Source organism: Streptomyces cinerochromogenes, assembly GCF_014648635.1.
Taxonomy (GTDB): Bacteria; Actinomycetota; Actinomycetes; order Streptomycetales; family Streptomycetaceae; genus Streptomyces; species Streptomyces cinerochromogenes.
In genome coordinates this window covers 114,830-170,771 of the sequence record NZ_BMRM01000014.1, presented here as the reverse complement: position 1 = coordinate 170,771, position 55,942 = coordinate 114,830, and the positions used below count along the sequence as shown (strand labels likewise).

53 protein-coding genes, 2 tRNA genes, 1 pseudogene and 1 riboswitch (2 of these 57 cut by a window edge) are annotated in these 55,942 nt (G+C 72.6%); of the genes and pseudogenes, 31 read left to right on the top strand and 25 right to left on the bottom strand.

Annotation, left to right across the window (positions count from 1 at the left end; all coding sequences use genetic code 11):
- The 3 genes from IEZ20_RS26205 to IEZ20_RS26195 all read left to right on the top strand — a co-directional run.
- Positions 1–1,445, top strand: partial view of an alpha-galactosidase gene (locus tag IEZ20_RS26205; protein WP_189303224.1) — the 3' portion only. It extends 628 nt beyond the left edge of the window; 1,445 of the gene's 2,073 nt are visible here — the last part of the coding sequence; its start codon lies beyond the left edge, outside the window; the stop codon is at positions 1,443–1,445.
- Positions 1,446–1,754: 309 nt separating this feature from the next.
- Positions 1,755–1,908, top strand: a riboswitch (cyclic di-AMP (ydaO/yuaA leader).
- Positions 1,909–1,913: 5 nt separating this feature from the next.
- Positions 1,914–2,846 (top strand): M23 family metallopeptidase, encoded by a 933-nt coding sequence (locus IEZ20_RS26200; protein ID WP_189303024.1) that lies wholly within the window; start codon positions 1,914–1,916, stop codon positions 2,844–2,846.
- Between the two features lie 116 nt (positions 2,847–2,962).
- Positions 2,963–3,781 (top strand): SGNH/GDSL hydrolase family protein, encoded by an 819-nt coding sequence (locus IEZ20_RS26195; RefSeq protein WP_189303023.1) that lies wholly within the window; start codon positions 2,963–2,965, stop codon positions 3,779–3,781.
- Positions 3,782–3,848: 67 nt separating this feature from the next.
- Here IEZ20_RS26195 and IEZ20_RS26190 read toward each other — a convergent pair whose 3' ends face one another.
- On the bottom strand, positions 3,849–4,469 hold the full coding sequence (locus IEZ20_RS26190; RefSeq protein WP_189303022.1) for a TetR/AcrR family transcriptional regulator: 621 nt from the start codon (positions 4,467–4,469) through the stop codon (positions 3,849–3,851).
- Between the two features lie 404 nt (positions 4,470–4,873).
- On the opposite strand from IEZ20_RS26190, the gene IEZ20_RS26185 reads away from it, so the two are divergent.
- Both IEZ20_RS26185 and IEZ20_RS26180 read left to right on the top strand, forming a co-directional pair.
- Positions 4,874–6,058 carry an MBL fold metallo-hydrolase gene (locus tag IEZ20_RS26185; protein ID WP_189303021.1) on the top strand — a complete coding sequence of 395 codons (1,185 nt, stop codon included), beginning with the start codon at positions 4,874–4,876 and terminating at the stop codon, positions 6,056–6,058.
- Positions 6,059–6,317: 259 nt separating this feature from the next.
- The gene (locus tag IEZ20_RS26180; protein ID WP_189303019.1) at positions 6,318–7,058 is read left to right on the top strand and encodes a TetR/AcrR family transcriptional regulator; all 741 of its coding nucleotides are present in this window, start codon (positions 6,318–6,320) and stop codon (positions 7,056–7,058) included.
- Between the two features lie 105 nt (positions 7,059–7,163).
- Here the strand turns inward: IEZ20_RS26180 and IEZ20_RS26175 are convergent, their stop codons facing one another.
- Genes IEZ20_RS26175 through IEZ20_RS26165 form a run of 3 tightly spaced genes read right to left on the bottom strand, consistent with a single transcriptional unit; the run spans position 7,164 to position 9,647 of the window.
- On the bottom strand, positions 7,164–8,558 hold the full coding sequence (locus IEZ20_RS26175; protein WP_189303017.1) for a hypothetical protein: 1,395 nt from the start codon (positions 8,556–8,558) through the stop codon (positions 7,164–7,166).
- A gap of 6 nt (positions 8,559–8,564) precedes the next feature.
- On the bottom strand, positions 8,565–9,323 hold the full coding sequence (locus IEZ20_RS26170; RefSeq protein WP_189303015.1) for a hypothetical protein: 759 nt from the start codon (positions 9,321–9,323) through the stop codon (positions 8,565–8,567).
- Positions 9,324–9,374: 51 nt separating this feature from the next.
- Positions 9,375–9,647, bottom strand: a complete 273-nt coding sequence (locus IEZ20_RS26165; RefSeq protein WP_189303013.1) for an ABC transporter permease — start codon at positions 9,645–9,647, stop codon at positions 9,375–9,377.
- Positions 9,648–10,190: 543 nt separating this feature from the next.
- Between IEZ20_RS26165 and IEZ20_RS26160 the strand changes: the two genes are divergently transcribed.
- From IEZ20_RS26160 to IEZ20_RS26110, 11 genes are all read left to right on the top strand, one after another.
- A complete protein-coding gene (locus tag IEZ20_RS26160; RefSeq protein ID WP_229896274.1) occupies positions 10,191–12,668 on the top strand; it encodes an ATP-binding protein in 2,478 nt (825 codons plus the stop codon).
- 92 nt (positions 12,669–12,760) lie between these two features.
- Positions 12,761–13,195, top strand: a complete 435-nt coding sequence (locus IEZ20_RS26155; RefSeq protein WP_189303011.1) for a roadblock/LC7 domain-containing protein — start codon at positions 12,761–12,763, stop codon at positions 13,193–13,195.
- A 2-nt stretch (positions 13,196–13,197) separates the two neighbouring features.
- Positions 13,198–13,569 (top strand): DUF742 domain-containing protein, encoded by a 372-nt coding sequence (locus tag IEZ20_RS26150; RefSeq protein ID WP_189303009.1) that lies wholly within the window; start codon positions 13,198–13,200, stop codon positions 13,567–13,569.
- A complete protein-coding gene (locus tag IEZ20_RS26145) occupies positions 13,547–14,146 on the top strand; it encodes a GTP-binding protein (RefSeq protein ID WP_189303007.1) in 600 nt (199 codons plus the stop codon). Before IEZ20_RS26150 ends, IEZ20_RS26145 begins: the two co-directional genes overlap by 23 nt.
- Before the next feature lie 61 nt (positions 14,147–14,207).
- Positions 14,208–14,783 (top strand): GAF domain-containing protein, encoded by a 576-nt coding sequence (locus IEZ20_RS26140; protein ID WP_189303006.1) that lies wholly within the window; start codon positions 14,208–14,210, stop codon positions 14,781–14,783.
- 186 nt (positions 14,784–14,969) lie between these two features.
- Entirely contained in the window at positions 14,970–15,998 is a 1,029-nt protein-coding gene (gene tdh / locus IEZ20_RS26135; RefSeq protein ID WP_189303005.1) for an L-threonine 3-dehydrogenase, read from the top strand.
- 45 nt (positions 15,999–16,043) lie between these two features.
- Complete coding sequence (locus tag IEZ20_RS26130; RefSeq protein ID WP_189303004.1) at positions 16,044–17,237, top strand: glycine C-acetyltransferase; 1,194 nt, start codon at positions 16,044–16,046, stop codon at positions 17,235–17,237.
- A 30-nt stretch (positions 17,238–17,267) separates the two neighbouring features.
- Entirely contained in the window at positions 17,268–18,185 is a 918-nt protein-coding gene (locus IEZ20_RS26125) for a LysR family transcriptional regulator (RefSeq protein ID WP_189303003.1), read from the top strand.
- Between the two features lie 46 nt (positions 18,186–18,231).
- On the top strand, positions 18,232–18,798 hold the full coding sequence (locus tag IEZ20_RS26120; protein ID WP_189303002.1) for a helix-turn-helix domain-containing protein: 567 nt from the start codon (positions 18,232–18,234) through the stop codon (positions 18,796–18,798).
- A complete protein-coding gene (locus tag IEZ20_RS26115) occupies positions 18,795–19,316 on the top strand; it encodes a GNAT family N-acetyltransferase (protein ID WP_189303001.1) in 522 nt (173 codons plus the stop codon). The genes IEZ20_RS26120 and IEZ20_RS26115 overlap by 4 nt, the downstream gene beginning before the upstream one ends.
- Before the next feature lie 30 nt (positions 19,317–19,346).
- Complete coding sequence (locus tag IEZ20_RS26110) at positions 19,347–19,706, top strand: MmcQ/YjbR family DNA-binding protein (protein ID WP_189303000.1); 360 nt, start codon at positions 19,347–19,349, stop codon at positions 19,704–19,706.
- 104 nt (positions 19,707–19,810) lie between these two features.
- Here the strand turns inward: IEZ20_RS26110 and IEZ20_RS26105 are convergent, their stop codons facing one another.
- Both IEZ20_RS26105 and IEZ20_RS26100 read right to left on the bottom strand, forming a co-directional pair.
- Positions 19,811–20,734 carry a transketolase family protein gene (locus IEZ20_RS26105; protein ID WP_189302998.1) on the bottom strand — a complete coding sequence of 308 codons (924 nt, stop codon included), beginning with the start codon at positions 20,732–20,734 and terminating at the stop codon, positions 19,811–19,813.
- Positions 20,735–20,756: 22 nt separating this feature from the next.
- Complete coding sequence (locus tag IEZ20_RS26100; RefSeq protein WP_189302996.1) at positions 20,757–21,464, bottom strand: thiamine pyrophosphate-binding protein; 708 nt, start codon at positions 21,462–21,464, stop codon at positions 20,757–20,759.
- A 124-nt stretch (positions 21,465–21,588) separates the two neighbouring features.
- Between IEZ20_RS26100 and IEZ20_RS26095 the strand changes: the two genes are divergently transcribed.
- Positions 21,589–21,662 (top strand) — tRNA-Pro (locus tag IEZ20_RS26095).
- A 107-nt stretch (positions 21,663–21,769) separates the two neighbouring features.
- On the opposite strand, the gene IEZ20_RS26090 is transcribed toward IEZ20_RS26095, so the two are convergent.
- The 3 genes from IEZ20_RS26090 to IEZ20_RS26080 form a co-directional block, all read right to left on the bottom strand.
- Positions 21,770–22,372: a hypothetical protein gene (locus tag IEZ20_RS26090; protein WP_189302994.1), complete on the bottom strand. Its 603-nt coding sequence runs from the start codon at positions 22,370–22,372 to the stop codon at positions 21,770–21,772.
- Between the two features lie 182 nt (positions 22,373–22,554).
- Positions 22,555–22,695 (bottom strand): hypothetical protein, encoded by a 141-nt coding sequence (locus tag IEZ20_RS26085; RefSeq protein ID WP_189302992.1) that lies wholly within the window; start codon positions 22,693–22,695, stop codon positions 22,555–22,557.
- Positions 22,696–22,825: 130 nt separating this feature from the next.
- Positions 22,826–25,921, bottom strand: a complete 3,096-nt coding sequence (locus tag IEZ20_RS26080; protein ID WP_229896273.1) for an AfsR/SARP family transcriptional regulator — start codon at positions 25,919–25,921, stop codon at positions 22,826–22,828.
- A gap of 228 nt (positions 25,922–26,149) precedes the next feature.
- Here IEZ20_RS26080 and IEZ20_RS26075 point away from each other — a divergent pair, with 228 nt between their 5' ends.
- Complete coding sequence (locus IEZ20_RS26075; protein WP_189302988.1) at positions 26,150–28,285, top strand: tetratricopeptide repeat protein; 2,136 nt, start codon at positions 26,150–26,152, stop codon at positions 28,283–28,285.
- Here IEZ20_RS26075 and IEZ20_RS26070 read toward each other — a convergent pair.
- The 5 genes from IEZ20_RS26070 to IEZ20_RS26050 form a co-directional block, all read right to left on the bottom strand.
- Positions 28,233–28,811, bottom strand: coding sequence for a hypothetical protein (locus tag IEZ20_RS26070; RefSeq protein WP_189302986.1), 579 nt, complete (start codon positions 28,809–28,811; stop codon positions 28,233–28,235). The two genes, IEZ20_RS26075 and IEZ20_RS26070, sit on opposite strands and share 53 nt — an antisense overlap.
- Positions 28,808–30,031 (bottom strand): hypothetical protein, encoded by a 1,224-nt coding sequence (locus IEZ20_RS26065; RefSeq protein ID WP_189302985.1) that lies wholly within the window; start codon positions 30,029–30,031, stop codon positions 28,808–28,810. Before IEZ20_RS26065 ends, IEZ20_RS26070 begins: the two co-directional genes overlap by 4 nt.
- Before the next feature lie 108 nt (positions 30,032–30,139).
- Entirely contained in the window at positions 30,140–30,667 is a 528-nt protein-coding gene (locus IEZ20_RS26060) for an NUDIX hydrolase family protein (protein WP_189303220.1), read from the bottom strand.
- 16 nt (positions 30,668–30,683) lie between these two features.
- Positions 30,684–31,859: an amidohydrolase family protein gene (locus tag IEZ20_RS26055; RefSeq protein WP_189302984.1), complete on the bottom strand. Its 1,176-nt coding sequence runs from the start codon at positions 31,857–31,859 to the stop codon at positions 30,684–30,686.
- Position 31,860: 1 nt separating this feature from the next.
- A complete protein-coding gene (locus IEZ20_RS26050) occupies positions 31,861–33,264 on the bottom strand; it encodes a type I glutamate--ammonia ligase (RefSeq protein WP_189302983.1) in 1,404 nt (467 codons plus the stop codon).
- 429 nt (positions 33,265–33,693) lie between these two features.
- On the opposite strand from IEZ20_RS26050, the gene IEZ20_RS26045 reads away from it, so the two are divergent.
- Positions 33,694–34,560: a Cof-type HAD-IIB family hydrolase gene (locus IEZ20_RS26045; RefSeq protein ID WP_189302981.1), complete on the top strand. Its 867-nt coding sequence runs from the start codon at positions 33,694–33,696 to the stop codon at positions 34,558–34,560.
- A gap of 3 nt (positions 34,561–34,563) precedes the next feature.
- Here the strand turns inward: IEZ20_RS26045 and IEZ20_RS26040 are convergent, their stop codons facing one another.
- From IEZ20_RS26040 to IEZ20_RS26020, 5 genes are all read right to left on the bottom strand, one after another.
- Positions 34,564–35,361, bottom strand: a complete 798-nt coding sequence (locus tag IEZ20_RS26040) for an SAM-dependent methyltransferase (protein WP_189302978.1) — start codon at positions 35,359–35,361, stop codon at positions 34,564–34,566.
- 66 nt (positions 35,362–35,427) lie between these two features.
- The gene (locus IEZ20_RS26035; protein WP_189302976.1) at positions 35,428–36,075 is read right to left on the bottom strand and encodes an HhH-GDP family DNA glycosylase; all 648 of its coding nucleotides are present in this window, start codon (positions 36,073–36,075) and stop codon (positions 35,428–35,430) included.
- 13 nt (positions 36,076–36,088) lie between these two features.
- Positions 36,089–36,433 (bottom strand): DUF3140 domain-containing protein, encoded by a 345-nt coding sequence (locus tag IEZ20_RS26030; protein ID WP_189302974.1) that lies wholly within the window; start codon positions 36,431–36,433, stop codon positions 36,089–36,091.
- A gap of 21 nt (positions 36,434–36,454) precedes the next feature.
- The gene (locus IEZ20_RS26025; RefSeq protein ID WP_189303218.1) at positions 36,455–36,946 is read right to left on the bottom strand and encodes a Dps family protein; all 492 of its coding nucleotides are present in this window, start codon (positions 36,944–36,946) and stop codon (positions 36,455–36,457) included.
- 84 nt (positions 36,947–37,030) lie between these two features.
- Entirely contained in the window at positions 37,031–37,840 is an 810-nt protein-coding gene (locus IEZ20_RS26020; RefSeq protein WP_189302972.1) for an alpha/beta hydrolase, read from the bottom strand.
- 146 nt (positions 37,841–37,986) lie between these two features.
- On the opposite strand from IEZ20_RS26020, the gene IEZ20_RS26015 reads away from it, so the two are divergent.
- The 3 genes from IEZ20_RS26015 (at position 37,987) to IEZ20_RS26005 (ending at position 41,621) form a co-directional block, all read left to right on the top strand.
- Positions 37,987–39,174 (top strand): thiolase family protein, encoded by a 1,188-nt coding sequence (locus IEZ20_RS26015; protein ID WP_189302970.1) that lies wholly within the window; start codon positions 37,987–37,989, stop codon positions 39,172–39,174.
- 76 nt (positions 39,175–39,250) lie between these two features.
- Positions 39,251–40,762 (top strand): long-chain-fatty-acid--CoA ligase, encoded by a 1,512-nt coding sequence (locus IEZ20_RS26010; RefSeq protein ID WP_189302968.1) that lies wholly within the window; start codon positions 39,251–39,253, stop codon positions 40,760–40,762.
- An 85-nt stretch (positions 40,763–40,847) separates the two neighbouring features.
- Positions 40,848–41,621: a sulfite exporter TauE/SafE family protein gene (locus tag IEZ20_RS26005; protein WP_189302966.1), complete on the top strand. Its 774-nt coding sequence runs from the start codon at positions 40,848–40,850 to the stop codon at positions 41,619–41,621.
- Here IEZ20_RS26005 and IEZ20_RS26000 read toward each other — a convergent pair.
- On the bottom strand, positions 41,610–42,398 hold the full coding sequence (locus IEZ20_RS26000) for an HAD-IIA family hydrolase (protein WP_189302964.1): 789 nt from the start codon (positions 42,396–42,398) through the stop codon (positions 41,610–41,612). The genes IEZ20_RS26005 and IEZ20_RS26000 overlap by 12 nt on opposite strands.
- Before the next feature lie 402 nt (positions 42,399–42,800).
- Here IEZ20_RS26000 and IEZ20_RS25995 point away from each other — a divergent pair, with 402 nt between their 5' ends.
- Positions 42,801–43,616, top strand: coding sequence for a cobalt-precorrin-6A reductase (locus IEZ20_RS25995; protein WP_189302962.1), 816 nt, complete (start codon positions 42,801–42,803; stop codon positions 43,614–43,616).
- Between the two features lie 70 nt (positions 43,617–43,686).
- Here IEZ20_RS25995 and cobF read toward each other — a convergent pair whose 3' ends face one another.
- The gene (gene cobF, locus IEZ20_RS25990; RefSeq protein ID WP_189302960.1) at positions 43,687–44,478 is read right to left on the bottom strand and encodes a precorrin-6A synthase (deacetylating); all 792 of its coding nucleotides are present in this window, start codon (positions 44,476–44,478) and stop codon (positions 43,687–43,689) included.
- 68 nt (positions 44,479–44,546) lie between these two features.
- On the bottom strand, positions 44,547–45,053 hold the full coding sequence (locus IEZ20_RS25985; RefSeq protein ID WP_189302958.1) for a DUF309 domain-containing protein: 507 nt from the start codon (positions 45,051–45,053) through the stop codon (positions 44,547–44,549).
- 105 nt (positions 45,054–45,158) lie between these two features.
- Here IEZ20_RS25985 and IEZ20_RS25980 point away from each other — a divergent pair.
- Positions 45,159–45,232: transfer RNA gene (locus tag IEZ20_RS25980), tRNA-Pro, on the top strand.
- A 205-nt stretch (positions 45,233–45,437) separates the two neighbouring features.
- Positions 45,438–46,946, top strand: a complete 1,509-nt coding sequence (locus tag IEZ20_RS25975) for a DUF4246 domain-containing protein (protein WP_189302956.1) — start codon at positions 45,438–45,440, stop codon at positions 46,944–46,946.
- Positions 46,947–47,002: 56 nt separating this feature from the next.
- Here the strand turns inward: IEZ20_RS25975 and IEZ20_RS25970 are convergent.
- Together IEZ20_RS25970 and xynA are read right to left on the bottom strand one after the other, a co-directional pair.
- A pseudogene (locus IEZ20_RS25970) lies at positions 47,003–47,732 on the bottom strand (polysaccharide deacetylase family protein); the annotation flags it as partial.
- Between the two features lie 65 nt (positions 47,733–47,797).
- A complete protein-coding gene (gene xynA / locus IEZ20_RS25965) occupies positions 47,798–48,493 on the bottom strand; it encodes an endo-1,4-beta-xylanase XynA (protein ID WP_189302952.1) in 696 nt (231 codons plus the stop codon).
- A 320-nt stretch (positions 48,494–48,813) separates the two neighbouring features.
- On the opposite strand from xynA, the gene IEZ20_RS25960 reads away from it, so the two are divergent.
- Both IEZ20_RS25960 and IEZ20_RS25955 read left to right on the top strand, forming a co-directional pair.
- Entirely contained in the window at positions 48,814–49,890 is a 1,077-nt protein-coding gene (locus tag IEZ20_RS25960; RefSeq protein ID WP_189302950.1) for an endo-1,4-beta-xylanase, read from the top strand.
- 173 nt (positions 49,891–50,063) lie between these two features.
- The gene (locus tag IEZ20_RS25955; RefSeq protein ID WP_189302948.1) at positions 50,064–50,480 is read left to right on the top strand and encodes an ATP-binding protein; all 417 of its coding nucleotides are present in this window, start codon (positions 50,064–50,066) and stop codon (positions 50,478–50,480) included.
- A gap of 32 nt (positions 50,481–50,512) precedes the next feature.
- Here IEZ20_RS25955 and IEZ20_RS25950 read toward each other — a convergent pair whose 3' ends face one another.
- Complete coding sequence (locus tag IEZ20_RS25950) at positions 50,513–51,535, bottom strand: LacI family DNA-binding transcriptional regulator (protein WP_189302946.1); 1,023 nt, start codon at positions 51,533–51,535, stop codon at positions 50,513–50,515.
- A 151-nt stretch (positions 51,536–51,686) separates the two neighbouring features.
- Here IEZ20_RS25950 and IEZ20_RS25945 point away from each other — a divergent pair, with 151 nt between their 5' ends.
- The 4 genes in view from IEZ20_RS25945 to IEZ20_RS25930 are tightly spaced (at most 7 nt apart) and all read left to right on the top strand, a layout consistent with a single transcriptional unit that may run on beyond the window.
- On the top strand, positions 51,687–52,973 hold the full coding sequence (locus IEZ20_RS25945; protein ID WP_189303216.1) for an ABC transporter substrate-binding protein: 1,287 nt from the start codon (positions 51,687–51,689) through the stop codon (positions 52,971–52,973).
- A 7-nt stretch (positions 52,974–52,980) separates the two neighbouring features.
- Positions 52,981–53,934, top strand: a complete 954-nt coding sequence (locus IEZ20_RS25940) for a carbohydrate ABC transporter permease (RefSeq protein WP_189302943.1) — start codon at positions 52,981–52,983, stop codon at positions 53,932–53,934.
- Positions 53,931–54,749 carry a carbohydrate ABC transporter permease gene (locus tag IEZ20_RS25935; protein ID WP_189302941.1) on the top strand — a complete coding sequence of 273 codons (819 nt, stop codon included), beginning with the start codon at positions 53,931–53,933 and terminating at the stop codon, positions 54,747–54,749. The genes IEZ20_RS25940 and IEZ20_RS25935 overlap by 4 nt, the downstream gene beginning before the upstream one ends.
- Positions 54,746–55,942, top strand: partial view of a beta-xylosidase/alpha-l-arabinosidase gene (locus tag IEZ20_RS25930; protein WP_189302939.1) — the 5' portion only. The gene runs 1,188 nt beyond the window's last position; the window shows 1,197 of its 2,385 coding nt (coding positions 1–1,197); its start codon is at positions 54,746–54,748; its stop codon lies off the right edge, out of view. Before IEZ20_RS25935 ends, IEZ20_RS25930 begins: the two co-directional genes overlap by 4 nt.

Below are 55,942 nucleotides of genomic sequence, written 5' to 3'. Positions count from 1 at the left end.
AGCGCGGCGAGGTCTACGGCTGCGCGCTCGGCTGGTCCGGCTCCTGGCGCATCGCCGTCGCCCAACTCCCGGACGCGCGCGTGCAGATCACCGGCGGCGCCGGCTACGACGACTCGGGCCTGCTGCTCCTCGCGCCCGGGGAGTCGTACACCACCCCGGTCTTCGCGGGCCTGTGGAGCGACGGCGGTTTCGGCGGTGCGAGCCGCGCCTGGCACGCCTACCAGCGCGCGTACGTCATCCCGGAGGCCGAGCGGGACCGGCCCGTGCTGTTCAACTCCTGGGAGGCCACGTTCTTCGACATCTCCGAGGAGCAGCAGCTCGCCCTCGCCCGCCGGGCCGCCGAGATCGGGGTCGAGCTGTTCGTGGTGGACGACGGCTGGTTCGGCGCCCGCACCAGCGACCGCGCCGGCCTCGGCGACTGGACGCCCAACCCGGACCGCTTCCCGCGCGGCCTGAAGCCCCTCGCCGACCAGGTGCACGGACTGGGCATGCAGTTCGGCATCTGGGTGGAGCCCGAGATGGTCAACCCGGACAGCGACCTGTACCGCGCCCACCCCGACTGGGTGCAGTACCAGCCGGGGCGAAAACGGACGGAACTGCGCAACCAGCTCGTGCTCAACCTCGCGCGCGAGGACGTCCGGGAGTACCTCTGGGAACAGCTGGACGCCCTGCTCTCCAGCGCCCCGATCGACTATGTGAAGTGGGACTTCAACCGCTGCTTCACCGACGCCGGCTGGCCCGGGGAGCCGTACCCGCAGCGCCTGTGGGTGGACCACGTCCGCGGCCTGTACGCCCTGCTGGACCGGCTGCGCACGGCTCACCCCCAGGTCGCCTTCGAGTCCTGCTCCGGCGGTGGCGGCCGGATCGACCTCGGGGTGCTGAGCCGCACCGACCAGGTGTGGACCTCCGACAACACCGACCCGCTGGACCGGCTCGCCATCCAGCACGGCTTCACCCAGATCCATCCCGCCCGCGTGATGGCGGCCTGGGTCACCGACAGCCCCAACACCCAGCTCAACGGCCGGGTCAGCTCGCTGCGCTTCCGGTTCGTCAGCGCCATGGCCGGCGTGCTCGGGGTCGGCGGCGACCTGACGGAGTGGAGCGCGGAGGAGCGGGCCGAGGCCCGGCGCTGGGTGGAGCTGTACAAGGAGATCCGCCCGGTCGTGCAGCACGGCGAGCTGTACCGGCTGCGGCCCCCGACGGGCGGCCTGAGCGCCGTCCAGTACCTCCGGGGCGGGGAGACCGTCGTCCTCGCCTGGCTGCAGGCCCAGAGCCACGGCGAGCCGGTGCCGGCGGTACGGCTGCGCGGACTCGACCCGACAGCATCGTACGAATGCCGTGAAACGGGCGAAGTGCACCGGGGTGCGGTCCTGCTGCACCACGGACTGCGCACCGGCCTGAAGGGTGACCTGGATGCGACGGTTGTCCGGCTGCGCCGCCTATGATCCCCCTGCCCGGATTCAGCCCTTCCTTCCGGCTTGTTGCGGAATCAATGGCCTCTGGGGAGTGTGGCGTGAGGAGCGTCATAGCCGTGACCGAGCGTCGCACGTCATGTCCACGTAAGGCTCGGACCGAAAAGGGAAATCGACAGGACGAAGGCGCGGGAATTCACGCTGGGTGACCGCGAATTCCCGCATTCGATCACCCGGGACACGAACACCGGGAACCGGCTGCTTGTTCCGCCGCGTCCCGCTCGCTTACGTTCCGATCCCGTCCGGACGGAACGCCGCATCCTGTCGCCGCCCGGACTCCGCACACATGACCCGCGTCGGCAGGAGCGGGGGACCCACCAGGTACGACTGCCTGTCCCAGTCTCCGCGACAGGCCAGGGGTGCAGCCGTGCGGCGCACGGCCGGGCAGCTCCAGCCCGAACCCGGCAGCTGACCTCGCAGGCGCCGGAGAGGAACTGCGCCATGCCCGCCAAGGGTAAGCACCGACGTCCCAAGACCCCGCGTTTCTCCCGCTCCCTCGCCGTCGCCGGAACCGGCGGAGCCGCCCTGGCCCTCCCGCTCGTCGGGACCACCGGAGCGCACGCCGCGACCCCCGCGCAGCCCGTTTCCGGAGCGGCCGTGCAGTCCCTCCCGAACGCCGCGCAGCAGACCGCCGCCCAGCGGGACGCGGGCGCGCGCACCTACACCGTGCGCAGCGGCGACTGCCTCTCGAAGATCGCCGAGGAGCAGCGGGTCGACGGCGGCTGGCAGCGGCTCTACGACGACAACCGGCAGGCCGTCGGCGCCGACCCGGCGCTCATCCACCCGGGCCTGAAGCTCACCCTCGGCGCGCAGGCGGCACCGGCCCGCACCGAGCCCGCCGCCCCGAAGCCCGCCCGGACCTCCCCGGCCGGCCGGGCCCCGCAGACCCCCAGGGCAGCGCAGGGCGGCCAGGCCTCGCAGACCTCCGAGTTCTCCGGCTCCGGCGCCGCGCAGACCGCCTCCGCCGGCTACACCCTGCCGGTGGCCGGCGCCACCATCGGCACCGGCTACCACGTCGCCGGCAGCATGTGGTCCAGCGGCCACCACACCGGCGTCGACTTCGTCGTCCCGACCGGCACCCCCCTGAGGGCCGTCGCCGCGGGCACCGTCGTCTCCGCCGGCTGGGGCGGGGCGTACGGCAACCAGGTCGTCCTCAGGCTCAACGACGGCCACTACGCCCAGTACGCCCACCTCTCGCAGCTCTCCGTCTCGGCCGGCCAGACCGTGACCGCGGGCCGGCGGGTCGGCCTGTCCGGCGCCACCGGCAACGTGACCGGCCCGCACCTGCACTTCGAGATCCGCACCACGCCCGACTACGGCTCGGACGTGGACCCGGTCGCCTACCTCCGCGCGCACGGGGTCGCCGTCGGCTGACACCCGCCCCGCCTATTCCTGGATTGGCAAATTATTTAAGGGTGTCTCATCTCACCGTTCGTCAACCCCTGCCTACGGTCGCGTAAGTCACATCGGAAGGTGAATCATGGTCCGACGTGGCAGACGATTCGAAGAATGACAACACATCAGCGATCGGGTCGTACGTGGCGGTGGGGGACAGCTTCACCGAGGGCGTCGGCGACCCCGGGCCCGACGGGGCGTTCGTAGGCTGGGCCGACCGCTTCGCGGTGCTGCTCGCCGACCGGCGCCCCGAGGGCGACTTCCGGTACACCAATCTCGCCGTGCGCGGGAAGCTGCTGGACCAGATCGTGGCCGACCAGCTCCCGAAGGCCGTCGAACTGGCCCCGGACCTGGTTTCCTTCTGTGCGGGCGGCAACGACATCATCCGCCCCGGCACCGACCCGGACGAGGTCGCCGAGCGCTTCGAGCGCGCCGTGGCCCGGCTGGCCGAGGTCGCCGGCACGGTGATGGTGACGACGGGCTTCGACACCCGGGGCGTCCCGGTACTCAAGCACCTGCGTGGCAAGATCGCCACCTACAACGGACACGTCCGGGCCATCGCGGACCGGTACGGCTGTCCCGTCCTCGACCTGTGGTCCCTGAAGTCCGTGCAGGACCGCAGGGCCTGGGACAGCGACCGGCTGCACCTGTCGCCGGAGGGCCACACGCGCGTGGCGCTGCGCGCCGGGCAGGTCCTCGGCCTGGAGGTGCCGGCCGACCCGGAGCAGCCGTGGCCGCCGCTGCCGCCCCGGGGCACCCTGGACATCCGCCGCGACGACGTCCAGTGGGCCCGTGAGTACCTCGTCCCCTGGATCGGGCGCCGGCTGCGCGGCGAGTCCTCCGGGGACCATGTGACCGCCAAGGGCACGCTGTCTCCGGACGACATCAAGTTGCGCATCGCCTCCGTGGCCTGACACCGCCGCCCGCGCCCCCGTCCGTGCCGCCCGACCGCGCGGTCCGGGGCGCGGGCGGGGCGCGCGCTCACCGCTCCCGTTCGGTCAACGCCTTCCGGCTGAGGCCCAGTTCCCGCGCGAGGGCCTCGTCCACCCACTCCTGCGCCCGGGACCGGGCCACCGCGCCCGGGTACGACGTCAGCTGCACCGCCAGCCCGTCCAGCAGCGCGGTCAGCCGCAACGCCGTACCGGCCGGGTCCGCGCACGCGAACTCACCGTCCGCGACGCCCTCGGCGATGACCTGCGCGATCGCCGCCTTCCACTGCTTGTCCAACTCCCGGGTGACCTCCCGCAGGGCGGGCTCGCGCAGGGCCACGGCCCAGCCCTCGATCCACAGCCGCCAGCCCTTGGCCTGCCCCGTCGGCGCGTACCAGCGCACCGCGGCCCGCAGCCGGCGCAGGGCGGTGGTCCGCCGGCCCACCACCTTGCGCAGGTGCGCGAGGTCGTCTTCGGCCGCGTACGTGAACGCGGCGGCGACCAGCTTCTCCTTGGTGGAGAAGTGGTACAGCACCAGCGCGTTGCTCACCCCGAGCGACGCGGCCACGTCGGCGATCCGCACCGCCGCCACACCCCGCGCCTCGATCTGCCCGATGGCTGCCCGCAGCAGCTCCTCCCGCCGCTCCGCCACGCTCAACCGCACTCTCGCCACGCGCTCACCCTAGTCGTAGTCGATCGCATGCGAACGCTGCCGGTCACAAGCGGTCGGTCACCGAGACCCGTCGACGCGTTCCGCGATCACGGGCAACCGGTCGCCGGACCAGGTCGTGCACGGTCGGCAGCACCCCGCACTCCCGGACACCCGGGCCGCGCCCGGCAGTTCACGGTCGCCCGGGCGCGGCACCGCGCGGCCGGCGGTCCCGTGGCCGCGCCGCCGACTGCGCGCCGCCGAGCGGGACACGGCGGCTCACCGCTGGTCAGCGGTGCGGGCCGGACCCCGGCCCCGGACGGTCGGCCCCGGGCGCCGGGCGCCGGGCCGTCGCGGGGGCCGACCGTCCGGACTGTCGGAGGAGCCGTTCATAATGGAGGGCCTCACCCACTCCACCGGGAGGTACCGTGACCGGTCTGCGCTCTGCGAGCACCGGACTCCGCGCGCTGCGGCCTGCCGCCTTCGGCGCGGACCCGGGCGGTGAGCGCCTGGCACGCATCCGCCGCTCCCCCCACTTCGAGAACGGCGTCTTCCGGAACCCCGGTGGCCCCGCCCGCACCCGGCCGTCCGGCTCCACGATGGACCTCGCCAAGGTCTTCCTGGACAAGGAAACCCGGCCGCTGCGCGCCCCCCAGGGCACCGTCCCGGTCCACCCCACGACCTTCGCCGACCTGGCCAAGCCGCCCGCGACGGGACTGCGGCTGACCTGGATGGGCCACTCCAGCGTGCTCGCCGAGATCGACGGCCACCGGGTCCTGTTCGACCCGGTCTGGGGCGAGCGCTGCTCCCCGTTCCCGTTCGCCGGCCCCAAGCGGCTGCACCCGGCGCCGCTGCCGCTGGCCGCGCTCGGTCCCGTCGACGTCGTCGTCATCTCGCACGACCACTACGACCACCTGGACCTGCCCACCGTCAAGGCGCTGGCCGGAACGGACACCCTGTTCGCCGTTCCGCTCGGCGTCGGCGCCCACCTGGAGCACTGGGGCGTCTCCCCGGACCGGCTGCGCGAACTCGACTGGCACGAGTCCACCCGCATCGGCGGGCTCACCCTCACCGCCACCCCGGCCCGCCACTTCTGCGGCCGCGGGCTCCGCAACACCCAGCACACCCTCTGGGCGTCCTGGACCGTCGCCGGCGACGAACACCGCATCTACCACAGCGGCGACACCGGCTACTTCGACGGCTTCACGGACATCGGTGCCGCACACGGCCCGTTCGACGCCACGATGATCCAGATCGGCGCCTACAGCGAGTTCTGGCCCGACATCCACATGACGCCCGAGGAGGGCCTGCGCGCCCACCTCGACCTGCAGGGCGGAGCGCCGCACGGCGTGCTGCTCCCGATCCACTGGGGCACCTTCAACCTCGCACCGCACCCGTGGGCCGAGCCGGGGGAGTGGACCAAGGAGGTCGCCGAGGAAGCCGGCCAGGCCGTGGCCCTGCCCCGGCCGGGCGAGCCCTTCGAACCCGCCGGCAAGCTGCCGGCCGAGGCGTGGTGGCGAGGCGTGTCCGGGGAGGTCCGGCGCACCTGGCGCTCGGTCGGTGCCTTCGTCGCGGAGCCGCCCGCGCGCGGCACCGGCGGCCACGCGCACTGAGCCCGCGGCTCCCGGCCCCGCCCCGGTCCGGCCCCGCCCCGGTCCGGCCCCGCCCCGGTCCGGCCCCGCCCCGGTCCGGCCCCGCCCCGGTCCGGCCCCGCCCCGGTCCGGCCCCGCCCCGGTCCGGCCCTGGCCCGGCGGTCCCGCCCCTCCCGGTCCCACCCCAGCTCACCGTCTCCGGAGGCCGGGATACCGCTCCCTTTCCGCGGATAAAACGTACGATGATGGATGAAATGTACGTTGTACGCGGAGTGCGGCCATGGCAGAGCGCGGCAAACCGGAGAGGCGACGGCGGCTGAGCCGCCCCGTGGTGCTCGCCGCGGCCGTCGCCCTCGTGGACCGGGAGGGCCTCGCCGCCCTGACCATGCGCCGCCTCGCGGCGGACCTGGGTGTGGAGCCGATGGCCCTCTACCGGTACACCGACGGCAAGGAAGGACTGCTCGACGGCCTGGTGGAGGCCTTCTTCGCCGAAGTCAACGAACGGCTGCGGACCTCGGTCGAGCGGGCCCGCACCGACCCGCCCTCCGCCGCCGAACCGGCCTGGCGCACCGAACTGCGGCGCGTGGCGCGGGCGGTCGCCTGCGTCGTGCACGCCCACCCGGAGGTTCTCCCCGTGGTCGCCGTCCGCCCGCTCAGCGTGCCCGTGGCCCGGCGGCCCGAGCCCTGGCTCCAGCTCACCGAGCACGTGTTCGCCGTGCTCGCCCGCGCCGGATTCGACGACCGCACCGCGCTGACGATCTACCGCACCTTCGTCTCCTGGTCCCTCGGCTGTCTGCTCGTGGACAAGCGCCAGCTCGTCGACAACCCGGAGGAGCCCGACCCCGTCCTGCGGCTCGGCCTGCACCGGCTGCCCGCCGCCGACTATCCACGGCTGCGCGCCCTCGTCCCGCGCTTCGCCGAGTACGACGACGAACGCGAGCTGACGGACGGCCTCGACAGCCTGCTCAGCCGCATGCCCGAGGCCCCCCTCGACGCCTTCTACGACCGCGGGGCCTCCTGAGCGCGCCCGCACCCGGACGCCCGCACCCGGACGCCCGCACATGGTTCGAGGCGCCCGCCCCGGCGGGCGCCTCGAACCGCGGAGCGGGCCTTGCGGCCCGGTGGCCTACGCGGCCCGGTGGAAGAAGAACGGGTCGATGGAGACCGGCACCCGCGCCAGGGTGTCCAGGTCGAGCAACTGGTGGTGCACGAAGTCGGCGTGGCGCTGATAGGTCACCCCCTCCGGGAAGTTGGCCGGGTCGGGGGTGTTGTTGCCGGAGAACACCCCGTAGAAGTCCCGGCCCACGGCGAGCAGCCGGATGTAGTCGCCCAGGTACGGCAGGAACTGCGCGACGGGCACGTTCGCCGGCGCCTGGTGGAGCACGTGCCGCTCCGGCATGGTCTGCCAGTCGTCGGCCGTCAGTTCCAGCGCCGTCACCCACTGGCGCTGCCTGAACTGCTGGTAGGCGAGCCCGAGCAGGGAGTCGGTGGTGACGGCCAGGGCCGGGTTCTTGGCATCGGTGACGGTTCGGACGTCCGACGACCAGGTCTGCCCGTGGTCGGTCGAGTGGCGCACGTGCAGGGTGCAGCCCATCTGGCTGCCGACCCGGTCGCACCAGGCCACCCAGACACTCGCCGAGTCCGTGGGGTCCACCGCGATCGCGAGATCGCCGCCGAGGCGCTCCTGGCCCATGAACGCGTTGAACCGCTCGGACCGCCCCGTCGCCACCCGCTGGCCGATGGCCGAGTCGTCGGCGTCCTTCAGGTCCTGGAACGCGTCGGTGCCGACGCCCCCGTCGTCGTCGCGGGTGACGACGACGTCGAGCGTCACGTTCACGATGTCGCCCCCGCCGGGCGTCGCGCCCGTCCAGCTCTCGAAGGCCGTGTACACCGTGCCGTCCGGGTGCACAGCGGTGCGCACCGGCGGCCCGTCCTGGCCCGAGGGGGTGCGCTGCTCGACGGTGTTGCGCCGGAAGCCGGCGGGCGCCGCGGCCGTACGGGCGTCACCGGAGACGTCCACGGCGGCGGACCTCGGGCGCACCCCCAGGTCGTTGCTGGACACGTACACGCGGTCCTGGGCGCCGCCGTCCCCCCGGACGCTGCCGACCTCGACCCATGGCTGGTCGACCCGGTCCCGGCTGACCAGCAGCTCCATGGACGCCGCCGTCGTGATGTCCGGTGAGCGCAGGATCTGCATGCGGAGGATGTCCTGCAGGGAGGCCTCGGCGTTGAGGATGCCCGCGTACAGGGCGCCTCCTTCGGACGCGAATCCGACCGAGATGTCGCCGGTGCCCAGCCGCGCGGTTCCGCCCGGGACGACGCTGCGCATCACCCAGGTGTGCCCGCCGTCGGTCGACACGTAGACCGGGGCGAGCGATCCTCCCATCGGGTCGGGGGTGAACGCGGTCACCACGATCTCCTGGGGGTTCTGCGGGTTGACGGCGATACTGGGTTCGGCGTCCTGGGTGCGGTCCCCGCTCAGGGCGACCGGGGTGATGTCGACGACGGTGAACGTGGGCATGCCCGGTCACCTCCGTGCTGCCCGCAGAGTGTCGAGCCTCTGCGCCGGCTGGTAGTCGTCCGGGTGGACGATCTGGAAGGGCGCCCATCGGGCCAGTGCGCCCTCGGTGGTGTGCAGGAGCCACATGCCCTGCTGCGAGGGCTGTGGCTTGGGGGCGTCGTACCAGCGGAGGTCCCGGCTGTTGGGGTACAGCACCACGAGCGGGCCCGGAGTCATGTTCCCTTGCTCCACGTACTCCACGTCGATCTCCGCGAGCCACCAGTCGGGGGCGTGCTCCGATACCCGTTCGCCCGGCGCGGCCCCGCCGTCCGCCTGACGCAGTCCGACGACGACGCCGACCACGACCGCGTCCGCCTCGTCGGCGTGCGCGACCATGGCCTCGTCCCGCAGGTCGCGTTCGACCGGCGTGAACGGCATGGCGTCGGCGGTCCTGGCCGCGCGGGTCACGAACGGCCGCACGGTGTCGGCGGGCAGCCGGCCCACCTCCCTGACGGCGAGGCCCTCGCCGTAGACCGCCCCGTCGGTGAAGAACGCCGCCGCGTCGCCGACGGCCGGCGGGTCGATGTCCCCCGAGAGCTGCACGGTGACCTCGCTGCCGGCGAGCCGCCTCAACGCGTCGGGCGCGTGCAGTACCTCGAAGACCCGGACGACGGCGGTGCGGTCGTCGGCCGGGACGCTCGCCACGCGCGAGTCGCCGAGCCGTACGACCGTGCCGAGGAAGCTCAGGGGAGTCCTCCGGACGAGTTCGCTGAGGTCTTCAGGCATGGGATCCTCCCTCGCGGACGGGGTCCTCCCGCTCGCCTCAGCCTGGTGCCGCTAGCTCGGGGGGTGCGCGGCGGCCGGGTGGGCGCGGCGCCATTCGAGGCGCGCGCCGAGGACGCACAGGGCGGTCACCAGCGCGGTGACGGCGACGACGAGCCATTCCACCGCCCCGCTCCCGGCGTCCGGATCGACGCCGAAGACGAGTTCGATCCAGTCGGGCCGGAGCAGCGTCGCGAGGAAGAGCAGTCCGGACAGGCCGCCCAGTCCGGTCTCCGCCCAGAACCGCATCCGCACCGGGCCCGGTCCGTGAAGCGCGTGGAAGGCCATGGGGCCTCCCCTCTGTGCCGACGGGGCTCCGCGGTACGCCTACGGAACACGCGTACCACGTACACCAGTGTCCGCTCGGCCGTCCCCCGGGTCAAGGCCAAAGCGGGTACGCAGCGTGACAATCAGGCGTGCGGCGGACCGGGGAACCGGGGTCCGGGAGTCGGTCGCGAAGGGGTCGCCCGCGCGAGAACGGGCTCCTCGGTCGTGCACCCGGCGCGCACGTGCCGATCGGTCCACCCTTCCGTTCGTGACCGCTTCTGACCAGGTCGGATCGCCCTGAACCGGCATCCGATCGCACGTCGGGCAGCGGTCATCGGACTTTCGTACGAGGCCTCATACCAGAGCGGGACGCTGCTCGGGGGACTTTGTCAACTGCCCACCGCACATGATGCTCGGGCAACTACGGTGAGTGTCCGTCGGACGACGCGCGGCCGGACCCGGTCCCGCCGGCCGACGCCGCGATGACGCACGCCCGCATCGACGCATGCCCGCAGCGCGCACCGCGAGAGGACACAGGCCCGACGGACCAGTACGAGGACGCAGATGTCTCACCTCCGAGCACCGGCCGCCCGCGCCGACCGCCGCGAGGGCGGCCGGCACGGGCGGCCGGTCGCGCGACCCGCTCCCGCACTGCCCGAAACGCACATACGGCCCCAGCTCATGCGGCTCGCCGTGCTGCCGCCCCTCGCGGTCGCGCTCAGCTCCGCCGCCGCGGTGATCTTCAGCATCCGCTCCACCGGCGCACGCACCGGTCCCGTCCTGTGGGCCGTGCTCGCCGGAGCGGTCACCGTGACCGTCGCCGGCATCCTGATCGCCGCCGTGGCCGCCGACCGCGCCGCCCGCTCCGTCGCCGACCGCGTCGACGCGCTCCGCCGCACCGCCGCACGCGGAGAGGCCGACCTGCACGCCCTGGTCGACGCGCTGCGCCAGGGCGAGGCCCCGCCGCAGCGCGGACCGCGCCGCCGGCCGCCCGCGGACGCCGACGACTTCGAGCTGCTCGCCGCCGACCTGGCCCGCGCGTACGACGGCGCCGTCACCGCCGTCGTACGGGCCGCCCAGCTCTCCAGCCAGACCGGCAGCGAACAGAAGCTGGAGGTGTTCGTCAACCTCGCGCGTCGGCTCCAGTCGCTCGTGCACCGGGAGATCTCGATCCTCGACGACCTGGAGAACGAGATCGAGGATCCGGGTCTGCTCAAGGGCCTCTTCCACGTGGACCACCTGGCCACCCGCATCCGGCGGCACGCCGAGAACCTCGCCGTGCTCGGCGGCGCCGTCTCCCGCCGCCAGTGGAGCAACCCGGTCAGCATGACCGAGGTGCTGCGCTCCGCCATCGCCGAGGTCGAGCAGTACTCCCGGGTCAAGCTCGTGCCTCCCATCGACGGCGAACTGCGCGGCCACGCCGTGGCCGACGTCATCCACCTGCTCGCCGAACTCATCGAGAACGCCACCGTGTTCTCCGCCCCGCACACCCAGGTGCTGCTCCGCGCCAACCTCGTCACCTCCGGGCTCGCCGTGGAGGTCGAGGACCGCGGGCTGGGCATGCCCGTCGCCGAGCAGAGCCGGATGAACGCACTGCTGGCCGACCCCGACCAGGTCAACGTCGCCAGCCTGCTGGCCGACGGCCGCATCGGCCTCTACGTCGTCTCCCAGCTCGCCCGCAGGCACAGCATCCATGTGCGGCTGCAGACCAACATCTACGGCGGTGTGCAGGCCGTACTCGTGGTCCCGCAGGCCCTGTTGGGCAACCCACCGGGCGTGCCGGAGACGGCCACCGCGGCCGCCGGTGTCACCGGAACCCCCGGAACCTCCCGAACCGCCGGGATCTCCGTGCCGCCGCCCGCGCAGACGCTGGACGGCGGGAGTGCGCCGGGGGCCGGGAGCGGTGCGGGGACCGGGGGCGCGCCCGGCCGCGCCGACGCTGCCGGGACAGGGGACGCGACCGGGACAGGCAGTGCCACCGGGGCAGGCAGTGTGATCGGAACAGGGAGCCCGACCGGAGCGGGCAGTGTTGCCGGAACCGGGCACGCTGCCGGAACCGGGAGCGCGAGGGGAACCGGGGACGCCGGCGGAACCGGGGGCGCCGCTGCGGGCGGGGCCGAGACGAGGAACGCCTCCGAGACCGGGACCGGCGCCGGACGGCGGCGGCACGCCCAGCGCGGATCCGGGCGGCGCGGCACCGAGAACGGCGCGCGCGGACGGCACGGTGCCGCCCCGCCCCCGCTGCCCGTGCGCGGCGCTCAGGATGCGCGGCCCACCCCCGCCGACGCCGTGCCCGGCGTCAGTGCCGAGGACCGGGCGGTGGTGGAGGCACACACGGGCATCCTGCCCACCCCGCGCGTCGGCACGGTGCGCGGCACCATGGACAAGCCCCAACTGCCCCGTCGGCGCGCCCAGGAGCACATCGTGCCCCAGCTGCGCGGCGGCCCCGCCCCCCGTCAGGACACCGGCACCGTCGTCGGCCACGACCCCGGTCTGATGGCCGCCTTCCAGCGCGGCATCGGTCTCGCCGAGGCACAGCAGAGCCTGGAGCCGGAGTACCAGGAACCGGGGTACGGGACGTCGTCGGCGTACGACACCCCGAGCCACGGCACCCCGGGCTACGACACCCCGAGCCACGGCACCCCGGGCTACGACACCTCGCGCTACGGCGCCCACCTTCCGGCCTCCGCGCCCGACAGCACCGAGCCGACACGCGCACGCCCCGAACACGGCGGCGGCCCGGAACCTGCCGGCACCCCCCACCAGGACGCGCACCACAGGGGTTCCGACCACATGGACCCCGCCCCCATGGCCTCGAACCACATGTCCAGCGGAGACATGTCCGGCAGAGACCCGTCCGGCCCCCACATGTCCGGCCCCCACATGTCCGGCACCACCATGTCGGGCACCCACATGTCGGGCACGGACATGTCTCACGAAGACATGTCCCCGGCCCCCATACCCCAGACGCATCCCCCCGCCCCCGCGCCCGACGGCGTCCACGGCACCGGCCGGACCGACGGGAGCACCCCGGCCGGATGACCACCTCCGCCCCCGTGCGCCGCAGCCCCACCCCCGCCCCCACCCCCAGCGCTCCCGCGCAGATCTTCGTACCCCCAAGGAGTCGATCCACCATGGCGAGCGATGCGCCGACCGTCCACGCGACCGACCTCGACTGGCTGCTGAGCGGCCTCGTGCAGCGCGTACCGCACACCAACAGCGCGGTGCTCCTGTCCTGCGACGGACTGGTGAAGTCCGTGCACGGTCTGGACACCGACAGCGCCGACCACATGGCGGCCCTGGCCTCCGGCCTGTACTCCCTAGGCCGCAGCGCGGGCGCCCGGTTCGGCGACGGCGGCGACGTCCGCCAGGTGGTCGTCGAACTCGACGCGACCCTGCTCTTCGTCACCACCGCCGGCTCCGGCACCTGCCTCGCCGTGCTGGCCGCTCGCGAGGCCGACGCGGCCGTGCTCGGCTACGAGATGGCGATGCTGGTCAAGAGCGTCCGCCCCTACCTGGTGACCGCGCCCCGGCAGCACGCCGTCGAATCCACGGCGACGAGGCCTTGAGCGTGGCCGCAGCCGGCGACGGGCCCTGGCTGGACGACGCGGCCGGGCGGCTGGTGCGGCCGTTCGCGGTCAGCAACGGCCGGACCGAGCCCAGCATCGCCCTGGACCTGATGTCGCAGGTGATGGCCACCGGCGTCACCCCGCTCGGCTACCTCGGCCCCGAGCACGCCCAGGCACTCGACCTGTGCCGCGCGCCCGTCTCGGTCGCCGAGGTCGCCGCCCAGCTGAAACTGCCCGCCGTGGTCACCAAGGTGCTGCTCTCGGACCTGGTCGACTGCGGCGCGCTGACCACCAAGCCGCCCGTGTACCACCACACACCCACTGACCGGTCTCTGCTGGAGGCAGTGCTCGATGGACTACGACGACAGCTCTGACCCGTTCCCGACCGCGCTCAAGATCCTGGTCGCGGGCGGGTTCGGGGTCGGCAAGACCACCTTCGTGGGCGCGGTCAGCGAGATCGCGCCGCTCAGCACGGAGGAGCTGCTCACCACGGTCAGTGAAGGCACGGACAGTCTCGACGGCGTCGAGAACAAGATGGAGACCACGGTCGCGATGGACTTCGGCCGGATCACCCTGGACCGGGAACACGTGCTGTACCTGTTCGGCACGCCCGGACAGGAGCGGTTCTGGTTCATGTGGGACGAGCTGTCCGAGGGCGCGCTCGGGGCGGTGATCCTCGCCGACACCCGGCGCCTCCAGGACTGCTTCGCCGCCGTGGACTTCTTCGAGGAGCGCGGTCTCGCCTTCATCGTCGCCATCAACGAGTTCGACGGCTCCCACCGCTACGACCCGGAGGAGGTACGGGCCGCCATCGACCTCGACCCGCGGATCCCGGTGGTGCGCTGCGACGCCCGGATCTCCAGCTCCGGCGTCCAGACCCTGCTCGTCCTCGTCCGCCACCTCCTCGCCCACGTCCCGGCGACCGCGCCCAGCCACGGCGCCCACATGTGATCCCGTACTACCGCCCACGGAGCCGCTATATGAGGTACGCCCACAGCGACGGAGCCCGGTCATGAGCTACGAGCCGCCGCGGCCGGTCCGGGGGCTGCTGCTCACCCCCGAGGACAGGGAGGCCCCCGCCCGTGTCGACCGGCTGCGCCGACTCGGCCTCGCCGACCGGCCCGACCCGGTGCTCGACGCCTTCGCCGCCCACCTCGCCCAGCTCACCGGCGCGCCCTACGCCATGGTCAACTTCATCGGCGAGGACCACCAGTTCTTCGCGGGCCTGAGCACCCCCGCCACGGCCCCGGTCGTCCGGGACGACGGCAGCAGGGCCGAGATCGGCCGGGTGCTGCCGCGCGACCATGGTTTCTGCCCCCATGTGGTGGTGCGCCACAAGGCACTGGTCCTGGAGGACGTCCGCGACTATCCCCGGTTCGCGGGCAACCCGATCGTGGACGAGTACGGCATCCGCTCCTATCTCGGTGCCCCGCTCATCGACCGCTCCGGCATGGCTCTGGGCACCGTGTGTGCCGCCGACACAGCGCCCCGCGCCTGGGGCAGGCCCGGCCTGGAGACCATCAAGGCGCTCGCCGCCGATCTCGTCGTACGCCTCGAACGGAGCGCGGAGGACGGGTTGCCGCTCTGACACGCCGCGAGGGTGTTTCTGACGCGGCGGGAAGGCGTGTAGGAAAGCTGAGGCGCCGGTTAAGAAAAGCTCGATGGACCCCGGCCCGCGCATGCGGCAGATTGCAGGGTGATTCCACCCCTCTGACCCGGTGCGGGTTTCTTACGTCTGCCCGCGGGCCGGGCCTCACCCACAGGAGCCGTAGCGTTGAAGGCGCTGGTCAAGCAGAAGGCGGAGCCGGGACTCTGGCTGACGGACGTCCCGGAGCCCGCCATCGGCCCCGGTGACGTCCTCATCAAGGTCATGCGGACCGGTATCTGCGGCACCGATCTGCACATCCGGGCCTGGGACGGCTGGGCCCGGCAGACCATCCGCACGCCCCTCGTGGTCGGCCACGAGTTCGTCGGGCAGGTGGTCGAGACCGGCCGGGACGTGACCGACATCCGCATCGGCGACCGGGTCAGCGGCGAGGGCCACCTGGTGTGCGGCAAGTGCCGCAACTGCCTGGCCGGCCGCCGCCACCTGTGCCGGGCCACCGTCGGCCTCGGCGTCGGCCGCGACGGCGCGTTCGCCGAGTACGTCGCCCTGCCCGCGTCCAACGTCTGGGTGCACCGCGTCCCCGTCGACCTCGACGTCGCCGCGATCTTCGACCCGTTCGGCAACGCCGTGCACACCGCGCTCTCCTTCCCGCTGGTCGGCGAGGACGTGCTGATCACCGGTGCGGGCCCGATCGGTCTGATGGCCGCCGCCGTCGCCCGGCACGCCGGCGCCCGCAACGTCGTCGTCACCGACGTCAGCGAGGAGCGCCTGGAGATCGCGCGCAAGATAGGGGTGAGCCTCGCCCTGAACGTCGCCGATTCCACGATCGCCGACGGACAGCGCGAACTGGGCCTGCGCGAGGGCTTCGACATCGGCCTGGAGATGTCCGGTCGCCCCGAGGCCATGCGGGACATGATCGCCAACATGACGCACGGCGGCCGGATCGCCATGCTCGGCCTGCCCGCCGAGGAGTTCCCGGTCGACTGGGCCCGGATCGTCACCTCGATGATCACCATCAAGGGCATCTACGGCCGGGAGATGTTCGAGACCTGGTACGCGATGTCGGTACTGCTGGAGGGCGGCCTGGACCTCGCCCCCGTGATCACCGGCCGCTACGGCTACCGCGACTTCGAGGCGGCCTTCGCCGACGCGGCCAGCGGCAAGGGCGGCAAGGTCATCCTCGACTGGACCGCGTGAGCGACGTACATCCCCTTCCGCGCAAGCACCCTAGGAGCTTCTTCGATGTTCGACACCGTCCGTGACGACCTGCGCGCCACCCTGGACGAGATCCGCGCCGCCGGCCTGCACAAGCCCGAGCGGGTCATCGGCACCCCGCAGTCCGCGACCGTGAACGTCACCGCCGGCGGCCGCCCCGGCGAGGTCCTCAACTTCTGCGCCAACAACTACCTCGGTCTCGCCGACCACCCCGAGGTGATCGCCGCCGCCCACCAGGCCCTGGACCGCTGGGGCTACGGCATGGCCTCCGTGCGCTTCATCTGCGGCACCCAGGAGGTCCACAAGGAGCTGGAGGCCCGGCTGTCGGCCTTCCTCGGCCAGGAGGACACGATCCTGTACTCCTCCTGCTTCGACGCCAACGGCGGTGTCTTCGAGACCCTGCTCGGCGAGGAGGACGCGGTGATCTCCGACGCCCTCAACCACGCCTCCATCATCGACGGCATCCGGCTGTCCAAGGCCCGCCGCTTCCGCTACGCCAACCGCGACCTCGCGGACCTGGAGGCGAAGCTGAAGGAGGCGTCCGACGCGCGGCGCCGCCTGATCGTCACCGACGGCGTCTTCTCCATGGACGGCTACGTGGCGCCGCTCGCCGAGATCTGCGACCTCGCCGACCGCTACGACGCGATGGTGATGGTCGACGACTCGCACGCCGTCGGCTTCGTCGGCCCGACCGGCCGGGGCACGCCCGAGCTGCACGGCGTCATGGACCGGGTCGACATCATCACCGGCACCCTCGGCAAGGCCCTCGGCGGCGCCTCCGGCGGTTACGTCGCCGCCCGCGCCGAGATCGTCGCCCTGCTGCGCCAGCGCTCCCGCCCGTACCTGTTCTCCAACACCCTCGCCCCGGTGATCGCCGCCGCCTCCCTGAAGGTCCTGGACCTGCTGGAGTCCGCCGACGACCTGCGGGTGCGGCTCGCCGAGAACACCAAGCTGTTCCGCAGCCGGATGACCGAGGCCGGCTTCGACGTCCTCCCCGGCGACCACGCCATCGCCCCCGTCATGATCGGCGACGCGGCCGAGGCGGCCCGCATGGCCGAACTGCTGCTGGAGCGCGGGGTGTACGTGATCGGCTTCTCCTACCCGGTCGTCCCGCAGGGCCAGGCCCGCATCCGCGTGCAGTTGTCCGCCGCGCACTCCACGGACGACGTCGACCGCGCGGTCGACGCGTTCATCGCGGCGCGTGCCGAGCTGGCGGCCTGACCAGGGCGGACGTCCTGGGATAATGGGGACATGATCGAGGCACGGCGGCTCCACATCCTCCGTGCGGTGGCCGACCACCGCACGGTCACGGCGGCAGCCGCCGCGCTCTACCTCACCCCCTCCGCCGTCTCCCAGCAGCTGACGGCGCTGGAGCAGGAGACCGGTCACCGCCTGGTCGAGCGCGGCGCCAAGGGGGTACGGCTCACCCCGGCCGGCGAGATCCTGCTCAGCCACACCAACGCGGTCCTCGCGCAGCTGGAGCGTGCCGAGGCCGAACTGGCCGCCTACGGCTCGGGCGAGGCGGGCACGGTCACCGTGGCGGCCTTCGCGACCGGCATCGCCCAGGTCGTGGCCCCCGCCGTGGCCGGCCTCGCCCGCTCCGCCCCCGGCATACGGATCCGGGTCCAGGACGCGGAGGGCGACGCGAGCCTGCCCATGGTGCTGGACCGGCAGGTCGACGTCGCGGTCGCCGTCGAGTACCGGGGCGCACCGTCGGCCGACGACCCCCGCCTGACCCACGTACCGCTCTACGCCGAGCCGTTCGACGCCGTCGTACCGCTCGGTCACCGCCTGGCCGACGCCCCCGAGGTGCCCCTCGCCGAACTGGCCAAGGACCCCTGGATCGGCCCCTACCCCGGCAACCCCTGCCACGACGTGGTGGTGCTCGCCTGCGAGAGCGCCGGCTTCCAGCCCCGCCTCGAACACTCCTCCGACGACTTCCGCGCCGTCGTCGCGCTCGCCTCGGCCGACGTCGGGGTGGCGCTCGTCCCGCGCTCCGCGCTGCGCGGCATGGACCTCACCGGCGTGGTCGTACGGCCCGTCGACGGTGTCGCGCCGACCCGCCGGGTCTTCGCCGCCGTCCGGCGCGGTGCCGAGGGGCACCCGCTGATCCGCCCGGTGCTCCAGGCGCTCGGCGAGGCCGCGCTCGGCGAGACGGAGCGGGCGTGAGGCGCCCGTAACGCGGCCGTCTCATATCAGGGATAGCGTCCCGGATATGAGAAGCGATGATTCCGTCGATCTCCTCATCGGCGCCCGGCTGGCCGAACTGCGCGCCCGGCACGGCTGGTCCCTGGGCGAGCTTGCGCAGCGCAGCGGGGTCAGCCGGTCCACCCTCTCCCGCGCCGAACGCGCGGAGACGAGCCCCACCGCCGCCCTGCTGAACCGGCTCTGCCACGTGTACGGCCGCACCATGTCCCAGCTGCTGAGCGAGGTGGAGGCGGCACCGGCCCCGCTGGTCCGGGCCGCCGAGCAGCGGGTGTGGGAGGACCGCGCCTCCGGCTTCGTCCGCCGCTCCGTCTCCCCGCCGCACACCGGACTGCGTGGCGAACTGGTCGAGGGCCGGCTCACCCCGGACGCGGACATCGCCTACGACCGCCCGCCCGTGCCCGGCCTGGAACAGCACCTGTGGCTGCTGGCCGGAGCCCTGGAGGTGACGGTCGGGGAACGCGTCCACCGGCTCGCCGCGGGCGACTGCCTGCGGACGCGCGTCACCGGCGCGACCCGCTTCCGCTGCCCCGGCCCGGACGAGGCGCGTTACGTCCTGGCGGTGGTACGGCCATGAGGATCGAGCCCTGGAGCGGCACCCGCGTGCGCGAGCGGGCCGACGACCTGGCGGAGCTGCTCACCGACACCGTGGCCTCGGGCGCCTCCCTCGGCTTCCTCGCACCGCTCGGCCACCCGGAGGCCCTCGCCTGGTGGCGGGAGCGGGCGGCGGCCGCGGCGGCGGGCGAACTCGCCGTCTGGGCGGCCCTGGACCCCGCGGACCGGGTCGCCGGCACCGTCAGCCTGGCCTTCCCCGACGCGCCGAACAGCGGCCACCGCGCGGAGGTGGTCAAGCTGATGGTGCACCGCTCGGCGCGCGGACAGGGTCTGGGCCGCCGCCTCCTCACCACCGCCGAACAGGCCGCCGCGGCCGCCGGCCGCACCCTGCTCCTCCTCGACACCGAGACCGGCAGCCCCGCCGAGCACCTGTACCGCTCGGCCGGCTGGACCGCCGCCGGCACCATCCCCGACTACGCGGCCGCTCCCACGGGGGTGCTGCGGCCGACGACGCTGTACTACAAGCGGCTCGGAGGGTGACTGTCAGTGGCAGGGGCTACCTTGCGTGGCATGCCGGACGCTGAAGACGTACGCCGAATCGCCCTGTCCCTGCCGGACACCACGGAGAAGATCGCCTGGAGCATGCCCACGTTCCGGGTCGCCGGGAAGATGTTCGCGACCCTGCCCGAGGACGAGACGTCCATCGCCGTGCGCTGCCCCAAGGAGGAGCGCGACGAACTCGTGCTGGCCGAGCCGGAGAAGTTCTGGATCGCCGGCCACGAGGCGCAGTTCGCCTGGGTGAGAGCGAGACTCGCCGTGCTGGAGGACGAGGAGGAGCTGCGGGACATCCTGGCCGACTCCTGGCGCCAGGCCGCCCCGCCCCGGCTCCTGGACGCCCACCCCGAGCTGGGACTGCCGTCCGGGACCTGACCGACCCGGTGGGGGAGCGGCCGGCCCGCCCGCGCGGGGCGGGCCGGAGCGGCGGGTGCCCGGGCCGGCGCGCCGACTGCCCGCCGCTCGCCGGGCCGCGGGGCTCACCGGCGGCCCGCGGTCACCTGCCCGGCGTCCAGGAAGTGCCCGATGCGTTCGCGCAGGGTGGCCGGGTCCAGGCCGTGGGCGGCGACGTGCTCCTCGATCGTGCCGTAGCGGCGTAGCTCGCGGCGGGCGACGCCGAGGCCGAGCACCCGGTGCGGGGTGTCGGCCAGCGCCTCGTTCACGGCGGCGGTGGACGTTCCCGCCAGGTACGGCTCGACCAGCACGACGTCCGTGCCCGCCGCCTCCGTCGCCCGGCGCAGCCCGGCCGTGTCGAAGGGGCGTACGGTCGTCGCGTACAGCACGGTCACGTCCAGGCCCTCCGTGGCGGCGAGGACCGCGTCCAGCACCGGGCCGACGGCGACGACCACACCGGAGCGGCCCTCGCGGACGGTGCTGAAGTGCTGCCCGTCGATCACCCGGCCCTGCCGGTTCGACTGCACCGACAGCCGCACGTACACCTTGTCGTCGCCCGCGGCGACCGCGTGGTGCAGCAGCGCCTCGGCCTCGTCGGGGTGCCCGGGCACGTGCACGGTCCAGCCGTCCAGCGTGTCGAGGAGGGCCACATCCCCCGGAGCCATGTGGGTGAAGCCACCGGCCGGCCAGTCGAAGGAGGCGGCGGCGCTCACCAGCACGGCTCCTGTGTCCTGGTGCCCGAGATCCAGCTTGAGCTGCTCGAACGGCCGCTCCACGAGGAAGCTGGCGAAGGTGTGCACGACCGGCCGCAGCCCGGTGAGCGCAAGCCCCGCCGCCGCTCCGACCAGCAGCTGTTCGCGGATGCCGACGTTGATCACCCGGTCGGGATGCCGGCTCATGGCGTCGCGGAAGCCGTCGACACCGATCTCGGCGAGGACGACCGCGACCCGGGGGTCCTCGTCCAGCAGCCGGGAGACGACGGGGGCGAAACGCTCACGCATGGTGTCCATCGATGAGACCCTTTCCGGGAAGTCAGGAGTTCTTCGGTTCGACACGGGCCACGACCACATGCGGCCGGCCCGGGTGCGGCGCGGTGAACGCGGCGTACAGGGCCTCGTGGTCGCGTCCGTCGACGGTGACCGCGGACCAGCCCGCGGCCTCGAACCGGGCGGCGATCCCGCCGGGCAGCGCATGGCTGGCGGAGGAGTTGTCGATCACGACCGTGTGCAGCCGGTCGAGTCCGGCGGGCCCGGCGAAGGCGATCGCCTCGTGGTTGCTGCCCTCGTCCAGCTCGGCGTCCCCGATCAGCACCCACACCGCGGGATCGGGCCGGCCCTGTGCCCGCAGCCCCAGCGCGGTGCCCACGGCGATCGGCAGCCCGTGCCCGAGCGATCCGCTGCCGATCTCGGCCCCCGGCACCAGCACCCGGTCCGGGTGGTGCCCGAGCGGGGAGTCGTACGACCCGAAGCCCGGCAGCCAGTCCACCGGCACGAACCCCTTCGCGGCGAGCACGGCGTAGTAGGCCATGGGCCCGTGCCCCTTGCTGAGCAGGAACCGGTCCCGGGCCGGGTCGTCCCGCCGCTCCGGGGTGACCCGGAGCACCCGGTCGTACAGCACCCACAGCACATCGAGCGTGGAAGTGGCCGCCGGGCCGTGCTTCTCGTCGCCGGTCATCAGCCCCATCAGCCGGGGCAGGTCGTCGTAGCCGTACATGCGGCTCTGTTCCGCTGCGATCGTCATACCGGCGATCTTGCAACCTCAACCAAGCTTGAGGTCAACAGTGAAAGAGATGCGCGACCACCGGGCCGAGTGCGGTATTGTTTCTCTGCGCGTTCGGCCAGGGAAACCCCAGGTCAAACGGCACCGGGACGTGGCGCAGCTTGGTAGCGCACTTGACTGGGGGTCAAGGGGTCGCAGGTTCAAATCCTGTCGTCCCGACGGGAGCACCGCTCCGACGTCGTAGATCAGGGCCCTGCCTCACCGTGGTGAGGCAGGGCCCTGGATCGTTCCCGTGGGTACAGGCGTGATCGACCGCGGGGCAGCACTCAGACGGCGCACTTCTCGGCCCCTACATCTTTCAGCAGCGCATTGGCGCCGGCTTCGATGCCGGCTGAGGTGGTGGCGTCCTGCCGGGCCTGCTCGACGTAACCCGCGGCTGTTCCCGTGGCGAAATTGACCTGGCGCAGGTCCTGTCCGAGCTTGTACAGCTCCGTGCTCATTTTCTCGAGCGTTGTGATGATGTTCTGGACGTCCGACTTCCCGTCCTTCGGCGAATGGATCTGGGCCAGCTCACCGCTCAGCTTCCGGTAGTAGCCTCCGGCGCTGAAGTACAGGTTTCCGGCGTAATTGAACAGTTGCTGGTTCGGATTTCCGGCCTGCCATGACGCGAGGGCAAAACTGAACTCGTCGTTGGCGTTCGTCAGGCTTGCCGCCAGATTTCCGAAGTCGCGATCGCAGGTGCCGTCCGCCTCCGCGGCCCAGTCGCTCAACGTGAAGGGGCCGGGCGTCGAAATCCAGGTCAAGATCAGGCTGATGATGCCGGCGATGCCGGCGAGGACGCCGATCGCCGCGGCGATGCGCTTGCCTATGCCTGACTTCTTGCCTTCTTCGTCGGGTGGAGGGCCAGGATGCCGGCCGGATTCCTGCATGCCTGCCATCTTCCGCGGACGTGGGCGGCAGGCAAGCCGCACAGGGGCTTTCACCCCACTGGAGCATCGTCCAGGGCGGCATCGGCGCGCGGGCGGCAGGATGGATTCTCTTGGCGTGCGACGCGGAGGGCGGGATGTCGTGGGGGTGGCGCGGGCGGCCACCCCAGGGGCACTCCTCGGTGTCAGATCATGATGCAGCCGTCCTGGCTGACCGTTGCCTTGGAGGGCGGTTCGGCGGCCGAGGCGTCCGGCGCCGGCAGGGAGAGGAAAACCAACACCGCGAGGAGTGCGGCGCCGCCTGCCCTCAGGCATATTCCTTCCACGTGAGCTGCTGCTCCTTCCCGTCCATGATCGTTTCACGGACGGGAAGGAGGATACAGCAGATAATGCGGTGGTACGAAAATTTGCTCGGCGATCGCAAATTTGCCGGAAACGAAATCAGTCGATCACAAGTTACTGCTCATTCGCCTTGCAGGTTTCGGTAATGTTCGACCTTGCCCTCCGGAGGGCGTCCTCCGCGGCGGCCAGCTCGCTCGCGTCGTGGGTCCGCCCGGACAGCTCGACGGCGGTGCGCAGGAGTGCGACGGCGTCCTCCCGCCGGCCCAGGACGGCGTAGGCCTCACCGAGGCAGCGCGTGGCTCTGGCCTCCTGGTGTGCCGCGCCGAGGGCGCGCGCGTTGTCCAGTGCGGCGCGCAGATACCCCAGGGCCTTCTCCGTGTCGCCCGCGCGGCGCAGGGCCTCCCCCAGCCCGATCAGCATGTCCGCCTCGCTCTTGGGGTCCCTGAGCGCCCGGAACTCCGCGAGGGCCTCCTCGTAGAGCCGCAACGCCTGCACGGAATCTCCACAGGACGTCAGTACCTCGGCCAGGCCACCCTTCACCGTTGCCCGGTCGTATCGATTTCCCGAGGCGTCGAGAAATCGCAACGCCTCCTCGAAGGAGCGCCGGGCGGATTCCAGGTCGCCGGTCCGGATGTACAGGTCACCCATGTTGTTGAGCGTTTTTCCGAGCGCCGTGTGGTCGTCGGTGTCCGTGAATCCGCTGACGGCCTTCTCGAAATGTTCCAAGGCTCTCCGGTACTCACCGAGGAACAGCAGTGTCACGGCCATGTTGTTGTGCGCCCGGGCGTGGTCCCAGGCGTCCCCCGTGGTCTTCTTGATGGCGAAGGACCGCTGGAGGAGGGACAGGGCGGCGTAGTGGTCTCCCACATGCCACTTCAGTGTGCCCAGTGTCCGGAGGATCTCCGCCTCCGCCTCCGTGTCGCCGGTCAGTCGGGCGATGTCCCTCGCCCGTTCGCCGATCCGCGCCGCCTCCGGGTAGTGGCCGGTGTGGGCGTGGGCGGCGCTCAGCTGATCGAGGGCGCGGCACAGGGCGGCGTCGTTCCCGGTCCGGCTCCAGTGGGCGGCCGCGGGTTCGAGAACGGTCCGCGCATCCTGCCAGTGGCATTCGGTGTTCAGGAACTCCGCGAGGACGTAGGCCAGTTGTGCGGCGTCCTCGGCTCGGCCGTGCGTACGGCAGTGACGCTCCACGGCCAGCAGGTTCGGACGTTCCAGGGACAACCACGCACGCGCCGCCCGGGCGTCGCCCAGCGGGGCGAGCTGCCACGGCACGGACCGGGCCGGGGCCGCTCTGCGGCGCCGGGGGTAGGCCAGTCGGTCGGCGTGGTCCGCGGCGGCGAGGTGGAACTCCGTCAGACGGCGGACGACCCCGGCGCGGTCCTCCTCGCTGTCGTCGGTGAGCGCCCGGGACATGCCGTACTCGCGCAGCAGATCGTGATAGTGGTACCGCTCGGGCACGGGCTCGCGCAGCACATGGCAGGCCAGCAGGGACTCCAGCATGCGTTCCGCCCGAGCCGTCGGCAGGTCCAGGGCGGCGGCCGCCACCTCCGCCGTGAAGTCCGGCCCGGGGTGGAGGCTGAGGCGGCGGAACGCCGTGCGCTGCTCCTCGGACAGTGCCTGATAGGTGAGGTCGAAGGCGACCCGGACCATGTCCTGGTCGGCGTCCCTGAGTTCGCTCAGCCGGCTGTCGGCGCGCTGGAGCCGGTCGGTCAGCGTGCTGAGCGTCCACGAGGGGCGCATCCGGAACCGGCTCGCGACCAGCTCGACGGCCAGCGGGAGGTGGCCGCACAGACGGACGATCCGAGTGATCTCCTGGACGTCCTGGGCGCGGTCCGCACCGGCGAAGGCGCGGAACAGCTCGATCGCGTCGTCCGTCGGCAGAACGTCCAGCGGAATGTGCCGGACCTGCGTCAGCCCGGTGAGATGACGTCGGCTGGTGACGATCGTCAAAGAGGGGGAGTGACCGGGCAGCAGAGGGCGGACCTGGTCGGCGTCCGCGGCGTCGTCCAGCACGATCACCGCCCGGCGTTCGGCCAGCAGCGTGCGCCACAGGGCGGTCCGGCCCTCCAGCTCCGCCGGGATGGTCTCCGTGGGTGTCCCCAGCAGCCGGAGCAGCAGGGCCAGTGCCTCCGCCGGACCCAGCGGCTCCTGCCCCGGGTCGTGTCCCCGGAGATTCAGGTACAGCTGCCCGTCGGGGAACCTCCGCGCCAGCAGGTGCGCGCCGTGCACGGCGAGCGCGGTCTTGCCGACCCCGGCCATACCGCTGACCGTGCTGACCGTTTCCAGGCTGACGACAGCCCCCTGCCCGGTCGCCGAGTCGACGGCCGCGGTGAGCAGCCGGAGCTGTTCCCGCCTGCCGATCAGCAGTGGCTGCCGCGGGAGGTTGCGGGGAGCACCGGTCGCCGGTGGGGGCACCGTCGCGGTCGGTGAGGCCGACGCCCGCTTGCCGTGGACGATGTCGAGAGCCGGCAGTCGTTCGAGGATCCCGCGGTGGATACGGTTCAGCTCGGCGCCGGGACGCGACCCGTACTGCGCGAGCAGGGACCGCCGCACCTCCTGGTGCACCCTCAGCGCGTCGGCGTAGCGGTGCGTGCCGTAGTACGCCAGCATCAGCTGGCCGGCCAGCGTCTCATCGCCTGGATGCAGGCCGACGAGCGCCGCCAACTCCCCGGTGGTCTCCGCGAAGCGGCCGAGACGCAGCAGCGCGGCCGTCCGGGACACCGAGGCGGCGAGCCGCCGCTCCGCCATGGCCCTGCGCATGCTCTGCGCCCAGGGGCCGGGCAGTCCCGCCAGGGCGTCGCCGCGCCACAGCCGCTCCGCCCTCTCGAGCAGCACGACCGCCCGCTGGTCGTCGCCCTCGGCGGCCACCGCGCCCGCCTGGCTCACGAGCCGCTGGAACACATGCCAGTCCACGGACTCCCGGGTGATCTCCAGTGTGTAGGTGTGGGCCCGGCAGACGATCCGCGCCCCGTCCGGCGTTCCCGCACCGCTTCTCAGCCGCCGGCGGATCCGTGACACGTACGTGTGGGTGTTCGCCCGGCCGTGCGGCGGTGGATCCCCGTCCCAGAGCCGGTCGATCAGCGTTTCCAGGGCCAGCGGCCGTCCCGCTTCCAGGGCGAGGGAGGCCAGCAGGATCCGTTCCTTGTCCGATCCGATCTCCACCCGCCTGCCGCCCGCCCGGAAACCGACCGGGCCGAGCAACTCAAGCTCCACCGGCGCCTCCGCTGGTCCGCCGATCCGATGAACAGGACAGAGAGCACGATGTGTTGTGGCGCGAAGAGCATGACAGGAAGTGGTCCGTGCCGCCAGACGGAAATGTCGCCCCTGGCCGATTCGCTGTGTTGACGCGCCGAATCCCCCCGTTCGGCCGAATGGCCGACGCCGCCGCAGGGGTAGGGGGGTGCATGATGAGGTATCGGCAGCCGACGGGGGGAGGCGCGGATGGAAGCGGCCGGGGAGGGCGGTCCGGGCCACACGGTGCACAACGGCATCTCGGGAAACGCCCGGTTGTACGGGCCGACGGTGCAGGCCGGCGATGTCCACGGAGGAATCCATGTGCACGTCGCCGGGGCGGAACCGACGTCCGTTCCCCGCCAGCTACTGCGCGTCCCGCCCCACTTCACCAACCGGAAAACCGAACTCGACGAGCTGGACGGCCTTCTGCCCACCGACCCGGGCCAAGCCGGCTCGCCCAGGCTGATCGTCGTCAACGGCCCGGCCGGCATCGGCAAGACGGCCCTGGTCTCGCGTTGGCTGCATTCCCGGGAACGCGTCTTCCCGGACGGCCAGCTGTACGCGGATCTCCGCGCCCACGCCGCGGAGGGCCCGGCGGATCCGGACGACATTCTCGGTCAGTTCCTGCGGGCCCTGGGCGTCGGCCCCCCGCCGGCCGGGACGGCCGAGAAAGCCTCGCTGTGGCGGACCGCCACGGCCGGCCTGCGCCTCGCCGTCATGCTGGACAGCGCGTTCACCGCCGCGCAGATCCGGCCCCTGCTGCCCGGCGGACCGGGCGGGCTCGTGGTCGTCACCAGCAGACAGCGACTGACCGGGCTGCATCTGGACGGAGCCGCGTTCTTCCGGCTGGGAGCCCTGGGGCCGGCCGCGGGGATGGAACTGCTCACGCGCGGCCTCGGCGAGGAGCGCGTGGCCGGTGAACCCAAGGCGGTGCGGCAGGTGGTGTCCCTGTGCGCCGGACTGCCGCTCGCGGTGTGCCTGGCGTCGGCGCGGCTCGCCTCACGCCCGAGACAGCCCATCGCCGCCCTGGCCGATTCCCTCGCGCCGGACTCCGACCGCCTGGCCGCCCTGGAGATCGAGGGGGAGACCACCGTGAGCAAGGCCCTGGACGCCTCGTACGCCGTACTGGAACCCGCCGCCGCCCGCCTCTACCGCACCCTCGGCGCCCTGCCCCTGCCCACCTTCGACGTCCGCACGGCCGCCGTCGCCTGCGCGGAGTCCGAGCAGTGGGCGCAACACCGGCTGGACGAGCTGACCGAGGCCAACCTGGTGGAGGACATCGGACCGGACACCTTCCGATTCCACGATCTCGTCCGGATCCACGCCCAGTCCTGTGCCCGGACCACCGACAGCGAGGAGATCCGGAGCCGGACACTGCGGCGGGTGACCGACTGGTACCTGCGCACGGCCACCGCCGCCGAACAGCTCATCACCCCGGCGCAGTTCACCCTGCCCCGGGACTACGCCCACCCTTCGTCGGTGCCCGCGCCCTTCGGCGTCGAGCGTGAAGCCCTCGGCTGGCTCGACGCACACCGCAACCACCTGATGAACGTGCTGCGGGCGGCGGCCGCCCGGGGATGGCACACCACCGCCTGGCAACTCGTCGACGCGATGTGGCCGTTGTTCCTCCGGCTGCGCCACTACGACCTGTGGATCGAAGCGCACCGCCTCGGCCTCGAAGCCGCACGCCGCGACGCCCATGCCGACGCCGAGCGCCAGATGCTCAACTCCGGCGCGATCGGGCTCGCCGCGGCGGGCCGGACCGAGGAGGCCGCCGACTGGTACGCGAGGTCCCTGCAGGCGGCCCGCGCCGCCGGTGACGTCCGGGACGAGGGGCAGGCGCTGCTCGGACTCGGCGGCTGCCGGCTCGACGCGGGGCGGCCGGACGAGGCCCTGCGGCACCTGAACCAGGCCGTGGACGTGTGGCAGGCCTGCGGCTATCCGCGTGGCGTGGCCCTCGCCCGTATCCTCCTCGGCGAGATCGCCCTGGGGCGACAGGATCCCGCCCGGGCGATCCCCCTCTTCGCGCAGGCCCACGAGACCCTGGTCGCGGTGTCCGATCCGCACGACGCCGCCCGGGCCCTGGCCTTCCTCGGCCGGGCCCGGGCCCAGCAGGGTGACCACACCCGAGGCACCGGGCAGATGCGGGAGGCACTGGAGGTGTTCCGTGCCTCCGGCGCGGCCCACTGGCAGGCGCGGACGCTGGAGATGCTGGGGGACAGCGCCCGCGCGCGAGGAGACGGGGACGAAGCGCGCACCTGTTACGCGCGGGCCCTTTCCCTGTACGAGGTCACCAGCCCCGCCGACGCCCGCCGTCTGGAGCGGGCGGCGACGCGGCCGTGAGCGGGGCACCGGCCGGCCGTACGTAGGCCAGGTCGGCCAGCGCGTGCCCGCGGACCAGCCAGGCGTGCAGACAGGAGGCCAGCAGCGGCTGGTCGGGCGGGACCGTACCGGCCAGGACCGTCGGCGTGCCCCTCCCCGCGGCCCCGGCGACGGCCATCCACCCGCCGTCGGTCACGGGCACGGCGGCCAGAGCGCAGGCCGGATGGCGCGCCGTGACCTCGGCCAGCCAGCGGGCCGCCGCGGCGGGCGGGCGTGGCAGCCTGCCGTACAGCACGTCGGCCCAGTCGAGCCGGCGGCGTTCGGCACACGTGTCGGCGTCCACGGCGAAGTGTTCGTCCGCCGTCGGGTCCGGCAGGTACCGGCCCGCGGCGGAGCCCCACCGCACCGGACCGGCCTCGGCGACCACGTCCCCCCCGCCCCCGGCCGGCCCCATGCTCAGCCGCAGCACCGGCATGGTGCCCGGCACGGTGCCGGCGTGCGGGGCCGGGACGTCGGTCAGCAGCCTGACGACCACGTGACCGCTCATACCGCGGCCTCCCGCCCGGCCCGGGACCAGGTGCTCAGCGCCGGCGGGGCGGCGAGCGGGGCGGCCACCGCCGCGTGCGCCGGCTGCCCCAGGCCGAGCACCCGGTACAGCAGCCGCCGCATGTTCCGGTGGAACCGGCCCGGTTCGGACGTGAGGCGTGCGCCGATCGCCGCGTACTCCTCCCGCCGGTACTCGGCCGCCGCGTACTCCAGCTGGTCGACCAGCGGATGCACCGGTGACAGGGCCGGTGCCGTCACGGCGAGGGCGGCGGCCGGCGACTGCGGGTTGATCTCCTGCGAGGGCGAGGACACGAGCAGGATCGGAGCCGGCGTGAGCGTGCCGTACAGGGTGACCGATCCGTGGTCACCGATGATCCAGTCCGCGGCGATCAGTACGCTGCGCCAGTCCGCCTCCGGCGGAGCCAGCGCGATACCGGACCGGGCGCAGCGTGCCAGCCAGGCGCGGACCTGCCAGGCCCCGTGCCCGGACCAGACGTTCGGATGGGCCAGGACGACACAGCGGTAGCGCTCCGCCGGCAGTTCGGCGAGCAGGCGGGGCAGCAGTGCGGTGAGCCGGCCGAACGCCGAGTGGGTCCCCCAGGTCGAGGCGACGACCACCAGTTTCTCCGCGTCCCCGAGTCCGAGGGCCCGCCGGTACGCGGTGCGCCGCGGCAGGCTGACGGACATCCGGTCGTACGCCGGATCCCCCACGACGTGGGCGAGCGGCAGGGCCTCGGGGCAGTGCCGCGCCAGCTCCGCGAGGTCGGCGTGATGCGGCAGGACCACGGCGGCGGGCAGCTTTCCGCCCGGTGAGACGTCCTGCCGGCGCAGTCCGAACACCCCCGCCTCGGGGCCCGACCGCATGCGTTTGAGGTAGGCGGCGCCGTGCGGCAGGGTGATCACGGGGGCGGAGAGCCGTTCGACGCCCCTGGGCCCCGCCGCGACGGCCGCGTCGAACGGCGTGCGGACCGCCTCCTCCCAGGGCAGCACCGCACAGCCGAGCCGCTCGAGGAATCGCGGCACCTCGTCGCCGAACACGTGCGGGGGCGCGGTGAACGCCACCTGGACCCGGAAGTCGTCCTCCAGCAACGACAGGATGTCGACCAGTCGTTTCGCGTAGGTGACGGTGTGCGCGACGGTCAGGACCGTCCTGCGCCCGAGCAGCGTCAGCCACTGGCGCCCCGCGGCCGACGCTTCCGTGTGTAAGCCCACTGCCGACACGGTGTACCCCCGTTGTCTCTCGCGAGTCCCTTACGGGCTGTCCACCGTCGCTCTGCCCGGCCGCACGGACGGAAGGCTTGCTGCCGCCTTGCGGAAACCTTGCGGCGGTCAGATCACCAGTCCCACGTGCGCGAGCGCCTGCTTCAGCAGCACCCCGTGCCCCCCTGGCATCTCGCTCTGCACCGCCGGCGACGCGGCCTCCTGCGGGCTGAACCAGACGAGGTCCAGGGCGTCCTGGCGGGGCCGGCAGTCACCGGTCACCGGCACGATGTAGGCCAGGGAGACCGCGTGCTGGCGCGGGTCGTGGTACGGCGTGATGCCCGCCGTCGGGAAGTACTCCGCGACCGTGAACGGCTGGAGCGAGGCGGGGACGCGCGGCAGGGCGACCGGGCCGAGGTCCTTCTCCAGGTGGCGCAGCAGCGCGTCCCGGACCCGCTCGTGGTGCAGGACCCGGCCGGAGACCAGGGTCCGGCTGACCGTGCCGTCCGGGCCGATGCGCAGCAGCAGCCCGATGCTGGTGACTTCACCGCTGTCGTCCACGCGCACGGGCACGGCCTCGACGTACAGGATCGGCATCCGGGCCCTGGCCATCTCCAGCTCGTCCGTGGTCAGCCAGCCGGGCGTGGTTTCGGTCATGTCAGACATTGCTTGATCATACTTTCCGGGTGGGGCGCCCGCTGGAATCGCGGGCCGGTTCGGATACGGGCGGTCCGTACAGCCGGCGGGCGTTGTCGCGGCCCGTCCAGGCGGCGATCCGCAGGGCGTCGGCCAGGCTCAGCTCGTCGGCGTCCACGCGGTCCTGCAGCAGAGCGGCGAGGCCCTGCCGGAAGCACAGCGCGCCCAGGTGGTGGAACTCGGCCACACCATAGGCGTCGGAGCTGTACAGCAGTTTGCGGAACGGGGTGACCTCCAGCGCCTCCTCCAGCACCGCACGGCAGCGCGCCGGGCCCGTGTGGTGCAGGGCGAGACCGACGTCCAGGTACACCTGCTCGAACACCGCGGCCAGGTAGGCGGCCTGGCGGTGGTACGGCCAGCAGTGCAGCAGCAGCACCGGGACCGTGCCGGACGTCCGGTGCAGCCAGTCGGTGAGCAGGGCGGGGTCGGCGCGGTGCAGCCGCAGGTCCGCGTCACCGAAGCCGGTGTGCAGTTGCAGCGGCAGCCCCAGGTCGACGGCGGTCCACAGCAGGTGCCGTACCAGGACCGGGTCGTCGAGGCGTCCGCCCCGGGCCAGCCAGCGCCCGGCCGCCGCCGTCACCTCGGCCGCGGCGGGGCGCTCGGGATCCAGTGCGAAACCCGTGCGGTACGCCGCGACCGACTTCACCGCCACCACGCCCGGCCGGCGTACGGCCTCCTCGGCGGCGGCCCGGAACGCGGCAGCGTACGCGCCCGCCGCCACACCCCGCGCCGCCACCGACTCGGCGATCCGCTCCAGGCGTACGACCTCGCAGGCCGCGGCACCGGCCGCGGCGGCCAGTTCGCCGGGGGTGGTGAGCGGGTGCGCGGTGTAGCCGGTGTCCACGCAGAACACCTCGGCTCCGGCGGCCGTCAGGAAGCGGCGGTTGACCTCCTGCCAGCCGAGGGCCGAGCGCCGGGCCGTGTAGTCGGCGGGCGGGGCGTGCCGGGGCAGGTCCAGCAGGGGCGCGCAGTGGCGGCGCACGGCCACGCCGGCGGGGCTGTCGAAGGGGGAGACGCCCGGCCAGGCCGCGCCCTCGGTGAGCAGGGACGCGAACTCCCCGGCGGCCAGGTCGGCCGTGACCGCGCCGTGGCAGTGGTGGTCCACCAGCGGCAGCGCGGCGAGCGCCTCGTGGACCGGTCCCGGGGCGGCCATGTCAGTAGACCCAGCGGTAGGCCGCGGCCACCCGGTCGGGGTCGAGTCCGTCGACGGCCGCCGCCTCGCCGAGCCGTACGGCGGCCACCGCGTCGGAGAGGACCGGGCCCAGCGCCTCCCGCAGCACCCGGTCCGCGCGGAACTCCCCGACGGCCTCGGGCAGCGACCGCGGCAGCCGCCGTACGCCCCGGGCCGCCGCCTCCTCGGGGCCGTAGCGGGCCGGGTCGCCGGTGATCTCCTCGGGCAGGGTCCGGGCCGCCGTGATGCCGTCGAGTCCGGCGGCGATCACACAGCCGAGGGCCAGATACGGGTTGGCGGCCAGGTCCACCGGTTTGACCTCCAGGTTGGCGTCCTGGTCGTGGCGGCCGGCCGTGCCCGTGATCAGCCGCAGCGCGGCCTCGCGGGTCTCGCGTCCCCAGGCGGTGAAGACCCCGGCCCACTGGGAGGGCTTCAGCCGCAGATGGCTGGCCGGGCTCGGCGCGGTGACCGCCGTCAGCGCCGGGAGGCGGGCGAGGACCCCGGCCGCGAAGGACTCCGCCTCCGCCGTCATGCCGTACCGGCGCTCGCCGCCCGCGTGCAGGTTCACCCCGTCGCGCCAGCAGGACAGGTGCAGATGGCCGCCGTTGCCGACGCCCTCGGCGGACACCGCGGGCGCGAACGACACCCGCAGGCCGTGCCGCTGGGCCACCGCCCGGATGGTCTGGCGGACCAGCACACTGCGGTCGGCCGCGGCCACCGGGTCCTGCGCGCCCACCGAGATCTCGAACTGCCCGGGCGCGTACTCGGGGTGCAGCTGGTCGACCTCCACGCCCTGGGCGGCGCACGCGGCGAGCAGATCGGCGCCGTAGTCGCTCAGCTCGACCTGCCGGACCGCGCCGTACGCCGGCCCGGAGACCGCCGGTACGAACTCCCCGGCCGGCGCCGAGCCGAGCCCTACGGCCCACTCGATCTCGATCGCCGCCTTGAACGCGAGGCCGTGCCGCTCGGCGGCGCCGGTGACGATCCGGCGCAGGAAGGTCCGGGCGCAGCCGGGGTGCCGGTCGCCCTCCTGGGTGATCCGGTCCACCGGCGCCCAGGCCCAGCCGGGCTGCCCGGCCAGCACCACCAGCCGGTCCAGGTCCGGGTAGAGCCTCAGGTCGCCGTCGGGGGAGCCGAGAGCGTCGGTGCGGACGACGGAGTCGTCGGCGAGGAAGGTGTCGAACACCGGGGACATCCCGACGCCCCAGGACACGGCCGCCTCCAGCCGGGCCGTGGGGATCGTCTTCACCCGGCCGACGCCCGCCGTGTCGACGTACGCCAGCACGATCCCGCGGACGCCCCGCGCGGACAGCTCGGCGGTGAGGGCGGCGACCCGGCGCAGATCCCCGGGCCGGCCGCCGGGCACGGGGTCGGCGAGCGTCGTCATACGTCCTCCTCGGCGGGCTCGGCGGGCTCGATGGACTGGGGGAGACTCGGCGGACCGGCCGGCTCGGCGGGCCCGGCAACCGGCCGGCTCGGCGGGGGCGCGGCCGGCCGGGCTCAGGGTTGCACGGCGACCGCGCCGGACCACGGCACCGGCGCGGCGGACGCCGGTTCCGCGCACCACCGGGAGCAGCGCACCAGGTCCGGCCCGACCGGCTCCCGGCCGTGTCCAGCCGGGCCGGACCGGCCGTCGGGGAGGGGCCCTCGCTCACCTGTCCGCCCTTCTCACGTGCGGTGCTCCGCCGTCATTGTGCCCCCCGGTGATCGCGCTGTCCCGGGAAACGGGCACCGTGGGCGGTTCCGGGCGCGCGGAACGGATGAGGAACACTGGACCGGTATCCCCGCCGCCGACCGGAAGCAGGACACGCCCGCCATGCCCACGTCCCTCCTCGACTCCTCGCACCTGCCCGCCGGCCCCGCCGACATCCGGCTGGTCGTCACCGACATGGACGGCACGCTGCTGGACGACGCCAAGCGGATCCCCGGCGGGCTGTGGCCGATGCTCGCCGAACTGCGCCGCCGCGGGGTGCTGTTCAGCCCGGCGAGCGGCCGCCAGTACGCGACCCTGCACCGGCAGTTCGCGGAGGTCGCCGAGGGCATGGTGTTCATAGCGGAGAACGGCACGTACGTGGTCCGCGACGGTGTGGAACTCAGCTCCGACCCGCTCGACCCGGCCGTCGCCGCCGGGGTCGCCCGGACGGTACGGCGGCTGGCCGCGGGCGGCGCCGACGTCGGCGCCGTGGTCTGCGGCAAGCGGTCGGCGTACGTGGAGCGGACCGACGAGGCGTTCCTCGCGGAGGTGCGCAAGTACTACGTCGAGCACCGGATCGTGGAGGACGTCACCGCCGTCGAGGACGACGTGATCAAGGTGGCGCTCTTCGACTTCGGCCCGGTCGAGCACACCACCGCCCCGGCCCTGGCGGAGTTCGCCGCCACCCACCAGGTCGTCGTCACCGGCGAGCACTGGGTGGACGTGATGAACCGGACCGCCAACAAGGGCACCGCCCTGCGCGGTCTGCAGCAGGCGCTCGGCATCACGCCCGCGCAGACCATGGTGTTCGGCGACTACCTGAACGACCTGGAGATGCTCGACGCCGCGGAGTGGTCCTTCGCGATGGCCGGCGCTCACCCCGAGGTGATCCGCAGGGCCCGCCACCTGGCCCCGTCCAACAACGACGACGGCGTGCTGCGGACCGTGGCCCGGGTGCTCGGCCTCCCGTACGACGGGGAGAGGGCCTGAGGGTCAGGGCTTGATCGCGACCCCGCCGTACAGCGAGATCGGCCCGTCGGGCGCGCCCTCGGGCCGCCACTCGGCCACCGAGACGATCCCCGGCTCCAGCAGCCGGAGTCCCCTGAAGAAGGCGCCCACTTCCGCGTGCGTGCGCGCCACCAGCGTCACCCCGCCCGCCGCGTAGGCGGCGATCCCCTTCCGCACGTTCTCCGGCTCGAAGTCCGCCGTCATCGTGGACAGGACCAGAGCGCTGCCCGGTGCCAGCGCGCCGACCAGGGTCTCCACCAGGTCGTGGGCACCGTCCTCGTCGGCGACGAAGTGGAGCAGGGCGATGAGCGAGAGGGCCACCGGGCGGCCGAAGTCCAGGACGCGGGCGGCCTGGTGCAGGATGGCGTGCGGGTCGCGGGCGTCGGCCTGCACGTACTCCGTCACGCCCTCCGGGGTACCGCGCAGCAGCGCGTTCGCGTGGGCCAGCACGATGGGGTCGTTGTCGACGTAGACGACGCGGGCGTCCGGGACCTCGGACTGGGCGATCTGGTGCAGGTTCGGCTCGGTCGGTATGCCGGTGCCGATGTCCAGGAACTGGCGGATCCCCGTCTCCGCGGCGAGCGCCCGCGTGGTCCGGCGCATGAACGCCCGGTTGGCGCGGGCGGCCTTGGGCGCGCCCCCGTCGATCGCCGCGATCCGGCGGCCCAGTTCCTCGTCCACCGGGTAGTTGTCCTTGCCGCCGAGGAACCAGTCGTACACCCGGGCCGGGTGCGGCCGGGCCGTGTCGATGGTCTCCTGGATCTCCGGGCCGGTCCCCGTCACGTGCCGCTCCTCACCGCCTGGGGTCCCGGTGGTCGGTCCGGGACGTGCGGGAGCAGTCTGACACGATCATGCGGCGCGGCGCAGACAGTCCTCGGCCACCTCCTTGTCGAGTGCCGCCCGCACCAACGCGGCGGCCAGCACGGCCGGATGGGTGTCCCCGGCCAGCTCGGCCAGCTTGCGCGGGTCCTTCGGCAGGCCGAGCCGCTCCGCGCCGGCCAGCGCCTTGGCGTCCAGGTAGGGTGCGACATCCGGCCACACCCGCTGTGCCTCGCGCAGGAAGATGTCCGCGCCGGCCGGCCCGATGCCCGGCTCCTCCTGGAGCAGCTCCCGGAGCGTGCCGACGTCGCCCTCCGCCTCCTGGTGCAGCCGGCGCAGGTCGCCGCCCCAGCGCTCCGACAACAGCTCGGCCCCGTCGCCGAGTTGGGTGGCCGTACGCTCGTCGTAGCGGCGGTAGCCGCCGCGGCCGAGCGCGTCCACCCGCCGCTGCCGGTCGGCCTCGGCCATCCGGCGGGGGCTGTCCAGGTGCTCCTCGTGCAGCGCCCGGGCGGCGGCCACCGCCACCGAGGCCCGGATCCGGGCGCTCAGCAGCAGCGACAGCACCAGCAGCCGGTACAGCGGCTGCGGGGAGTCCTTCAGGCGGATGCCCGCCTCCTCGGCGTACGTCCGCCCGTACTCGGACACCAGCTCGTGCACGACCCGTTCGTCCCGGTCCACGGTCGGGCTCCGGCTAGGGCTTGAGCGGGTCGTGGCCCAGCGTCATCAGCCGGTGCCGGCGGCGGGTGTCCTCCGGCGTCCGCTCGGGCTCGGGTTCGTTCTCCATGTCGACCAGGTCCCCGACCGTGTCCACGACCTTGTGCATGATCCGGAGGTCGTCGTCGGTGAGGTCGGTACGGCGCTTGCGCAGGATGGCGAGGACGTGCTGCCCGGTGGGCGTGCCCGCCTCCTCCGGCAGCGGCTCCGTCTCCTCGTCGGCGTCCCGGACCTTCAGCCAGGCCGCGAGTTCCGCCGAGCTCATGTTCACCACGCGGTGGAAGTCCTCCCAGAGCGCCTCGATCTCCCAGGAGTCGGCCATGGGTCTCCCCTTTCCGGTGTGCTAGCTGGCGGCGTCGTCGCGCGGGTGGTTCTCGGCCTGGAACATCCAGCGCTGCTTCTCCAGGTCGGCCGTGACCGAGATCAGCAGGTCCTGGGTGACCGGGTCGGCCTTCTCGGTCGCCTCGATCCGCTCGCGCAGCCGTCCGACGGCCGCCTCCAGCGCGGAGACCATCAGCTCCACGACCTCGGTGTCACGAAGCCAGCCGTCCTTGGTGCCGGGCAGCGCGAAGGACGCCGCGATGGTCTCCGGCCTGCCGTCCGGCGGCACGCCCAGCGTGGCGGCGCGTTCGGCCACCGTGTCCGAGTGGGCGCGGGCCGTGGCGACCACCTCGTCCAGCTGGAGGTGGATGGACCGGAACCTCGGGCCCACGATGTTCCAGTGCGCCTGCTTGCCGATCAGCGACAGCCCGAGCAGATCGACCAGGGTCTCCTGCAGGGCGGTCCCGGTGACACCGAGCGCCTCCTCGGGCAGCGAGCTCTTGACCACGGTCATGGTGCGCGTGTCCCCTTTCGTCATGTGTCCACGGTCATGTCCGAAAGGGCGGGTGCCCGGTGGGCGGGGGAGCAAACCGGCTGATCAGCGGGGCAGCACCCGGTCCAGGAAGGCCAGTGCCTCGGCGAACGCGTCCGCCCTGCACGTCTCGTGGAACACCTCGTGACGGGCCCCCGCGAAGATCCGCTCGGTCAGCGCCCCGCCGCTCAGCCGCTCCACCCCGGTCCGGCTGCCGGCCAGCGGCACCAGCCGGTCGTCGTCGCCGTGCAGCCACAGCAGCGGCAGCCGGCCGACGTCTCCGCCCCGGTCGACGGTCTCCAGGGCCCGGGCGAAGGCCTCCACCGTCGGCCGTTTCATCGGCCCGTGCCAGACCAGCGGATCGGCCGCGTACGCGGCGCGCACGGCCGGGTCCCGGGAGAGTGCGGAGGGGCTGACGGGGGTGTCCGGGATCTCGTCCAGGGCCAGCAGCCGCCCCGGCAGCTCCCAGGCGCCGATCACCGGGCCGGACAGGATCAGCGCGCTCGGCTCGCCGCCGTACCGCTGGGCGTAGCGGGCCGCGACGAGCCCGCCCATCGAGTGGCCGACCAGGACCAGCGGCAGGCCGGGGTGGGCGGTCCGGGCCAGCTCCGCCACGGCGTGCACGTCCGTGACCACGTCCTCGAAGTCCTCGATCAGCACCCGCTCCCCGGCGGAGCGGCCGTGGCCGGCGTGGTCGGGCGCGTACACGGCGGCGCCGTGCCCGGCGAGTACGCCGGCCAGCTCCTCGTACCGGCCGGCGTGCTCGCCGTACCCGTGCACCACGAGGGCGAGGAAGCGGGGTGCCGGGTGCGGCCACTCGTGGACGGCGAGGGGGCCGTGCGTGCCGTCGAGGACGTGCGCGCGGGCGTGGGGCATCTCTCCTCCAGCTGCCTCGGTGAAGGTCCTGGGGGATCTTCCCAGCGGGGTGGTCGGGGGTCTATAGTCCAAAACTAGCAGTGCTAATTAATTGGTGCTGTGCAGGCCAGTCCGATCCACAGCGTCGTAGGTCAGGAGTCCCAGCCGTGCGTCCCGTCCACTTCGCGGCCGCCCGCCGCACCCCCATCGGCAAGCTGCGCGGAGCCCTCTCCTCCGTCCGCCCCGACGATCTGGCCGCGACCGTGATCCGCCGCCTGGTGGCCGACGTGCCCGCGCTCGACCCGGCCCGGATCGACGACGTCTACTGGGGCGCCGCGAACCAGGCGGGCGAGGACAACCGCAACGTCGCCCGCATGGCCGCCCTGCTCGCCGGACTGCCCGACTCCGTGCCCGGCGCCACCGTCAACCGGCTGTGCGCCTCCGGACTCGAAGCGGTCACCACCGCCGCCCGCACCATCGCCGCGGGCGAGGCCGACATCGTGATCGCCGGCGGCTCCGAGTCGATGAGCCGCGCCCCCTTCGTGCTGCCCCGCCCCGACGAGGCGCTGCCGCACCGCATCGAGACCCACGACACCCGGCTCGGCTGGCGGCTGGTCAACCCCGCCATGAAGGAGCTGCACGGACTGCTCTCCATGGGGGAGACCGCCGAGGAGGTCGCCGCCCGGCACGGCATCTCCCGTGCCCGGCAGGACGAGTTCGCCCTGCGCAGCCACCAGCTCGCCGCCGCGGCACGCAAGAACGGCCACTTCGACGACGAACTCCTGCCCGTCGAACGCCCCGACGGCGTCGTGGTCGAGCAGGACGAGTGCGTCCGCGAGGACACCTCGCTGGAGAAGCTGTCCCGGCTGAAGCCGGTCTTCCGCGCGGAGGGCACCGTGACCGCCGGGAACGCCTCGCCGATGAACGACGGCGCGGCCGGCCTCCTCCTGGTCAGCGAGGAGGCGCTGAACGACCTGGGCCTGGAGTCCCTCGGACGCTATGTCGCGGGCGCCTCCGCCGGCGTCCACCCCGACGTGATGGGCCTCGGCCCGGTCCCCGCCACCCGCAAGGTGCTGGCCCGCGCCGGCTGGGAGACCGGCGACCTCCAGGAGGCCGAGTTCAACGAGGCGTTCGCCGCACAGGCACTCGCCTGCGTCGACCAGCTCGGCATCGACCCCGACCTGGTCAACCCCACCGGCGGCGCCATCGCCCTCGGCCACCCCCTCGGCTGCTCCGGCGCCCGCATCCTCACCACCCTGCTGCACCGGATGCGGCGCACGGGCGCGGAGCGCGGGCTCGCGACCATGTGCGTGGGCGTGGGACAGGGGACCGCGGTGCTGGTCGAGAGGGACTAGAGCGTCACCGACGGGGGCTCCCTCCAGGGGAATTCGCAACACGAGCCGCAGCAGCAAGGAAACGGAGCAGCACTCCATGGCCACCCTGTCCGTCGCCGCCATCCTCGCCGAGAACGCCCGGCGCCGCCCCGGCAAGACCGCCCTCGTCGAAGGCGATCTGCGGCTCACCTTCGCCGAGGTCTGGCAGCGCGCGCTGGCCCAGGCGGGCGCGCTCACCGGGCTCGGCGTCCGGCCCGGCGACCGGGTCGCCCTCATGGCTCCCAACACCGCCGAGTTCCCGGTCGCCTACTACGCGATCGCGGCGGCGGGCGGGGTCGTCGTCCCCGTGCACCTGCTGCTGTCGTCCGGCGAGGTCGAGCACGTCCTGCGGGACAGCGGGGCCACGCTGCTGCTCGTCCACCCGGGGCAGGCGGAGACCGGCCGTGCCGCGGCCGAGGCGGCCGGCGTCCGGGTCTTCACGCTGGGCGGAGAGTTCGGGAAGCTCGCCGCCGACGCCGAGCCCCTCGCGTCGTACGTCACCCGGGCCGCCGACGACCCGGCGGTCGTCTTCTACACCAGCGGTACGACCGGTGTCCCCAAGGGTGCCGTCCTCAGCCACTTCAACCTGGTGATGAACGCGACCGTCAACGCCTTCGACGCCAACGACATCCGCGCCGACGACATCGCCCTCGGCGCGCTGCCGCTGTTCCACGCCTTCGGCCAGACGGTGTCGCTGAACTCCACCTGGCGGGCCGGCGCCACGCTCGTGCTGCTGCCCCGCTTCGACGCGGCCCGGGCCATCGAGCTGATGGTGAAGGAGGGCGTCAACACCTTCCACGGCGTGCCGACCATGTTCGTCGCGCTCGCGGCGGCGGCCGCCGACGCCGCCCGGCTCCCCGCGCTGCGGGTGTGCGTCTCCGGCGGGGCCTCGCTCCCGGTCGCCGTGCTGGAGCGGTTCGAGGCCGCGTTCGGGGCGAAGATCTACGAGGGGTACGGGCTGTCGGAGACCTCGCCGACCGCCACCGTCAACCAGCCGGTGTTCGGCACCCGGGCCGGCACCATCGGCCACCCCCTGTGGGGCATCGACGTGGAGATCGCCCGCGCCGAGGTGGAGGGCCGGATCGAGCTGCTGCCGCCCGGGGAGCTGGGCGAGGTCGTCATCCGCGGCCACAACGTCTTCTCCGGATACCTCGGCCGCCCCGAGGCCACCGCCGAGGCCCTGGTGGACGGCTGGTTCCGCACCGGTGACCTCGGCACCAAGGACGACGAGGGCTTCCTGCGGATCGTCGACCGGAAGAAGGACGTCATCATCCGCGGCGGCTACAACGTCTATCCGCGGGAGGTCGAGGAGGTGCTGATGCGCCACCCGGAGATCGCCCAGGTCGCCGTCATCGGCCTGCCCGACGAGCTGCACGGCGAGGAGGTGTGCGCCGTCGTCGTCCCGGCAGAGGGCACCACGCCGGACGCCGCCGCGCTCACCGAGTGGTCCAAGGAGCACCTCGGCAAGCACAAGTACCCGCGGCGCGTGGAGTTCACGGACGCGCTGCCGCTCGGGCCGAGCATGAAGGTGCTGAAGCGGGAGCTGCGGACGCGGTACACGGGCCGTTAGGCGGTACGCGGGCCGCCACGCCGGGACCGGTCTGCGAGACGTCGCTTACGCCGTACGGATGCGTGCGCATAGCATCGGTCACTCCATGAACACGATGACGCTCTGGCACATATCCGGCTGGGGGTTCGCGGCGCTCGCCTTCGCGGCCCTGCTCGTCGGCTTCTCCAAGACGGCGGTCAGCGGGGCCAACACGGTCAGCCTCGCGATCTTCGCGGCGGTGCTGCCCGCCCGTGCCTCCACCGGCGTGCTGCTGCCGGTACTGATCGCCGGCGACGTGCTCGCCGTCCTCACCTACCGACGGCACGCGCACTGGCCCACGCTGTGGCGGTTGTTCCCGGCCGTGGCGGCGGGCGTGGTGGCCGGCACGCTGTTCCTGGTGTGGGCCGACGACGGGATCGTACGGACCTCGATCGGCGCGATCCTGCTGCTGATGGCCGGGGTGACGGTGTGGCGTCGGCGGACGGCCGAGACCCCGGAGGAACCGGACGCGGTCGTCACCCGCGCGGGCCGGATGAAGGCCCGCTCGTACGGCGTGCTCGGCGGGTTCACGACGATGGTCGCCAACGCGGGCGGCCCGGTGATGTCGCTGTACCTGCTGTCCGCGGGCTTCCGGAAGCTCGGCTTCCTGGGGACCTCCGCCTTCTTCTTCCTCATCGTGAACATCTCGAAGGTGCCGTTCAGCGCGGGCCTGGGTCTGATCGACGGGCGCTCCCTGCTCCTCGACGCCGCACTCGCGGTGTTCGTCGTGCCCGGTGCGCTGTTCGGCAAGTGGGCCGTGAACCGGATCAACCAGCGTCTCTTCGAGCAGCTCGTGATCGCGGCGACGGTCGTGGGCGGCCTGCAGCTGCTACTCCGCTAGCCCCAGCAGCCGCGGCACGTCCGCGAAGGAGTCCACCACGTGGTCCGGGGTGCCGCTCGCCTGCTCGTGCGTCTCCGGCTGGTACTTGCCCGTCCTCACCAGCACCCCGGTGAGCCCGGCCCGCTGGGCCGCGAGCACGTCCGACTCGATGTCGTCCCCGACCATCACCGCCTGCTCCGCACCCACCCCCAGCCGGGCCAGCGCCGCCTCGAAGAACGCCCGGGACGGCTTGCCCGTCACCTCCGCCTCCACCCGCGCCGCCCGCTCCAGACCGAGCAGGAAGGCCCCCGAGTCCAGTTGCAGCCCGGCGTCGGTCCGCCAGTACAGGTTGCGGTGCATGGCGACCAGCCGCGCACCCCGCTGCAGTTCGCCGAAGGCCCGGTTCAGCGCCGGGTAGTCGAACCCGGGTCCGGCCCCGCCGACCACGACCACGTCGGCACCCTCCTCGACCAGGGTGACATCGCCGAGGTCCGCGCCGATGTCCCCGCTGTTGAGCAGCAGACAGCGGGCGCCCGGACAGTGCTCGGCGAGGTGGGCGGCGGTGACGGCGGGCGCGGTCAGCACGTCCCCGGGGTCCACCTCGAAACCGGCCTCCGACAGCGTCCCGGCGATCGACACCCGGGTCCGGGAGGTCGTGTTGGTCACCAGGGCCACGCCGAGCCCGGCCGCGCGGAGGGCACGCAGCGCCGCCACCGCACCGGGCAGCGGCTTCCAGGACACGGTCAGGACGCCGTCGATGTCGATCAGAACGGCACGCACGGGCTCCTCGGCTTCCATGGCCCGACCGTAGCGACCCGGGCACCGATCCGCCCCGCACGACCTCGTACGCTCACCCCTATGCCCGCCACCCCCGCGCCGGCCGACGGCCCGGCATCCGCCGCCGCCCCGGTGCCGTCCGCCCCTGTGCCGGCCGGTGGCCCGGTGCCGTCCGCCACTCCTGTGCCGGCCGGTGGCCCGGTGTCCGCCGCCGCCCCCGGGCCCTCTGCCCCCGCACCTGCCGGCGGCCCGGTGCCCGCCACCCCCGCGCCGGCCGACGGCCCGGCATCCGCCGCCGCCCCGGTGCCGTCCGCCCCCGGGCCGGCCGGTGGCCCGGTGCCGTCCGTCGCTCCTGTGCCGGCCGGTGGCCCGGTGTCCGCCGTCGCCCCCGGGCCCTCTGCCCCCGCATCTGCCGGCGGCCCGGTGCCCGCCACACCTGCGCCCGCCGCCCCCGCCCCCGCCCCCGTACCCACGCACGTCCTCGTGCTCGGCGGCACCACCGAGGCCCGCCGCCTCGCCGCCGACCTCGCCGCCCGGCCGGGTGTCCGCGTCACCACCTCGCTCGCGGGCCGGGTCACCCGGCCCGCGGCACTGCCCGGCGAGGTGCGGTCCGGCGGTTTCGGCGGGCCGGAGGGGCTGGCCGACTGGCTGCGCGCACACCGGGTGGACGCCCTGGTGGACGCCACCCACCCCTTCGCCGCGTCGATCACCGCCCATGCGGCCCTGGCGGCGCGCGCAACGGGCGTCCCCGCCGTGGTCCTGCGCCGCCCCGGCTGGCGGCCGGGCCCCGGAGACCGCTGGTACGACGTCCCGTCCCTGGCCGGGGCCGCCGAGGCCCTGCCCGGACTCGGCCGCCGGGTGTTCCTCAGCACCGGGCGCCTCGGCCTCGCCGCCTTCGCCGGGCTGACCGGCCTGCACTTCCTCGTCCGGTCGGTGGAGCCGCCCGAGCCGCCCCTGCCGCCGGACACCGACGTCCTCCTGGCCCGCGGCCCGTTCACGGTCGCCGGCGAGACCGAACTCCTGCGCGCGCACCGGATCGACGTCCTCGTCACCAAGGACAGCGGAGGCGAGGCCACGGCCGCGAAACTGACCGCCGCACGCGACCTCGGTCTGCCGGTGGTCGTCGTCCGCCGGCCCCCGCTCCCCGAGGGCGTGCGGGCCGAGCCCGACGTGCCGAGCGTGCTGGCCCGGCTGGGTTTCGCGGGGACCGCGGCACCGGAAGCCCGGCCGCGCTCCTGAACACCGGGCTTTGGCAGTCGGCCCGGGCTCCCGAGCACCGCGCTTCGGCGTCCCGGCGGTACCGGGCCGGTCAGTCCTCCGGTGTCGGCCGGCCCCGCTCGGGATGCCGGCGCAGCAGGTACGTGTCCATGATCCAGCCCTTCCGCTCCCGGGCCTCCGCCCGGACCCGCTCGATGCGCGGACCGGCCTCGGCGATCGGCCCGGAGACCAGGATCTCGTCCGGCGTGCCGATGTAGGCGCCCCAGTAGATGTCCATGTCCTCCTCGGCGTACCGCCGGAAGGCCTGGTGCGCGTCCAGCATCACGACCACGTCGTCCACGCCCTCCGGGAAGCCCTCGGCCAGCCGCCGCCCGGTGGTGATCTGCACCGGCCGGGCAACCCGGTTCAGCCCCGTGCGGTGCCGGGCGACCAGCGCGGAGACACTGCTGACGCCGGGCACCACGTCGTACTCGAACCGCACCGCCCCGCGCTCCAGCACCTCCTCCAGGATCGCCAGCGTGCTGTCGTACAGCGCCGGGTCCCCCCACACCAGGAAGGCGCCGGTGCCGTCCTCGCCCAGTTCGTCCGCGATCAGCCGCTCGTAGATCCCGGCGCGGGCGCTGCGCCAGTCCCCGACGGCCGGCGAGTAGGCCGGCCCGCCCGCCGCCCGGTCCCGCTCCGGGTCGCGGGCCTCCACCACCCGGTACGACCCCTTGGGCAGATGTGCGTCCAGCATGTCCCGTCGGAGCCGGGTGAGATCGCTCTTCACCTCGCCCTTGTCGAGCAGGAAGAACACCTCCGTGCTCCGCAGCGCCTTGACCGCCTGCAGGGTCAGCTGGTCGGGGTCGCCCGCGCCGATACCGATGACATGAATCCTTCGCACGTCCCGAGTCTGCCGCACGCCACTGACAGCGCGTCCACCGCCTCCGCACGCACGGCGACGGCCACCGGTCAGGGCCCCAGCCGGGGAGCCTCGGCGCGCGGGTCCACCGGCGCCGGGTCCTGCTCCACCCGCCCGGCCAGCTGCCGTGCCCACCGGGTGAGGCCCGGCAGGTCCAGCCCGTACGGCCGGTCCTCACCCCGCTCCACCGCCCACTCCTCGACCGCGCCCGCCCCCCGCAGCAGCAGCCGCGCACCGCCGACGGCGTTCCCGCGGGCCGCGTGGGTGAGCCCCACCGCCAGCTGGGCCAGCCCCCGCCACAGGGCACGCTCATCCTCGGGGCCCGCCTTCCAGGCGTCCTCGAACACCTCGTGCGCGTGGAACGGCCGCCCCGAGGCCAGCAGCTCCTGCGCCTCGGCGACCGTCTCCGACGGCGCCCGCGGAACGCCCTCCGGCTGCCGGGGGACCCCCTCGGCGCCGTACGGCAGCGGGCGCCCGAGCCCGTCCCGGGGCCGCGCGTTCCGGGCCCGCCCGGTCAGGTCCCGGTCCCTGGCATCCGATCCGCCCGCGTTCGTCATACCGCCGATTGTCCCTCGCCCCGCCCGGGCCTTCTTCGGCACACCCCCGGACGTGGGGTAAAGTTCTGTTCGCACGATCACGCGGGACACCGCGGGTGAGAGCAACGGGACGTGGCGCAGCTTGGTAGCGCACTTGACTGGGGGTCAAGGGGTCGCAGGTTCAAATCCTGTCGTCCCGACTTGTGAAGGTTTTCGCAGGTCAAGGGCTGTTTCAGAGGAATCCGAAACGGCCCTTTCGTCATTTTCGGTCCGCGGCTGAGCTGCTTCGGGCAGGCTCTGCTCGCCACGATCCCGCCTCGCCCTCGCGCTTCTCCGCCGGCTCCGGTGTCAGTGTGCTGGGCTATCCTTCCCGCCGCCGTACAACGACGCGGAGGACCAAGAGAATTGACCGGCCTGTCTGCTTTTCCGCTGCCCTTTCACGCTTCCCGTTCCATAGCGTTCGCGACACCCCGAACGCTGCGGGAACTGCAGATGATGCAGTGCAGCTCGCACATCCGGGCGAAGCCGGGGTGGTTCGACAAGATGAACGACGCCGACATCGTGGCCAGGTGGACGCGGGAAGCGGTCGCCCAGGGCCTCACCGAGGCGCAGGTCCGGTACGTGCTTGCCGAACTCGGGCACTACGCCGCGCTGCGGGACGGGCGAACCGGCATCGAGGTGTCCGCCGTCGACGGGGTGTGGCAGTCGGACACACTGGTCGACGACCGTCTCAGGTCCCGGCTGCGCGAGGCGGTCCGGGTTCTGGAACAGGTCCCCGAAGAGGAACAGGACTGGCATCCCGGGTCCGACGGCCAGGTACTGGACCTGGTCCATCCCTCACTGTTCTGCCTGGTGAGAGGCGTGAGCGGCGCGCCCGAGCAGGCTTGGCGGAACCCGACGGACCGCTACTCGAAGTACGAGTTCTCGGAGAAGTTCCAGTGGCTGCCCACGGACGTCGACGTCAGTGACGACGGTGACGTCACCTTCCGTTCCTACGTCAACAACGTCCACCCCGAGACGCATCGCGAACTGGCCTCCGTCCTGCCGGAGCTGTTCGCGCGCTTGCGCCCGCTGATGGAGAACGTGCTCACCGACCTGCGCCATCCGCGGCCCCTGCGGATCGAGGCCGATCCCTACGGGTGGTACGACTCGCAACCGGAGTATCCGGACGAGTCCTCCTACAGTGACGAGGCGGCCCACGCCGAAGCCGTCCGTGCGTGGGAGGAGGCCCAGGACGAGTGGTGGGAGAACCGCCGCCCGGTCGTCCCGGACGCCCCGCCCTTCACCCCGCCCGAGGTGCCCGACGCGTCCGCCCGGGTCGACCTGCGCGGCCGCCGCCTCCAGGTCATCGTCAAACTCGCCACCATCCATCTCACCCCGGACAAGCCCGAGTACCCTGGCGGTTCCTGGCATGTCGAGGGGATGCTGAACGAGCGGATCGTCTCGACCGGCATCTACTACTGGGACAGCGAGAACATCACCGAAAGCCGGCTGGGTTTCCGGGCGGCACTCGACGACCCGCACTACGAACAGAACGACGACAACGGTCTGCGCGAGGTCTACGGCCTGGAGGACGAAGACGCACTCAACCAGGTGCTGGGGTCGGTCCCGACACCGGCGGGCCGCTGCCTGGCGTTCCCGAACATCCTGCAACACCGTGTCGACTCGTTCCGCCTCGTGGACCCCACCCGACCGGGGCATCGCAAGATCCTCGCGTTCTTCCTGGTCGACCCGTCGGAGAGGATCGTCTCGACGTCCGACGTGCCACCGCAGCAACCCTGGTCCACCACCTCGACCATGACGCTTGAACAGGCCAGGAACTACCGCGAAGAACTCATGCGGGAACGCAAGTTCTTCGTCGACGAACACAACGAGCAGCTCTACGAACGAGAATTCTCCCTCTGCGAGCACTGAAGATCTGAAGATCTCCGGTCACCCCGTGCCCACACGGGTCGGGGGTGGTTCCGGATTCCTCCGGAACCACCCCCGACCCGTTGTCGCGGACCGGCAGGGCCGTCAGGGCGCCACGGCGCGGCCGGTCTGCGGGGAGATGCGGCCGGCGCACAGACCCTTGCTCGCCAGCGTCTGGGCGATGCGCGGGATGGCGGCGAGGGTGTTGGCCGGCCATTCGTGCATGAGGATGATCTGGCCGTTGCTCAGCCGGGACACGGCCTGCACGATCGCGTCGGTGCTCGCGCCGTTCCAGTCCTGCGAGTCGACGTCCCAGATGATCTGCCTCAGCCCGTACTTGCTCTCCACCGCCTGGACGGTGGCGTTGGTCTCGCCGTACGGCGGGCGGAACAGCTGCGGCGTGCCGCCGCCGGCCGCGGCGATCGCCTGCTGGGTGCGGGAGACCTCGGAGTCGACCTGCGCCTGGCTCAGCTGGGTCAGATGAGGGTGGGTGTAGCTGTGGTTGCCGATCCACATACCGGCGTTCACCTCGGCCCGGACCTGGGCCGGATAGGCGGCGGCGAACTGGCCCTCGTTGAACATCGTGGCCCGCAGGCCGTTCTGCCTCAGGGCGTTGAGCAGGGCGGGGGTGTGGTCGCCCGAGGGGCCGTCGTCGAAGGTGAGTCCGACGTAGCCGTTGCAGGCGGCCGCGTGGGCCGGGACGGCGTCGACGGTGGAGGTGACGGTGCCGGCCAGGGCTGTCGCGGCGACGGCCAGTCCGGTCAGCAGGGAGCGGGGTGCGGCGCGCATGCGGGTGGGTCCTCCTCAGGGGCGGGCGTGGCCGCGGCGGGGCGTGACGGGAAGGGGCGGGGCGGTCATCCGTTCACCGTGATGTTGGAGCTGCCGCTGCTCTGGTAGCCCTCGGTGGCCAGGATCATGTAGTAGCTGAAGCTGCCGAGGGGCATGCCGGCGCGGGCCCAGGCGTCGAAGTGGTTGCCGGTGGTGATGGTGCCGCCGGTCCGCTTGGACTGCCGGACGCTCCAGTACTGGTTGAAGGTCCTGGTGCCTTCGACGGACGGGGCGTTGTACCGGGTGGTCTGGTAGATGTCGTACGTGCCGCCGTCGCTGGTGACCGTGCCCTTGTAGGTTCCGGTGGGCCGGTAGGTGCCCCAGTTGTCGACGATGTAGTACTCCACCAGCGGGTTCGAGGTCCACCCGTACAGCGCCAGGTAGGCGTTGCCGGACGGGCTGAAGCTGCCCGAGTAGGAAACGGTCCTGCGTCCGCCGTTGCTCCAGCCCTTGCCCGCGACGAAGTTGCCGGTGTTGCGCCACGAGGTGCTGTAGTTGCCGCCGGAGTTCAGGGTCATGGAGACCGTTCCCGGCGCGTCGGTCCAGAAGGAGTAGAAGAAGCCGTTGTCGGTGCCGGTCTGGTTGCTGGTGATGGTCGTGGCGGCGTGGGCGGTGCCGGGCAGCAGCAGCCCGGAGGCGGACGTGGCCAGCGCCAGGGCACCGGCACGGTTGATGAAGCCCCTGCGGCTCATCGGGCGGGAAAGGGCGTGGTCCATGTCCATGCGTCCTCCTGGATGAGAGCGCTCGGCGCGAATTGTCATGATCGCGCCATGCAATGGGTGGGGGGTCGTCCCTGCGGGGAGGGCTCGATTGCTGGAGAGTATGGGGCCGGGCGGAAACGGCGGTCAATGCGTCCGTTTCCGAAACTTCATCGAAACTCGGCGGCCATAAACCGGGTGTAGGTGCGAAAGTTTCGATGCCGATCGAATCCTCCGCGGAAATATGGCGGGGCGCGGTGGTTGACGCGCCGAGGCCGTCTGCCTAGCGTGACGCAACGCTCGTAAGGCATGCCGAAACTTTCGACCTCTTTCCGGGAGTGCCCGTGAACCTGCCCCGCCTCCTCGCGACAGCCTGCTGTCTCGCCCTGCTTCCGCTCGCCGTCGCGAGCCCCTCCCACGCGTCGGGCGGCCCCGCGGCGCCCGACCGTCCGCTGCGGCAGCTCGCCGCCGACGACCACCTGCGGATCGGTACCGCCGTCGACGTCTCCGCGCTCACCGACGACACCGACTACCGTCGGCTCACGGGCTCCGAGTTCTCCACCGTCACCCCGGAGAACGTGATGAAGTGGGAGTCCCTCGAACCCCGCCAGGGCGAGTACGACTGGGCCGCCGCCGACCGCCTGGTCGACTTCGCGCACCGGCACGGACAGAAGGTGCGCGGCCATGTCCTGGTCTGGCACAACCAGTTGCCGTCCTGGCTCACCGCGGGCGACCTCGACGCCGGTCGACTGCGCGCCGCCCTGCACCGGCACATCACCGACACCGTGCGGCACTTCAAGGGCCGGATCTGGCAGTGGGACGTCGTCAACGAGGCGTTCAACGAGGACGGGACGCTGCGCGACAGCATATGGCTGCGCACGCTCGGCCCCGGCTACATCGCCGACGCCTTCCGCTGGGCGCACGAGGCCGACCCGCACGCCCTGCTCTTCTACAACGACTACAACACCGAGTGGACGGGACCGAAGAGCGATGCCGTCTACGACCTGCTCCGCAGCCTGCGCGCCGCGGGCGTACCCGTCGACGGCGTCGGCTTCCAGGGGCACTTGAGCATCCGGTACGACCTGCCCACCGGCATGGCGGACAACTTCGCCCGCTTCGACAGGCTCGGTCTGGCCACCGCGGTGACGGAGGCGGACGTCCGCATGCCGGTGCCGGCCGACTCCGGCAGGCTCGCCACCCAGGCCGAGGGGTACCGGCGGCTGCTCGACGCCTGTCTGCGCACCCGCCGCTGCATCTCGTTCACCGTCTGGGGCTTCACCGACCGGTACTCCTGGGTCCCGGACACCTTCCCCGGTGAGGGCGCGGCCAACCTGTTCGACGAGGACTACCGCCCGAAGCCGGCGTACCGGGCTCTCCAGTCCGAGCTGGCGGGCCGGGCGCGGTCCGAAGCGGCCGGATAGCGAAGGCCGCCCGTCCCGGCCGTCCATGGCCCAGCCGCCCCCGAACCCGTGGCACGGCCACCCCCGAACCCGTGGCACGGCCACCCCGAAATCCACGTCGCAGCCGTACCCGAGCCGTGCGCGGGTAGCCGGATGGACGGGACACGGCCGGGCCGGTACGGAGAGGAAGACTCGTGGACGGACGTTCGCTTCGCGCGGTGGGCTGGGCGCGCTCACTGCCGCTCGACAGTCAGGTCAAGACGGCACGGGACTGGGCGCGAGCCCATCTGGCCGAGCTGGGCTGGACCCGCTCGGCCCCCGAGACGGTGGACGACGTGCTGCTGGTGGTGTCCGAACTGGTCACCAACGCCCACGTGCACGCGCACAGCACCGCCCAGCTGGTGATGTCCTGGGACAACGATTGCCTGCACATCGCGGTGCACGACACCTCCCCGGTGCTGCCCGGGCCCCGGAACCCCGGGGTGCTCCAGCCCGGCGGGCGCGGCGTGCTGCTGATGGACGCCCTGGCCGACCACTGGGAGGCCCGGCCCTGTCCGCACGGCAAGACCGTCGTCGCCTGTTTCCGGCCGCCCGCCCAAGGGGACGCCTGACACCCGCAACGCCCCTGCCGGTGTACGGGGGTTCAGCCGAGGGCGGGCGGCGCGGTGCTCTGCCGTATCACCAGGTGTGTGGCGAGTTCGATGCGCAGTGCCGTCTTGCCGGGGTCGGTGGGGCGCAGCAGCATCCGTGCCGCCTCCTCGGCCATGCGCTGGAGCGGCTGCTGCACGGTGGTCAGCGGCGGGCTCGACCACCGGGCCGGCGGTACGTCGTCGTACCCCACCACCGACAGATCCCCGGGCACGCTCAGGCCCAGCACCCGCGCCGCCTCAAGGACGCCCAGTGCCTGCAGGTCGCTCCCGGCGAAGATCGCCGTCGGGCGGTCCGGGCGCCGAAGGAGGTCCATGGCGTGCTCGAAGCCGCCCTGGACGTGGAAGTCCCCGAAACGCACCAGCCGCGGGTCCGGTTCGTGGCCCGCCATCGCCATCGCCGACCGGTATCCGTCCAGCCGGGCCAGTGAGCACATCAGGTCCTCGGGTCCGGTGATGATGGCGACGCGCTCGTGTCCCTGTTCGGTGAGGTGACGGGTGGCGGCCACGCCTCCGGCCCAGTTGGCGGAGCCGACCGACGGGACGTCGGGGTCGGGATCGCCCGCCGGGTCCACGATCACGAACGGGATGGCCCGGGACCGCAGCTGCCTCTTCACATCCTCCGGAACGGTGGAGAAGACCAGCAGCACGCCGAGGGGCCGGCGGCGCAGCACGCCCTCGATCCACTCCGGCCCGGGAGCCTGCCGTGTCCCGCTCTCGGTGAGCGCCACGGTCGCGTCGTTCCGCTTGGCGACGTTCTCCACACCGCGGATCAGTTCCATCGCCCAGACGCTCTCCAGTTCGTGGAAGACGATCTCGATGAGGGGGGCCTGCGGCGGCCCGGCGGCCCGTCGGCGGTAGCCGTGGATCTCCAGAAGACGCTCCACCTTGGCTCGGGTCGTGGGGGAGACATCCGAACGGCCGTTGAGGACCTTCGAAACTGTCGGAAGCGAGACGCCGGCTTCTCTGGCCACGGCTGCCAAGGTAACTCTGCGACCGACCTGGGCTTCTTCGCGCATGGGCGCAGCATAGGCCACGACGCGGGTAACGGTTTGGCTGCGTACGTGCACGACCGTTGACCATTTCTTCCCCGGCCTCCTACTGTCCAGCCGCAGGACTTTCGACTTTTAATCCGAAACTTTCGGAAGGCGGACGACCATGCGTACACGGATGCCCCGCGTGCTCGCTTGCGGAGCGACACTCGCCCTCGCGGCGAGTCTCGCGGCGTGCGGGAACGGAAGCGGCGGGGGTTCCTCGGACGACGGCAGGATCCACGTGCTGGTCTACGGGGACGCCAGCAACAAGGTCGAGAAGCAGATGGTCGACACCTTCAACAAGACGTCGAAGGTCAAGGCCGTCCTCGACACCATTCCAGGCGCCGACTACCAGCAGAAGCTGCAGACGATCATCAATACACCGCAGGCGCCGGACATCTTCTTCAACTGGGGCGGCGGCAGCATCCAGCCGTTCGTCAAGGCCGGGCTGCTGATGCCGCTGGACGACTTCGTCAAGAAGGACCCGAACCTCGACGACAAGTTCCTGCCCAGCGTCTACAACAGCGCGGTCGTCGAGGGCAAGCCCTACGGCATCCCCATGCGCGGCACCCAGCCGGTGCTGCTGTTCAGCAACAAGGAGGTGCTCGACAAGGCGGGCGTCAAGCAGCCGGCGACCTGGGACCAACTCCTCGCCGCCGTCAAGCAGCTCAAGTCCGAAGGCGTCACACCGATCGCCCTGGGCGGCGGTGACCAGTGGCCGACGCTGATGTGGTTCGAGTACGTCTACGACCGCGTCGCCGGCCCGGAGCTGTTCCAGAAGGCCCTGAGCGGCGACAAGGACGCCTGGGCGAGCGCGGACAGCAAGAAGGCGCTCGGCATGCTCAAGGAACTGGTCGACACCGGCGCCTTCGGCAAGAACTACGACTCGGTGAAGTACACCAACGGCGCCTCGCCCGCGCTGGTGGCCCAGGGCAAGGCCGGCTTCGAGCTGATGGGGTCCTGGTACTACGCGCAGCAGCAGCAGGACGCGAAGGACTTCGCCGCCAAGGGCCTCGGCTACAGCACGTTCCCGACGATCCCCGGCGGCAAGGGCGACCCGTCCGACGTCGTCGGCAACACCAACAACTTCTATTCGGTGCTGAAGAAGACCAAGCACCCCGAGGCGGTCGCCGAGTTCCTGAAGCTGATGTACTCCGACGAGTTCGTCAAGGCCCAGATGGCCATCGGCAACCTGCCCACGACCACCAACACACCGAAGTTCCTCGACACTTCGGCCAGCCCCGAGTACTCCCGTTTCCAGTACGACCTCGTCGCCAAGGCCAAGTCCTTCCAGCTGTCCTGGGACCAGGCCTTCCCGCCGTCGGCCATGACGCCGATCCACCAGACCGTCCAGCAGTTCTTCAACGGACAGCTCGACACGGACGGCTTCATCAAGGCCATGCAGGCCCTCCCGACCGAATGAACCGCTGATGACCACACAGCTCACGAGCGCTCCGCCCACCGCCGCGCCCGGCAAGGCCCGGCGGCGGCCGGAGGACTCCCACACCGCACGCGGCACGCGCCCCGGCTTCCTCTGGGCCCTGCCCGCCACCCTGTTCTTCGCCCTCTTCGCCCTCGCACCGCTGGTCATGGTGGCGGTGCTGTCCTTCATGAGCTGGAACGGCCTGGGGTCACCGCAGTTCGTCGGGACGGACAACTGGGAGCGCATCCTCGACGACCCCGTGATGATCAACAGCATCTGGCTGACCCTGCTGCTCACCGCCCTGGGCGTGGTCATCCAGACCCCGCTGAGCATCGTGCTCGGCGTCTGGGCCGCCGGACACCAGCGCAACCGCGCCGTCCTCTCGGCGGTCTACTTCGTCCCGCTGCTGCTGTCCGCCACCGCGGTCTCGGTGCTCTGGCGGGCGCTGCTCGACCCGAACTTCGGCATCCCCGCGCGGATGACCTGGCTGTTCGGGGACGGCAACCTGTTCGGCGAGCAGGCCACGGCCATCGGGGTGCTGGCCTTCGTCAGCACCTGGCAGTTCACCCCGTTCCACACGCTGATCTACCAGGGTGCGGCCCGGGCGATCCCGCCGGTGCTGTACCAGGCGGCCGCGATCGACGGCGCGGGGCGCTACCGCCAGTTCTTCCACATCACGCTGCCGCAGCTGCGCAACTCGGTCATCACCTCGATGATCCTGATGATCGTCGGCGGGCTGACCACCTTCGAGACCGTGCTCATCCTCACCCAGGGCGGACCGGGCACCGACACCACGATCAGCGCCTACTACATGTACCAGAAGGCCTTCAAGGGATTCGACTTCGGCGCCGGCTCGGCCATCGCCCTCTGCCTGGTCGTCGCCGCCACGGTGGTCTCGCTCATCGTGGTCCGCGTCTCCGGCTACGACAAGATGCGCAGCGACATGGAGGGGGTGTCATGAGGCACCGCCCCAACTACCTGGCCGGAGCGGGCTCGATCGTCTGGCTCGTTCTGGTGGGTCTGCCGCTGTACGTGATGCTCGCCGCGACCCTGCGCACACGGCAGGACTACGCGAAGCACGGCCCGGTGTCCTTCCCCCGCGACTTCACCCTCGACAACTACACCGCGGCGTTCGACTCGGGCTTCGGCCGGTACTTCCTCAACACCATCGTCGTCACCCTCTGCGTCGTCGGCGTGGTGCTGCTGCTCGTACCACCCCTGGCCTACGCGATCGTACGCAGCCGCAGCCGTGTCACCTCGCAGGTCTTCCGGCTGTTCCTGCTGGGCCTCGCCATCCCGGCCCAGGCCGTCATCGTGCCGATGTTCTACCTGATCAGCGAGGCGGGGCTGTACGACAACCTGCTCGGGGTCATCCTGCCCACCGCCGCGTTCTGCCTGCCGATGTCGGCGCTCATCCTCAGCGGGGCCATGCGGGACATCTCCCCGGAGCTGTTCGAAGCCATGACGATGGACGGCGCGAGCCCCCGGCGGATGTTCTTCCAGCTCGTCGTCCCGCTCTCGCGCGGCGGCCTGTCCACGATCGTGGTGTTCTCCGCGCTCCAGGCCTGGAACGGCTTCCTGTTCCCGCTCGTCCTGACCCAGTCCGACTCGACCAAGGTGATCACCCTCGGTCTGTACAACTTCCAGACCGAACACGGCGTCGACATCCCCGGTCTGCTGGGAGCCGTGACGCTGTCCATGGTGCCCGTCCTGCTCGTCTACCTGTTCGCCCGCCGGGCCCTCGTCCAGGGCCTGATGGGCATGGGAGGAAAGTGACCGCCAACGTGGCCGTAGAGACCACCCCCGAAGTCCCCCTCTGGAACGACCCCACCCAGGACATCGGTACCCGCGTGTCCGCGCTGATCGACGCGATGACCGTCGAGGAGAAGATCGCCCAGCTGTACGGCGTGTGGGTCGGCGCGTCCGACGAGGGCGGCGAAGTCGCCCCGCACCAGCACGACATGGAGGAGGCCGTCGACCTCGACGCGCTCCTGCCGGCCGGGCTCGGCCAGCTGACCCGCCCCTTCGGCACGGCGCCCGTCGACCCGGCGCTCGGCGCGCTGTCCCTGCTGCGCACCCAGACGCGGATCGCCGCCGCGAACCGCTTCGGCATCCCCGCGCTGGCCCACGAGGAGTGCCTGGCCGGATTCGCCGCCTGGGGGGCCACCGCCTACCCCGTCCCCCTGTCCTGGGGCGCCACCTTCGATCCCGGCCTGATCCGCCGGATGGCCGCCGCCATCGGCCGCGACCTGCGGTCCGTCGGAGTCCACCAGGGCCTCGCGCCCGTCCTGGACGTGGTGCGCGACGCGCGCTGGGGCCGTGTCGAGGAGACCATCGGCGAGGACCCCTACCTCGTCGGCAGTATCGGCACCGCCTACGTCCAGGGCCTGCAGTCCGCCGGAGTCGTCGCCACCCTGAAGCACTTCGCCGGGTACTCCGCCTCCCGCGCGGGCCGTAACCTGGCACCCGTCGGCATGGGCCCGCGCGAACGGGCGGACGTCATCCTGCCCCCGTTCGAGATGGCCGTACGCGAGGGCGGAGCCGACTCCGTCATGCACGCCTACACCGACACCGACGGAATGCCCTCGGCGGCCGACGAGGACCTGCTCACCGGGCTGCTGCGGGAGACGTGGGGCTTCGACGGCACCGTCGTCGCCGACTACTTCGGCATCGCCTTCCTGAAGACCCTGCACGGTGTCGCCGGTGACTGGGCCCAGGCCGCGGCCACGGCCCTGCGCGCGGGAGTCGACGTGGAACTGCCCACCGTGAAGACGTTCGGCGCGCCGCTCGCCGAGGCCGTCGCCGCGGGCCGGGTGCCGGAGGCGCTCATCGACCGGGCGCTGCGCCGGGTGCTCGTCCAGAAGGCCCGGCTCGGACTGCTCGACGCGGACTGGAACCCGGTGCCCGCCGCACTCGCGGGAGCGGACCTGGACGACCCCGACGCCCTGCGCGGCACCGTCGACCTGGAC

Coding starts and splice junctions, on each gene's coding strand:
- IEZ20_RS26120 (WP_189303002.1), top strand. CDS start 18,232: ATGAGAAGCGATGATTCCGTCGATCTCCTCATCGGCGCCCGGCTGGCC.
- IEZ20_RS26000 (WP_189302964.1), bottom strand. CDS start 42,398: ATGGAAGCCGAGGAGCCCGTGCGTGCCGTTCTGATCGACATCGACGGC.
- IEZ20_RS26170 (WP_189303015.1), bottom strand. CDS start 9,323: ATGCCTGAAGACCTCAGCGAACTCGTCCGGAGGACTCCCCTGAGCTTC.
- IEZ20_RS26145 (WP_189303007.1), top strand. CDS start 13,547: ATGGACTACGACGACAGCTCTGACCCGTTCCCGACCGCGCTCAAGATC.
- IEZ20_RS26115 (WP_189303001.1), top strand. CDS start 18,795: ATGAGGATCGAGCCCTGGAGCGGCACCCGCGTGCGCGAGCGGGCCGAC.
- IEZ20_RS25940 (WP_189302943.1), top strand. CDS start 52,981: ATGACCACACAGCTCACGAGCGCTCCGCCCACCGCCGCGCCCGGCAAG.
- IEZ20_RS26155 (WP_189303011.1), top strand. CDS start 12,761: ATGGCGAGCGATGCGCCGACCGTCCACGCGACCGACCTCGACTGGCTG.
- IEZ20_RS26055 (WP_189302984.1), bottom strand. CDS start 31,859: ATGGCCGCCCCGGGACCGGTCCACGAGGCGCTCGCCGCGCTGCCGCTG.
- IEZ20_RS26030 (WP_189302974.1), bottom strand. CDS start 36,433: ATGGCCGACTCCTGGGAGATCGAGGCGCTCTGGGAGGACTTCCACCGC.
- IEZ20_RS26200 (WP_189303024.1), top strand. CDS start 1,914: ATGCCCGCCAAGGGTAAGCACCGACGTCCCAAGACCCCGCGTTTCTCC.
- IEZ20_RS26105 (WP_189302998.1), bottom strand. CDS start 20,734: ATGGACACCATGCGTGAGCGTTTCGCCCCCGTCGTCTCCCGGCTGCTG.
- IEZ20_RS26110 (WP_189303000.1), top strand. CDS start 19,347: ATGCCGGACGCTGAAGACGTACGCCGAATCGCCCTGTCCCTGCCGGAC.
- IEZ20_RS26100 (WP_189302996.1), bottom strand. CDS start 21,464: ATGACGATCGCAGCGGAACAGAGCCGCATGTACGGCTACGACGACCTG.
- IEZ20_RS25945 (WP_189303216.1), top strand. CDS start 51,687: ATGCCCCGCGTGCTCGCTTGCGGAGCGACACTCGCCCTCGCGGCGAGT.
- IEZ20_RS26125 (WP_189303003.1), top strand. CDS start 17,268: ATGATCGAGGCACGGCGGCTCCACATCCTCCGTGCGGTGGCCGACCAC.
- IEZ20_RS26020 (WP_189302972.1), bottom strand. CDS start 37,840: ATGCCCCACGCCCGCGCGCACGTCCTCGACGGCACGCACGGCCCCCTC.
- IEZ20_RS26025 (WP_189303218.1), bottom strand. CDS start 36,946: ATGACCGTGGTCAAGAGCTCGCTGCCCGAGGAGGCGCTCGGTGTCACC.
- IEZ20_RS26090 (WP_189302994.1), bottom strand. CDS start 22,372: ATGCAGGAATCCGGCCGGCATCCTGGCCCTCCACCCGACGAAGAAGGC.
- IEZ20_RS26180 (WP_189303019.1), top strand. CDS start 6,318: ATGGCAGAGCGCGGCAAACCGGAGAGGCGACGGCGGCTGAGCCGCCCC.
- xynA (WP_189302952.1), bottom strand. CDS start 48,493: ATGGACATGGACCACGCCCTTTCCCGCCCGATGAGCCGCAGGGGCTTC.
- IEZ20_RS25935 (WP_189302941.1), top strand. CDS start 53,931: ATGAGGCACCGCCCCAACTACCTGGCCGGAGCGGGCTCGATCGTCTGG.
- IEZ20_RS26130 (WP_189303004.1), top strand. CDS start 16,044: ATGTTCGACACCGTCCGTGACGACCTGCGCGCCACCCTGGACGAGATC.
- IEZ20_RS26140 (WP_189303006.1), top strand. CDS start 14,208: ATGAGCTACGAGCCGCCGCGGCCGGTCCGGGGGCTGCTGCTCACCCCC.
- IEZ20_RS25985 (WP_189302958.1), bottom strand. CDS start 45,053: ATGACGAACGCGGGCGGATCGGATGCCAGGGACCGGGACCTGACCGGG.
- IEZ20_RS26160 (WP_229896274.1), top strand. CDS start 10,191: ATGTCTCACCTCCGAGCACCGGCCGCCCGCGCCGACCGCCGCGAGGGC.
- IEZ20_RS26010 (WP_189302968.1), top strand. CDS start 39,251: ATGGCCACCCTGTCCGTCGCCGCCATCCTCGCCGAGAACGCCCGGCGC.
- IEZ20_RS26175 (WP_189303017.1), bottom strand. CDS start 8,558: ATGCCCACGTTCACCGTCGTCGACATCACCCCGGTCGCCCTGAGCGGG.
- IEZ20_RS26075 (WP_189302988.1), top strand. CDS start 26,150: ATGGAAGCGGCCGGGGAGGGCGGTCCGGGCCACACGGTGCACAACGGC.
- IEZ20_RS26070 (WP_189302986.1), bottom strand. CDS start 28,811: ATGAGCGGTCACGTGGTCGTCAGGCTGCTGACCGACGTCCCGGCCCCG.
- IEZ20_RS26165 (WP_189303013.1), bottom strand. CDS start 9,647: ATGGCCTTCCACGCGCTTCACGGACCGGGCCCGGTGCGGATGCGGTTC.
- IEZ20_RS26060 (WP_189303220.1), bottom strand. CDS start 30,667: ATGACCGAAACCACGCCCGGCTGGCTGACCACGGACGAGCTGGAGATG.
- IEZ20_RS26045 (WP_189302981.1), top strand. CDS start 33,694: ATGCCCACGTCCCTCCTCGACTCCTCGCACCTGCCCGCCGGCCCCGCC.
- IEZ20_RS26050 (WP_189302983.1), bottom strand. CDS start 33,264: ATGACGACGCTCGCCGACCCCGTGCCCGGCGGCCGGCCCGGGGATCTG.
- IEZ20_RS26005 (WP_189302966.1), top strand. CDS start 40,848: ATGAACACGATGACGCTCTGGCACATATCCGGCTGGGGGTTCGCGGCG.
- IEZ20_RS25950 (WP_189302946.1), bottom strand. CDS start 51,535: ATGCGCGAAGAAGCCCAGGTCGGTCGCAGAGTTACCTTGGCAGCCGTG.